The sequence below is a fragment of the Nonomuraea sp. LPB2021202275-12-8 genome, from assembly GCF_037044575.1.
GTDB lineage: Bacteria > Actinomycetota > Actinomycetes > Streptosporangiales > Streptosporangiaceae > Nonomuraea.
Genome location: NZ_JBAHWD010000002.1, coordinates 337,043 through 392,540, shown reverse-complemented (window position 1 = coordinate 392,540; position 55,498 = coordinate 337,043). Strand labels below are relative to the sequence as shown.

General features: G+C 70.2%; 55 protein-coding genes and 1 pseudogene (2 of these 56 cut by a window edge). 34 read left to right on the top strand and 22 right to left on the bottom strand.

Annotated features, from left to right (window positions below; translation table 11 throughout):
• The 6 genes in view from V5E28_RS05640 to V5E28_RS05615 are tightly spaced (each overlapping or abutting the next) and all read left to right on the top strand, a layout consistent with a single transcriptional unit that may run on beyond the window.
• A protein-coding gene (locus V5E28_RS05640) for a Na+/H+ antiporter subunit A (RefSeq protein ID WP_336205289.1) crosses the window boundary here: on the top strand, positions 1-2,198 show its 3' portion. The gene continues 655 nt to the left of window position 1, outside the view; only the last 2,198 of its 2,853 coding nucleotides appear in the window; the start codon falls outside the window, past its left edge; its stop codon occupies positions 2,196-2,198.
• On the top strand, positions 2,195-2,812 hold the full coding sequence (locus V5E28_RS05635) for a Na(+)/H(+) antiporter subunit C (RefSeq protein WP_336205288.1): 618 nt from the start codon (positions 2,195-2,197) through the stop codon (positions 2,810-2,812). Before V5E28_RS05640 ends, V5E28_RS05635 begins: the two co-directional genes overlap by 4 nt.
• Positions 2,812-4,362 carry a Na+/H+ antiporter subunit D gene (locus tag V5E28_RS05630; protein WP_336205287.1) on the top strand — a complete coding sequence of 517 codons (1,551 nt, stop codon included), beginning with the start codon at positions 2,812-2,814 and terminating at the stop codon, positions 4,360-4,362. The genes V5E28_RS05635 and V5E28_RS05630 overlap by 1 nt, the downstream gene beginning before the upstream one ends.
• Positions 4,359-4,904 carry a Na+/H+ antiporter subunit E gene (locus V5E28_RS05625; protein WP_336205286.1) on the top strand — a complete coding sequence of 182 codons (546 nt, stop codon included), beginning with the start codon at positions 4,359-4,361 and terminating at the stop codon, positions 4,902-4,904. The genes V5E28_RS05630 and V5E28_RS05625 overlap by 4 nt, the downstream gene beginning before the upstream one ends.
• Positions 4,901-5,161: a monovalent cation/H+ antiporter complex subunit F gene (locus V5E28_RS05620; protein ID WP_336205285.1), complete on the top strand. Its 261-nt coding sequence runs from the start codon at positions 4,901-4,903 to the stop codon at positions 5,159-5,161. The genes V5E28_RS05625 and V5E28_RS05620 overlap by 4 nt, the downstream gene beginning before the upstream one ends.
• Positions 5,158-5,463: a cation:proton antiporter gene (locus V5E28_RS05615; RefSeq protein ID WP_336205284.1), complete on the top strand. Its 306-nt coding sequence runs from the start codon at positions 5,158-5,160 to the stop codon at positions 5,461-5,463. Before V5E28_RS05620 ends, V5E28_RS05615 begins: the two co-directional genes overlap by 4 nt.
• A 9-nt stretch (positions 5,464-5,472) precedes the next feature.
• On the opposite strand, the gene V5E28_RS05610 is transcribed toward V5E28_RS05615, so the two are convergent.
• The gene (locus V5E28_RS05610) at positions 5,473-6,039 is read right to left on the bottom strand and encodes a DUF6328 family protein (RefSeq protein WP_336205283.1); all 567 of its coding nucleotides are present in this window, start codon (positions 6,037-6,039) and stop codon (positions 5,473-5,475) included.
• An 87-nt stretch (positions 6,040-6,126) separates the two neighbouring features.
• On the opposite strand from V5E28_RS05610, the gene V5E28_RS05605 reads away from it, so the two are divergent.
• Positions 6,127-6,600 (top strand): TspO/MBR family protein, encoded by a 474-nt coding sequence (locus tag V5E28_RS05605; RefSeq protein ID WP_336205282.1) that lies wholly within the window; start codon positions 6,127-6,129, stop codon positions 6,598-6,600.
• Here the strand turns inward: V5E28_RS05605 and V5E28_RS05600 are convergent.
• The gene (locus V5E28_RS05600; RefSeq protein WP_336205281.1) at positions 6,597-7,376 is read right to left on the bottom strand and encodes an alpha/beta fold hydrolase; all 780 of its coding nucleotides are present in this window, start codon (positions 7,374-7,376) and stop codon (positions 6,597-6,599) included. The two genes, V5E28_RS05605 and V5E28_RS05600, sit on opposite strands and share 4 nt — an antisense overlap.
• 125 nt (positions 7,377-7,501) lie before the next feature.
• On the opposite strand from V5E28_RS05600, the gene V5E28_RS05595 reads away from it, so the two are divergent.
• Positions 7,502-8,635 (top strand): acetate/propionate family kinase, encoded by a 1,134-nt coding sequence (locus V5E28_RS05595; protein ID WP_336205280.1) that lies wholly within the window; start codon positions 7,502-7,504, stop codon positions 8,633-8,635.
• On the opposite strand, the gene V5E28_RS05590 is transcribed toward V5E28_RS05595, so the two are convergent.
• Together V5E28_RS05590 and V5E28_RS05585 are read right to left on the bottom strand one after the other, a co-directional pair.
• Positions 8,632-9,741 carry a glycoside hydrolase family 53 protein gene (locus V5E28_RS05590; protein WP_336205279.1) on the bottom strand — a complete coding sequence of 370 codons (1,110 nt, stop codon included), beginning with the start codon at positions 9,739-9,741 and terminating at the stop codon, positions 8,632-8,634. The two genes, V5E28_RS05595 and V5E28_RS05590, sit on opposite strands and share 4 nt — an antisense overlap.
• Positions 9,738-11,744, bottom strand: a complete 2,007-nt coding sequence (locus tag V5E28_RS05585; RefSeq protein ID WP_336205278.1) for a beta-galactosidase — start codon at positions 11,742-11,744, stop codon at positions 9,738-9,740. Before V5E28_RS05585 ends, V5E28_RS05590 begins: the two co-directional genes overlap by 4 nt.
• Positions 11,745-11,919: 175 nt before the next feature.
• Here V5E28_RS05585 and V5E28_RS05580 point away from each other — a divergent pair, with 175 nt between their 5' ends.
• Genes V5E28_RS05580 through V5E28_RS05565 form a run of 4 tightly spaced genes read left to right on the top strand, consistent with a single transcriptional unit; the run spans position 11,920 to position 16,002 of the window.
• Entirely contained in the window at positions 11,920-13,242 is a 1,323-nt protein-coding gene (locus V5E28_RS05580; protein WP_336205277.1) for an ABC transporter substrate-binding protein, read from the top strand.
• A gap of 41 nt (positions 13,243-13,283) precedes the next feature.
• Positions 13,284-14,147 carry a carbohydrate ABC transporter permease gene (locus V5E28_RS05575; protein WP_336205276.1) on the top strand — a complete coding sequence of 288 codons (864 nt, stop codon included), beginning with the start codon at positions 13,284-13,286 and terminating at the stop codon, positions 14,145-14,147.
• Positions 14,147-15,010 carry a carbohydrate ABC transporter permease gene (locus V5E28_RS05570; RefSeq protein ID WP_336205275.1) on the top strand — a complete coding sequence of 288 codons (864 nt, stop codon included), beginning with the start codon at positions 14,147-14,149 and terminating at the stop codon, positions 15,008-15,010. The genes V5E28_RS05575 and V5E28_RS05570 overlap by 1 nt, the downstream gene beginning before the upstream one ends.
• Positions 15,007-16,002: a LacI family DNA-binding transcriptional regulator gene (locus V5E28_RS05565; RefSeq protein WP_336205274.1), complete on the top strand. Its 996-nt coding sequence runs from the start codon at positions 15,007-15,009 to the stop codon at positions 16,000-16,002. The genes V5E28_RS05570 and V5E28_RS05565 overlap by 4 nt, the downstream gene beginning before the upstream one ends.
• Positions 16,003-16,063: 61 nt before the next feature.
• Here the strand turns inward: V5E28_RS05565 and V5E28_RS05560 are convergent, their stop codons facing one another.
• On the bottom strand, positions 16,064-16,510 hold the full coding sequence (locus V5E28_RS05560; protein ID WP_336205273.1) for a VOC family protein: 447 nt from the start codon (positions 16,508-16,510) through the stop codon (positions 16,064-16,066).
• A 21-nt stretch (positions 16,511-16,531) separates the two neighbouring features.
• On the opposite strand from V5E28_RS05560, the gene V5E28_RS05555 reads away from it, so the two are divergent.
• A complete protein-coding gene (locus tag V5E28_RS05555) occupies positions 16,532-16,831 on the top strand; it encodes a hypothetical protein (RefSeq protein WP_336205272.1) in 300 nt (99 codons plus the stop codon).
• 50 nt (positions 16,832-16,881) lie between these two features.
• Here the strand turns inward: V5E28_RS05555 and V5E28_RS05550 are convergent, their stop codons facing one another.
• Both V5E28_RS05550 and V5E28_RS05545 read right to left on the bottom strand, forming a co-directional pair.
• The gene (locus V5E28_RS05550) at positions 16,882-17,505 is read right to left on the bottom strand and encodes a hypothetical protein (RefSeq protein ID WP_336205271.1); all 624 of its coding nucleotides are present in this window, start codon (positions 17,503-17,505) and stop codon (positions 16,882-16,884) included.
• 151 nt (positions 17,506-17,656) lie between these two features.
• A complete protein-coding gene (locus V5E28_RS05545) occupies positions 17,657-18,487 on the bottom strand; it encodes an alpha/beta fold hydrolase (RefSeq protein ID WP_336205270.1) in 831 nt (276 codons plus the stop codon).
• A gap of 80 nt (positions 18,488-18,567) precedes the next feature.
• On the opposite strand from V5E28_RS05545, the gene V5E28_RS05540 reads away from it, so the two are divergent.
• Positions 18,568-19,215 (top strand): TetR/AcrR family transcriptional regulator C-terminal domain-containing protein, encoded by a 648-nt coding sequence (locus V5E28_RS05540; RefSeq protein ID WP_336205269.1) that lies wholly within the window; start codon positions 18,568-18,570, stop codon positions 19,213-19,215.
• A 102-nt stretch (positions 19,216-19,317) separates the two neighbouring features.
• Here the strand turns inward: V5E28_RS05540 and V5E28_RS05535 are convergent, their stop codons facing one another.
• Positions 19,318-21,876, bottom strand: a complete 2,559-nt coding sequence (locus tag V5E28_RS05535; protein ID WP_336205268.1) for a DUF7825 domain-containing protein — start codon at positions 21,874-21,876, stop codon at positions 19,318-19,320.
• 92 nt (positions 21,877-21,968) lie between these two features.
• Between V5E28_RS05535 and V5E28_RS05530 the strand changes: the two genes are divergently transcribed.
• On the top strand, positions 21,969-22,946 hold the full coding sequence (locus V5E28_RS05530; RefSeq protein ID WP_336205267.1) for an aldo/keto reductase: 978 nt from the start codon (positions 21,969-21,971) through the stop codon (positions 22,944-22,946).
• A 158-nt stretch (positions 22,947-23,104) separates the two neighbouring features.
• A complete protein-coding gene (locus V5E28_RS05525) occupies positions 23,105-23,746 on the top strand; it encodes a restriction endonuclease (RefSeq protein ID WP_336205266.1) in 642 nt (213 codons plus the stop codon).
• 351 nt (positions 23,747-24,097) lie between these two features.
• Here V5E28_RS05525 and V5E28_RS05520 read toward each other — a convergent pair whose 3' ends face one another.
• A complete protein-coding gene (locus V5E28_RS05520) occupies positions 24,098-25,342 on the bottom strand; it encodes an ROK family transcriptional regulator (protein ID WP_336205265.1) in 1,245 nt (414 codons plus the stop codon).
• A 133-nt stretch (positions 25,343-25,475) separates the two neighbouring features.
• On the opposite strand from V5E28_RS05520, the gene V5E28_RS05515 reads away from it, so the two are divergent.
• Entirely contained in the window at positions 25,476-26,219 is a 744-nt protein-coding gene (locus V5E28_RS05515) for an SDR family NAD(P)-dependent oxidoreductase (protein WP_336205264.1), read from the top strand.
• Positions 26,220-26,490: 271 nt separating this feature from the next.
• Positions 26,491-27,906 (top strand): hypothetical protein, encoded by a 1,416-nt coding sequence (locus V5E28_RS05510; protein WP_336205263.1) that lies wholly within the window; start codon positions 26,491-26,493, stop codon positions 27,904-27,906.
• A 114-nt stretch (positions 27,907-28,020) separates the two neighbouring features.
• Here the strand turns inward: V5E28_RS05510 and V5E28_RS05505 are convergent, their stop codons facing one another.
• The 3 genes from V5E28_RS05505 to V5E28_RS05495 form a co-directional block, all read right to left on the bottom strand.
• Positions 28,021-28,575 (bottom strand): dihydrofolate reductase family protein, encoded by a 555-nt coding sequence (locus tag V5E28_RS05505; RefSeq protein ID WP_336205262.1) that lies wholly within the window; start codon positions 28,573-28,575, stop codon positions 28,021-28,023.
• Positions 28,576-28,692: 117 nt separating this feature from the next.
• Positions 28,693-30,039 carry a 6-phospho-beta-glucosidase gene (locus tag V5E28_RS05500; protein WP_336205261.1) on the bottom strand — a complete coding sequence of 449 codons (1,347 nt, stop codon included), beginning with the start codon at positions 30,037-30,039 and terminating at the stop codon, positions 28,693-28,695.
• 10 nt (positions 30,040-30,049) lie between these two features.
• Complete coding sequence (locus tag V5E28_RS05495; RefSeq protein WP_336205260.1) at positions 30,050-30,802, bottom strand: DeoR/GlpR family DNA-binding transcription regulator; 753 nt, start codon at positions 30,800-30,802, stop codon at positions 30,050-30,052.
• Between the two features lie 132 nt (positions 30,803-30,934).
• On the opposite strand from V5E28_RS05495, the gene V5E28_RS05490 reads away from it, so the two are divergent.
• Genes V5E28_RS05490 through V5E28_RS05470 form a run of 5 tightly spaced genes read left to right on the top strand, consistent with a single transcriptional unit; the run spans position 30,935 to position 37,872 of the window.
• Positions 30,935-32,134 carry a PfkB family carbohydrate kinase gene (locus V5E28_RS05490; protein ID WP_336205259.1) on the top strand — a complete coding sequence of 400 codons (1,200 nt, stop codon included), beginning with the start codon at positions 30,935-30,937 and terminating at the stop codon, positions 32,132-32,134.
• 7 nt (positions 32,135-32,141) lie between these two features.
• Positions 32,142-33,500, top strand: a complete 1,359-nt coding sequence (locus V5E28_RS05485; protein WP_336205258.1) for an extracellular solute-binding protein — start codon at positions 32,142-32,144, stop codon at positions 33,498-33,500.
• Positions 33,497-34,381, top strand: a complete 885-nt coding sequence (locus V5E28_RS05480; protein WP_336205256.1) for a carbohydrate ABC transporter permease — start codon at positions 33,497-33,499, stop codon at positions 34,379-34,381. Before V5E28_RS05485 ends, V5E28_RS05480 begins: the two co-directional genes overlap by 4 nt.
• Positions 34,378-35,178, top strand: coding sequence for a carbohydrate ABC transporter permease (locus V5E28_RS05475; RefSeq protein ID WP_336205255.1), 801 nt, complete (start codon positions 34,378-34,380; stop codon positions 35,176-35,178). Before V5E28_RS05480 ends, V5E28_RS05475 begins: the two co-directional genes overlap by 4 nt.
• A gap of 15 nt (positions 35,179-35,193) precedes the next feature.
• Positions 35,194-37,872 carry a sugar-binding protein gene (locus V5E28_RS05470; protein WP_336205254.1) on the top strand — a complete coding sequence of 893 codons (2,679 nt, stop codon included), beginning with the start codon at positions 35,194-35,196 and terminating at the stop codon, positions 37,870-37,872.
• A 125-nt stretch (positions 37,873-37,997) separates the two neighbouring features.
• On the opposite strand, the gene V5E28_RS05465 is transcribed toward V5E28_RS05470, so the two are convergent.
• The gene (locus tag V5E28_RS05465) at positions 37,998-38,969 is read right to left on the bottom strand and encodes an arabinan endo-1,5-alpha-L-arabinosidase (RefSeq protein ID WP_336205253.1); all 972 of its coding nucleotides are present in this window, start codon (positions 38,967-38,969) and stop codon (positions 37,998-38,000) included.
• A 401-nt stretch (positions 38,970-39,370) separates the two neighbouring features.
• Positions 39,371-40,264, bottom strand: a complete 894-nt coding sequence (locus V5E28_RS05460) for a helix-turn-helix transcriptional regulator (protein WP_336205252.1) — start codon at positions 40,262-40,264, stop codon at positions 39,371-39,373.
• A 91-nt stretch (positions 40,265-40,355) separates the two neighbouring features.
• On the opposite strand from V5E28_RS05460, the gene V5E28_RS05455 reads away from it, so the two are divergent.
• The 3 genes from V5E28_RS05455 to V5E28_RS05445 are packed head-to-tail and all read left to right on the top strand — an operon-like array spanning position 40,356 to position 43,289.
• A complete protein-coding gene (locus V5E28_RS05455; RefSeq protein WP_336205251.1) occupies positions 40,356-41,090 on the top strand; it encodes an SDR family oxidoreductase in 735 nt (244 codons plus the stop codon).
• Between the two features lie 31 nt (positions 41,091-41,121).
• Positions 41,122-42,522, top strand: coding sequence for an MFS transporter (locus tag V5E28_RS05450; RefSeq protein ID WP_336205250.1), 1,401 nt, complete (start codon positions 41,122-41,124; stop codon positions 42,520-42,522).
• Between the two features lie 23 nt (positions 42,523-42,545).
• Positions 42,546-43,289 (top strand): alpha/beta hydrolase, encoded by a 744-nt coding sequence (locus tag V5E28_RS05445; RefSeq protein WP_336205249.1) that lies wholly within the window; start codon positions 42,546-42,548, stop codon positions 43,287-43,289.
• Between the two features lie 335 nt (positions 43,290-43,624).
• Here V5E28_RS05445 and V5E28_RS05440 read toward each other — a convergent pair whose 3' ends face one another.
• From V5E28_RS05440 to V5E28_RS05430, 3 genes are all read right to left on the bottom strand, one after another.
• The gene (locus tag V5E28_RS05440; protein WP_336205248.1) at positions 43,625-44,593 is read right to left on the bottom strand and encodes an NAD-dependent epimerase/dehydratase family protein; all 969 of its coding nucleotides are present in this window, start codon (positions 44,591-44,593) and stop codon (positions 43,625-43,627) included.
• Between the two features lie 90 nt (positions 44,594-44,683).
• On the bottom strand, positions 44,684-45,097 hold the full coding sequence (locus V5E28_RS05435; RefSeq protein ID WP_336205247.1) for a helix-turn-helix domain-containing protein: 414 nt from the start codon (positions 45,095-45,097) through the stop codon (positions 44,684-44,686).
• Positions 45,098-45,220: 123 nt separating this feature from the next.
• The gene (locus V5E28_RS05430; RefSeq protein ID WP_336205246.1) at positions 45,221-45,913 is read right to left on the bottom strand and encodes a winged helix-turn-helix transcriptional regulator; all 693 of its coding nucleotides are present in this window, start codon (positions 45,911-45,913) and stop codon (positions 45,221-45,223) included.
• A 94-nt stretch (positions 45,914-46,007) separates the two neighbouring features.
• Between V5E28_RS05430 and V5E28_RS05425 the strand changes: the two genes are divergently transcribed.
• Positions 46,008-46,403, top strand: coding sequence for a RidA family protein (locus V5E28_RS05425; RefSeq protein WP_336205245.1), 396 nt, complete (start codon positions 46,008-46,010; stop codon positions 46,401-46,403).
• 30 nt (positions 46,404-46,433) lie between these two features.
• Complete coding sequence (locus tag V5E28_RS05420; RefSeq protein WP_336205244.1) at positions 46,434-46,892, top strand: hypothetical protein; 459 nt, start codon at positions 46,434-46,436, stop codon at positions 46,890-46,892.
• On the opposite strand, the gene V5E28_RS05415 is transcribed toward V5E28_RS05420, so the two are convergent.
• Complete coding sequence (locus V5E28_RS05415) at positions 46,816-47,250, bottom strand: hypothetical protein (RefSeq protein ID WP_336205243.1); 435 nt, start codon at positions 47,248-47,250, stop codon at positions 46,816-46,818. The genes V5E28_RS05420 and V5E28_RS05415 overlap by 77 nt on opposite strands.
• Positions 47,251-47,345: 95 nt before the next feature.
• Positions 47,346-48,365 (bottom strand): serine hydrolase domain-containing protein, encoded by a 1,020-nt coding sequence (locus tag V5E28_RS05410; protein ID WP_336205242.1) that lies wholly within the window; start codon positions 48,363-48,365, stop codon positions 47,346-47,348.
• 206 nt (positions 48,366-48,571) lie between these two features.
• On the opposite strand from V5E28_RS05410, the gene V5E28_RS05405 reads away from it, so the two are divergent.
• The 4 genes and pseudogenes from V5E28_RS05405 (at position 48,572) to V5E28_RS05390 (ending at position 51,228) form a co-directional block, all read left to right on the top strand.
• Positions 48,572-48,805: a hypothetical protein gene (locus V5E28_RS05405; protein ID WP_336205241.1), complete on the top strand. Its 234-nt coding sequence runs from the start codon at positions 48,572-48,574 to the stop codon at positions 48,803-48,805.
• Between the two features lie 440 nt (positions 48,806-49,245).
• Positions 49,246-49,533: pseudogene (locus V5E28_RS05400) on the top strand (selenium-binding protein SBP56-related protein); the annotation flags it as partial.
• Positions 49,534-49,606: 73 nt separating this feature from the next.
• A complete protein-coding gene (locus V5E28_RS05395) occupies positions 49,607-50,635 on the top strand; it encodes a selenium-binding protein SBP56-related protein (protein WP_336205240.1) in 1,029 nt (342 codons plus the stop codon).
• Positions 50,632-51,228 carry a hypothetical protein gene (locus tag V5E28_RS05390; RefSeq protein ID WP_442945775.1) on the top strand — a complete coding sequence of 199 codons (597 nt, stop codon included), beginning with the start codon at positions 50,632-50,634 and terminating at the stop codon, positions 51,226-51,228. Before V5E28_RS05395 ends, V5E28_RS05390 begins: the two co-directional genes overlap by 4 nt.
• A 40-nt stretch (positions 51,229-51,268) precedes the next feature.
• Here V5E28_RS05390 and V5E28_RS05385 read toward each other — a convergent pair whose 3' ends face one another.
• The 3 genes from V5E28_RS05385 to V5E28_RS05375 all read right to left on the bottom strand — a co-directional run bounded on the left by V5E28_RS05385 (position 51,269) and on the right by V5E28_RS05375 (position 53,140).
• Positions 51,269-52,162 (bottom strand): bile acid:sodium symporter family protein, encoded by an 894-nt coding sequence (locus V5E28_RS05385; RefSeq protein ID WP_336205239.1) that lies wholly within the window; start codon positions 52,160-52,162, stop codon positions 51,269-51,271.
• 124 nt (positions 52,163-52,286) lie between these two features.
• On the bottom strand, positions 52,287-52,751 hold the full coding sequence (locus V5E28_RS05380; protein ID WP_336205238.1) for a hypothetical protein: 465 nt from the start codon (positions 52,749-52,751) through the stop codon (positions 52,287-52,289).
• 152 nt (positions 52,752-52,903) lie between these two features.
• The gene (locus V5E28_RS05375) at positions 52,904-53,140 is read right to left on the bottom strand and encodes a hypothetical protein (protein WP_336205237.1); all 237 of its coding nucleotides are present in this window, start codon (positions 53,138-53,140) and stop codon (positions 52,904-52,906) included.
• Between the two features lie 411 nt (positions 53,141-53,551).
• Here V5E28_RS05375 and V5E28_RS05370 point away from each other — a divergent pair, with 411 nt between their 5' ends.
• Complete coding sequence (locus V5E28_RS05370; RefSeq protein WP_336205236.1) at positions 53,552-54,241, top strand: hypothetical protein; 690 nt, start codon at positions 53,552-53,554, stop codon at positions 54,239-54,241.
• 360 nt (positions 54,242-54,601) lie between these two features.
• A protein-coding gene (locus V5E28_RS49435; RefSeq protein WP_442945773.1) for a hypothetical protein crosses the window boundary here: on the top strand, positions 54,602-55,498 show its 5' portion. It continues 270 nt past the right edge of the window; 897 of the gene's 1,167 nt are visible here — the first part of the coding sequence; the start codon lies at positions 54,602-54,604; its stop codon lies off the right edge, out of view.

Genomic DNA, 55,498 nt, shown 5'->3' with positions numbered 1-55,498 from the left:
TCGTCGCCGACCCGCCCGCGATCGGGGCCTTCGCGCTGGCGCTCGTGCTGGCGGGGGCGCTGGCGAAGTCGGCGATCTTCCCGTTCAGCTCCTGGCTGCCGGCCGCGATGGCCGCACCGACCCCCGTCTCGGCCTACCTGCACGCGGCGGCGATGGTGAAGGCGGGCGTCTACCTGCTGGCCCGGCTCGGGCCCGCGTTCGGCGACCTGGCGGCCTGGCGGGCGCCGGCCGTGGCGCTCGGCGCGGTCACGATGGCGCTGGGCGGCTGGCGGGCGCTGCGTGAGACGGACCTCAAGCGGCTGCTGGCCTACGGCACGGTCAGCCAGCTCGGCTTCCTCACCATCCTGTTCGGGGCGGGCACCGAGGCGACCGCCCTGGCCGGGGTGGCGATGCTGCTGGCGCACGCGTTGTTCAAGGCGGCGCTGTTCCTGGTGGTCGGCGTCGTGGACCACGCGGCGGGCAGCCGTGATCTGCGCGCGCTCAGCGGTCTGGGCCGGTCGATGCCGTGGGTGTGCGCGGTGGCGGTGCTGGCCGGGGCGTCGATGGCCGGGGTACCTCCGCTGGTGGGGTTCGTCGCCAAGGAGGCCGCCCTGGAGTCCCTGCTCACCGGGGATCCGGCCGGCATCCTGGCGCTGACCGCGGTGGTGGCGGGATCCGCGCTGACCGTCGCCTACACGCTGCGCTTCCTGTGGGGCGCGTTCGCCGCCAAGCCCGGCCTGGCTCCGACCCGGGCGCACCGCGTGGAGGCGGCCCTGTTCGCTCCCCCGGCCCTGCTGTCGGCGCTCGGGCTGGTGCTGGCGCCGGCGGCGGGGGTGTTCGAGGCCGCCATGTCGGGCTACACGGGCGCCTTCCGCGACCCGGGGCACGGCACCCACCTGGCGCTGTGGAGCGGCGCGACCGTTCCACTCCTGCTCTCCCTGCTGATCTTCGTGGCGGGCGGGCTGCTGTTCCTGGCGAGGGAGCCGGTGTCCAGGCTCGGCACGGCACTGTACGTGACCGACTCCGGGGTGGTCTTCTGGAACGGCCTGCGACGGCTCGACCTGCTGTCGATCCAGATCACCGGCATCACCCAGCGGGGCTCGGTGCCGGACTACCTGCTGCTCACGCTCTCCTCCATGGCCGCCGTCGGCGCCTTCTCCCTCCTGTACGACCCGACGTTCGAGCTCGTGGTGCCCGTCGTCGCCTGGGAGCGGCCGGAGCAGCCGATCCTCGTCGTGCTGATCGCGGCCGGGGCCGTGCTGGCCGTGCTGGCCCGCTCGTACATCGTGCTCGCCCTTTTCTGCGGTCTGACCGGGTACGGCACCGCGCTGCTGTTCCTCGCGCACGGCTCCCCCGATCTGGCGCTGACCCAGTTCCTCGCCGAGACGCTGAGCCTGGTGGTGTTCGTGCTGGTGCTGCGCCGGCTGGCGATCCGGCCGGTGACCGGAAGGCTGCCGTTCGGGTTCCGGCTCGTGCTCGGGCTCGTCGTGGGGCTGGTCGCGGTGGGTGCGGGCGCGCTGGCGATCAACGCGCGGGACGCCGCGCCCGTCGGCGCCCTCATGGCCGGCGCGGCCGAGCAGGCGGGCGCGGGGAACATCGTCAGCGCGCTGCTGCTGGACATCCGGGCCTGGGACACCCTGGGCGAGAGCACGGTGATCGTCGTGCTCACCCTGGGCGTCACCAGCCTGGTCTTCCTGCGCCGCAGGTCGTACGCGATCGAGCGGGACGACGAGGAGGCGCCCCCGCGCACGCCGTGGCTGGCCTCCACGCTGCCCGAGGGACAGCGCGCGCTGGCGTTCGAGGTCGCCGCCAGGCTCACCTTCCACACGGTGCTGGTGCTGTCGGTGTTCCTGCTGTTCGTCGGGCACAGCGGGGTGGGCGGCGGATTCGCCGGCGGCATCGTGGCGGGCCTGGCCATCACCGTCCGCTACCTGGCGGGCGGCCGCTACGAGCTGGCCAGGGCGCTGCCGGTGCACGCGGGCGTGCTGCTCGGGGTCGGGCTGACGCTGACCACCTGCACGGCCCTGGCCGGGCTGCTGTTCGGCGGGGCGGCGCTGCGGATGCTGACCGCGGACGTGACGGTCCCGCTGGTCGGGACCCTGCACCTGTCCACGAGCCTGGTGTTCGACCTCGGGGTGTACGTGTCGGTGGTGGGGATGGTGCAGGACGTGCTGCGCGCGCTTGGCGCGGAGCTGGACCGTCAGATGGAGACGCGGTGAGCATCGCGCTGCTGCCGCTGGCCGCCTCGGGGACGCTGATCGCCACGGGGGTGACGCTGCTGCTGGAGCGGAGTCTGGTCCGTGTCCTGGCGGGCGTCATCGTGCTGGGCAACGGGATCAATCTGCTGATCGTCACCGCGGGCGGCGACGCCGGCAGCCCGCCGCTGCTCGGCCGGTTCGAGCCGGAGCGGATGGCCGATCCGCTGCCGCAGGCCATGGTGCTCACCGCGATCGTCATCACGCTGGGTGTCTCGGCGTTCCTGCTGGCCATGGTGCACCGCTCCTGGCAGCTCACCGGCAGCGACGAGGTACAGGACGACACCGAGGACCGCCGGGTGCGGCTGCGGGCCCGGCGCGGCGAGCTGGTCGACGCGGTGCGGGCCAGGAGGGAGGCCTACCGGCGGCTCGTCGCCGAGCAGCGCGCGGAGCTGGCCGGTCTGGGAACCGAGCACGCCCGGCATGCTCAGGGCGCCCAGGACGCCCAGGAGCGGGCGCAGCGCAAGAGGCTGCGGGCCCGCCAGCGGGAGTCGCGCCGGGAGATGCGCCAGGCCATCCGGGCCGAGCGCGAGCGTCAGGCGCTCGCCATCGACCCCGAGCTGGAGGGCGACGACTAGTGGAGAGCGTGATCTCCGTGCCGGTGCTGCTGCCGCTGCTCGCGGCGGGGGTGAAGCTGGCGATCGGCGGCCGTCTACGCCGCCTGCAGTCGCTCATCAGCGTGGTGACGCTGGCGGTCACCGTCGTGGTGTCGATGCTGCTGCTCGTCGAGGTCGACGCGCACGGCCCGATGGTCACCTCGCTCGGCGGCTGGCCGGCTCCGCTGGGCATCTGCCTGGTCGCCGACCGGCTGTCCACGCTGATGCTCGTCGTGTCCTCGTCCGTGACGCTCTGCGTGATGGCCTACTCGGTGGTCAACGCCTACGCCGACCAGGAGCACGACGCGCCGATGGCGATCTTCCATCCGGCGTTCCTGGTGATGATCGCCGGGGTGGCGGACGCCTTCCTGTCGGGTGACCTGTTCAACCTGTTCGTGGCGTTCGAGATGCTGCTGAGCGGCTCGTACGTGCTGCTCACGTTCGGCGGCACCCTGTCCAGGATCCGCGCGGGGGCCACCTACACGGTCATGGGGCTGGCCTCCTCGATGCTGTTCCTCTTCGCGCTGGCCATCGTCTACGCGGCCACCGGCACGCTGTCGATCGCGCAGCTCGCCGTCCGGTTCGCCACGCTGGACGTGCACGTCAAGCTGCTGGTCGAGCTGACCCTGCTGCTGACCTTCGCGATCAAGGCGGCGATCTTCCCCATGTCGGCGTGGCTGCCGGACTCCTACCCGACGGCGCCCGCCCCGGCCACCGCGGTCTTCGCCGGGCTGCTCACCAAGGTCGGCGTCTACTCCATCATCCGGCTGGAGGCGCTACTGTTCCCCGGCGGGCCGGTGGCGACGCTGCTCATGTACGTGGCCCTGGCCACGATGCTGGTGGGGGTGCTCGGCGCCGTCGCGCAGACCGACATCAAGCGCATGCTGTCCTTCACGCTGGTCAGCCACATCGGTTACATGGTGTTCGGGGTCGCGCTGTCCACCGTGCAGGGCCTGGCCGGGGCCGTCTTCTACGTGGTCCACCACATCACCGTGCAGACAAGCCTGTTCCTGGTGACCGGGCTGATCGAGCGGCGCACCGGCAGCACGTCGGTGAACCGGCTGGGCGGGCTGATGCGGGCGACGCCGCTGATCGCCGTGCTGTTCTTCGTCCCGGCCATGAACCTGTCCGGCATCCCGCCCATGTCCGGCTTCCTGGGCAAGCTGGCGCTGGTCCAGGCGGGGCTCTCCGAGGGTGGCCCGCTCCCGCTCACGCTGGTCGCGGCCGGCCTGGTCACGAGCCTGCTCACCCTGTACGCCGTCGCGAAGGTCTGGGGCAAGGCCTTCTGGCGGGCGCCGCAGGGCGGCCCGGCCGGCGCCGTGGTGGAGAGCGACGAGTCGACCGGGGCGGACGCGATCGTCACCACGACGGCGATGCCCGCCCCCCTGCTCGGCGCCACGGCGGCGCTGGTGGCGCTCGGCCTGTCGTTCACGGTGCTGGCCGGGCCGCTGTCGTCGCTGGCGGAGCGGACGGCCGGGGAGCTCATGGCCCGTGATCCGTACATCTCCGCCGTCCTGGGGAGGGGCATGTGAAGGGGCCCGCCAAGGGGTTCGTGCCGAGGGTTTTCGGCAGGCCGGTGCCGCCGGCGCTGGTGGCCTGGCTGGCGCTCATCTGGGTCATGCTGTGGGGCGAGGTGTCGGCCGGGACCGTGCTGGGCGGGCTGGTGACCGGGGCGATCACCACGTGGCTGCTGCCGCTGCCGGTGCTCGATCCCGGCATCAGGATCCGCCCGCTCAGGGCCGTGTCGTTCCTGCTGTGGTTCGCCGCGGACCTGGTGAGCTCCACCGCGCGGGTGGTGTTCTGGGTGCTGCGGTCCGGCTCGCCTCCGGCGGGGATCGTCCGGGTGCGGCTGCGAACCTCGTCCGAGTCCATGATCATGATGATCATGGTGGCGGTCTCCACCGTGCCGGGCAGCCTGGTGCTGGAGGTGGACGAGGGCAGCCGGGAGCTGGTGCTGCACGTCCTCGGCCGGACCGGGGACCTGCCCGCGCTCGCCCAGCAGGACGTGACCAGGCTGGAGTCGCGCATCGTGTCGGCCTTCGGCACCCGCGCCGACCTGGAGGAGCTGCGATGACGGTGGTCTACCTGGTGACGCTCGGGCTGCTCGCCTGCGGCGCTGCCGCCACGCTGTACCGGGTGGGACGGGGCCCGTCCATGCTGGATCGGGCGGTCTCGCTGGACGTGCTGACGTCCCTGTCCATGTGCGCGGTGGGCGCGTTCGCGGCCGTCTCCGGCGACTACTCGGACCTGCCGATCCTGCTGGTGCTGTCGCTGCTGGGGTTCGTCGGCTCGGTGTCGGTCGCCCGCTACTTCTCGGGCGGCGACCGGTGAGCGCGCTGGATGTCGCCGCCGCCGTCTGCCTGCTCGCCGGCGCCGGGCTGGCCCTGTCCGCCGGGGCGGGGCTGTTGCGCTTCCGCAACACGCTGGACCGCATGCACGCGGCGACCAAGCCGCAGGTGCTCAGTGTGCTGCTGATCCTGCTGGCGATGTGGCTGCGGCGTCCCACCTGGGCCACCGCCGGGCCGCTGCTCATCGCCGGCGTGGCCCAGGTGATCACCGTCTCGGTGGCCTGCTACGTGGTGGCCCGCGCCGCCTACCAGCAGGAGGCGGGACCGGACGACGAGGAGGGGTGAGACACCGGTTCAGGCGTCCACGCCGGAGCCGCCGCCTCTCCGACCGGCCTCGTCCTCCTCCGTGGGCGCGTCGTCGGGACGGCCGGAACGGTCGATCGCCGGCTGGCCGAACCAGGACCACACCGCCAGCGCCGCGATCACCCCGGCCGTCACCAGCGCCAGGGTGGAATGGAACAGGTAGTCGACCACCAGCATGGTCGCGGCGGTCATCGAGACGGCCAGCGCCAGCGCTCCGGCGATGCCGTAGAAGTTGGACCGGCGGACCAGCTTCTCCTTCAGCCCCTGCCTGAAGAGCACGCGGTGCTGGTTGGCCGGGGCGATGTAGCAGATGGACGCGATCGCGGCGCTCACCAGCGCCACGTAGAACAGCCACCGGTCGAACTCGCTCAGCCGGAAGAAGCCCTGGGAGAAGGGCACGGTCAGCAGGAAGGCGAACAGCACCTGCACCCCGGTCACCGCCACCCTGGCGCCCTGCAGCAGCTCCACGAAGTTACGGTCGGCGCGTTCCTTGTCCGTTTCCCTGTCCGACTCCGGCACCTGCTCCACGCGCAACGCCTCCCAGCATCGTCCCGACATTTCACTTAGGGACTGCTACTTCCATCGCAAAGTAGATCAAAACCTCCAAACGGTGAACCCTGCCTGCGTAAGGGCAGGGGGAGGCGCATGGTGACCACAGCAACCAGGAACCGCTGGCCGGTCCTCGCCCTCTTCGTCGCCGCCGTGGCGGCCGTGGCGGTGGTGGGATCGCTGGCCGCGACGGACTCGGGGGCCGAGTATCTGGCGCTGGAGCGGCCGGCGTGGGCGCCGCCGCGGTGGCTGTTCGGCCCGGCCTGGACGGTGCTGTACCTGCTGATCGCGCTGTCCGGCTGGCTCGTCTGGCTGGCGCGCGGCTGGTCCCCGGCCTTCACCGTGTACGCCGTCCAGCTCGCGCTGAACGCGGTGTGGACGCCCCTGTTCTTCGCCGCCGGGCAGTACGGCCTTGCCTTCGCCGAGATCGTGATCCTCTGGGCGGCGATCGTGGCCAACATCGTGGTCTTCTGGCGGGTCAGGCGCGCCGCCGCGCTGCTCTTGGTGCCGTACCTGCTCTGGGTGACCTACGCCGCGGCGCTGAACTACGCCATCTGGCAGCTCAACTAGCCCAGGAAGTCCTCCACCACCCCGGCGAACTCGGCGGCCCGGAACTCCAGAGGGACCATGCCGTCGCCGATGACGGCGGTGGTCGCGCCGGGCAGCCGCGCGGCCAGTCGGTCCAGCTCGGGAAAGCCGAACGGATCGGCCGAGGCGCCGACGCACAGGACCGGGCAGCAGATCAGGCCGAGCCGCTCCTCCATCCGGTAGGCGGCGACCGCCTGGTGCCCGAGCCCGACGCCCGGCCAGACGGCCAGCGCGTCGCGCACGTAGCGGGCCAGCAGGTCGGGACGGTCCGGCGGGTAGAAGGCGGCCCGGCCCGCCCAAAGCTCGGTCAGATGCGAGCCGTCCTGCCGCTCGGTGGCGTTGTCGACCGGCCGCCTGCCGCGCCGCCGCCGCTCCCTGGCCTCGGCGTCGACCAGCGGCGTGGACGACAGCACCAGCCGGGCGACCCGCTCGGGGGCGCGGGCCGCCGTCTCGATCGCGATCACGCCGCCCGTGTGGTGGCCGGCGACCGCGGCGGACTCCAGTCCGAGCGCGTCCATGAGAGCCAGCACGCCCAGGGCGTAGGCCTCGACGGTGTGCGTGGCGGGCTGGGCCGAGGCGCCGAAACCGAGCGTGTCCATCGCGACCGCCCGGTGGGAGCGGCCCAGCAGCGGCAGCACCTCGCGGTACTCGTCCCACGACCGCGGTGTCTGGTGCAGCAGCAGGATGGGATCCCCCTGCCCGCACTCGGCGTAGTGGATCTGCCCGTAGGGGGTCCTGGCATAGCCGAACTCGATCATCGCGCCCCTTCCGGCACCGTCCGCGTCCCCATCATGGCGCGCGGCCCTCCGCCGGTGTAAAGACCACGTGTCGCGACATCCGTGACGGGTATCGCGGATGAGGGAGAAACGACACGAGGTGCGACATGAACGGGCAAGGCGAGTCGACGGCAGTGCTCACGGTGAACGCCGGGTCGTCCAGCCTCCGCCTCGACCTGGTGGACGGCGGCTGCGTCGTGGACAGCGCGCACGCCGAGCGCGCGGTCGACCCGGCCGCGGCCCGCGACGAGGTGTCGGAGTTCCTCGGCCGCCACCTGGACCGTGACGTGGCGGCCGTCGCGCACCGGCTGGTGCACGGCGGCGACCTCGTCCACGCTCCCACGGTCGCCGACGACGAGATCGTCCGGGCGCTGCGCGGCATCACCGACCTCGCGCCGCTGCACCTGCCGCCGGCGCTGGCGCTGCTGGAGGCCGCCCGCGAGCTGCTGCCCGCCGTTCCGCACGTGCTCTGCCCCGACACCGCCTTCCACGCCGGCCTGCCGGACGCCGCCGCCGTCTACGCGCTGCCCGGCCAGTGGCGCGAGCGGTGGGGGCTGCGCCGCTACGGCTTCCACGGCCTTTCCTACGCCTGGGCGCTGGACCGGGCCGCGGAGCTGCTCGGGCGCCCGGCCGCCGAGCTGGACCTGGTGCTCGCGCATCTGGGAGGCGGCTCGTCGGTGTGCGCGGTGTCGGGCGGGCGCAGCCTGGACACCTCGATGGGCTTCACCCCGCTGGACGGCGTGCCGATGAGCAAGCGGTCGGGCGGCGTGGACCCCGGCATGCTGCTGTGGCTGCTGGAGGAGGGCCGGTTGACGCCGGACGAGCTGCGCGAGGGGCTGGAACGGCGCTCGGGCCTGCTCGGCCTGTCCGGAGGACGCTCCGGCGACACCCGCGACCTCGTCGCCGCCGAGCGCGACGGCGACGAGCAGGCGGCGCTCGCGCTGGCCGTGTTCTGCCACCGGGTGAGCCGGGAGATCGCCGCCGCCGCGACCTCGCTCGGCCGGCTCGACGCGCTGGTGTTCACCGGCGAGATCGGCTGGGACCAGCCCGAGGTGCGCGAGGCGATCTGCCGACGGCTGCGGCTCCTCGGCGTCGAGCCGCCCGCCCGCGGCAACCGCGACGACGACGGCCCGGTCAGCGGGACCGGTGCCGCCGTCCCTGTGCTGGTCGTCGAGGTGCACGAGGAGCTCCAGCTCGCCCGCGAGTGCCTGGGCGAGCTGTACGGCCCGAAAGATCCTTAGGAGGCGTGGCCGAGCGCGCGCATGGCGGGCAGCGCGCGGTCGTCGAAGTCGAACAGCGCCTGGTTCTCCCACGCGTTGCCCGTCGACGGGTCGGCGGGGTCCCAGCCGTTGCCCGGCACGCCGGTCCAGGTGGCTTCCCAGGTGAACAGGCCCAGGCCGAGGTCGTCCGGCACGGCGCTGACGATCTCGGCCACCTTGCGCAGCAGCTCCGCCTGGCCCTGCGGGGTGGCCTGGTAGCCGGGGTAGGGCTCCGGCGCCAGGATCAGGTTCTCCCAGCCGTCGTCGTCGGCCGTGGTGAACGGGTAGCCGGTCTCCACCACGGCGACGGGCTTGCCGTAGCGGGTGGCGACGTCGTTGATGTTGGCCTGGAACGCCTCCAGGGTGCCGTGCCAGTAGGGGTAGTACGACAGCCCGATCACGTCGTGGCGGATGCCGTGCGCGGCGGCGTTGTCGAACCACCACCTGTACAGGCCGTTGTCGCCGCCGTTGGCCAGGTGCAGGACGACCTTGGTGCGGCTCGACACCCGCTTGACCGCGTCGTACCCGGCGTTCAGCAGCAGGGCGGTGTTCGACCAGTTCTGGTTGCTCCCGTCGGGCCAGAGCAGGCCGCCGTTGATCTCGTTGCCCACCTGGACCATGTCGGCCGTGGTTCCCTGGCGGCGCAGCGCGTCCAGCACGTCGAAGGTGTGGTCGTGCACGGCCCGGGCGAGCTGGTCCAGCGGGAGGGCGGCCCAGGCGGCGGGCTTGAACTGCTTGCCTGGGTCTGCCCAGGTGTCGGAGTAGTGGAAGTCGACGAGCAGCCGCAGCCCGGCCGCCTTGGCCCGCCTGGCGACCGCCAGCACCTGCGTCTTGGTGTTGTAGCCGTCGGCCGGGCGCACCCAGACCTTGAGCCGGATGTAGTTGAGCCCGGCCTGGGACAGGATGCGCAGGGCGTCACCGCGCCGGCCGTCGGCGTGACGGTAGACGCCGCCGAGCGCCTCGGACTTGGCCAGGCTGGAGACGTCGGCGCCGCGGACCGGTAACAGGCGCGGCCTGGCCTGGGCCTGCGCGGGGACGGCGGTGGCGAGGGTGATGAGGCAGAGCAGCGCGATCAGGGCGCGTTTCACGGATGGCCTCCGGAGGGTTGGGGGGTGTTCTCCTCGACGACCGAGACACCGCCGGCCGCGACGGTGACCGATCCGTCGTGGCGGGCTCCGTCGAGCACCCCGGTGCCGGTCACCCCCTCGACCGTCACCGGCTCGTCGCCGTGGTTGATCAGGAACAGGTGGCGGCCGCGCCGTACCAGCTCCAGAGTGTCGGGCAGGCCGCGCGGGCGGGACACGCCCGCGCGGTCGAGCACGTCGGCGAGCAGCTCGCGCAGGCCGGTGACGGGGGCGGTGGCGAGGTACCAGGCCGCGCCGGCGCCCAGGTCGTGGCGGGTGACCGCGGGGTGCCCGGCGTCGGGGCCCGCTCCGAAGTCCCAGACGGCCGAGGCTCCCGACAGGTGGATCCGCTCCGACCAGATCCGGCCCGCGTGCCCGGTCCCGGCCAGAGGCACCGTCTCGTGCTCGCGCAGCGGGTGGAACTCCTCGATGGACAGGCCCAGCACCTCGCGCAGCGCTCCCGGGTAGGAGCCGGGGTGGATGCCGTCGTGCTCGTCCACGATGCCGGAGAAGTACGACACCAGAAGGTTGCCGCCGGCTTCCACGTACCTGTGCAGGTTCTTGGCGGACGCCTCGGCCAGCAGGTACGCGCTCGGCGCGACAACCACCTTGTATCCCGAAATATCGGCGGAAGGGTGTACGAAGTCCACGGTGACGTGCTCGCGCCACAGCGCCTCGTAGAAGGCGTCCACCCGCTCCCTGAACGTCAGGTCGACCGACGGACGCCAGTCCAGCTCCAGCGCCCAGTAGGACTCCCAGTCCCAGACGACCGCCACGTCCGCCGTCACCCTGCTGCCCCTGACGCCGGCCAGCCTGCGCAGGTCGGCGCCGAGCTCCACCACGTCGCGCCACTGCCGCGAGCCGGTGCCCGCGTGCGGCACCATCCCCGAGTGGAACTTCTCCGCGCCGTACCGCGAGGCTCTGAACTGGAAGAACAGCACGCTGTCGGAGCCGCGGGCGACGTGCGCGAGGCTGTTGCGGCGCATCTCGCCGGGCCGCTTGGCGATGTTGCGCGGCTGCCAGTTGACCGCGCCCGCCGAGTGCTCCATGAGCATCCACGGCTCCCCGCCCGCCACCGACCTCGCCAGGTCGGCGGACATGGCCAGGTCGATGTGGTTGTCCGGCTGCTCGGCCCTGAGGTAGTGGTCGTTGGCGACGACGTCGAGCTCGCGGGCCCACTGCCACAGGTCCGCGGACTTGCAGTTGACCGTCCCGGCGAAGTTGGTCGTCACGGGCAGGCCCGGGGTGATCTCCCGGAGGATGTCGCGCTGCAGGACATAGTGCTCGCGGTGCTGGCCGTCGCTGAAGCGGGCGTAGTCGAGCCGCTGGGCCGGGTTGACCGCGGTGTGGTTGAACCGGGGGGCGTCGATCTGGGACCAGTCGGTGTAGCGCTGACCCCAGAACGCGGTGCCCCAGGCGTCGTTGAGCGCGGCCAGGTCCAGGTAGGTGTGGCGCAGCCAGTCGCGCCAGGCCCGGACGCTGTGCTCGCAGTAGCACTCGCCGAGCGGCGCCCCGTACTCGTTGTGCACGTGCCACATGACGACGGCGGGATGGTCGCGGTAGTGGCCGGCGAGCGCGCGCACCAGGCGGGCGGTGGCGTCGCGGAAGGCGGGCGAGCTGGAGCAGGCGCTCTGCCTGCCGCCGAAGCCGATGCGGGTGCCGTCCCTGGTCACCGGCAGCGCGTCCGGGTGCTCGGCGACGAACCAGGCGGGCGGTGCGGCGGTCGGCGTCGCCAGGTTCGCCGAGACGCCAGCGGCGTGCAGCCGGTCGAGGATCTCGTCCAGCCAGCCGAAGTCGTAGCGGCCCCGCTCGGGCTCCATCAGCGCCCACGAGAACATGCCGAGGCTGACGAGGTTGACCCCGGCCTCGCGCATCAGGGCCGCGTCCTCCTCCTGGACCTCGCGCGGCCACTGCTCGGGGCTGTAATCCCCGCCGTAGGCGATACCGGCCGGACGCTCCGGGTACATCCATCCCCCTTGTGAAAACTCTGTGAACGTGCACAGTAGCGTTTTCCGCCAATGTTGAAAACAGCCGTGGTGATTGTGGCGTAATGCCCGGAGATTAACGAGAACGTAACAACCTCTTGACGGGCGTGCACCGCTGTTCCAGTCTGTGCACGTTCACAGTCTTCTGGAGGTATGCATGCGTGCCAAACGCCTCGGAGCCGTCCTGGCCGCCGCGCTCACGGCCACCTTGACGATCGCCGGGTGCGGGTCGAGCGAACCCGCCGGCGGCCCCGAGACGGCGGCGCCAGAGAGCCCTGCCGCCCAGGGCCCTGTCAAGCTCACGTACTGGACCTGGGCCCCGAACATGGACAAGATCGTCGCGGTGTGGAACAAGGACCACCCCGACATCCAGATCACCGTCAGCAAGCAGGCGGGCGGCGACGACGCCGCGGCCAAGTTCCTCACTGCGGCCAAGGCCGGCAACCCGCCCGACCTGGTCCAGGCCGAATACCAGCACCTGCCGTCGTTCATCGCCGCCGACGCGGTCGCCGACCTCAAGGCCGAGACCGCGGCGATCAAGGGCGAGTTCGGCGAGGGCGTCTGGGGTTTGGTCACGCTCGGCACCGACGCCGTCTACGCGATCCCGCAGGACAGCGGCCCGATGATGCTCTTCTACCGCCAGGACCTGTTCGACAAGTACGGCATCGAGGTGCCGAAGACCTGGCAGGAGTACGGCGAGGCCGCCAGGACCGTGCGGAAGAAGGACCCCAAGGTCCACCTCGGCACGTTCTCCAGCAAGGACCCCGGCGCCTTCACCGGGCTGGCCCAGCAGGCCGGCGCGCAGTGGTGGTCGATCAGCGGCGAGTCCTGGAAGGTGAACGTCGCCGACGAGCCCACCAGGAAGGTCGCCGACTTCTGGGGCGGCCTGGTCAAGGAGGGCGCCATCGACGACATGCCGTACTTCACCCCCGAGTGGAACAAGGCGCTCAACGACGGCAAGCTGCTGACCTGGCCGTCCGCGGTGTGGGCGCCGGGCGTGCTGTCGAGCAACGCGCCCAAGGCCAAGGGCAAGTGGGCCGTCGCCCCGCTCCCCCAGTGGAACGCCGGCGAGAGCTTCAGCGGATTCTGGGGCGGCTCCTCGGTGGCCGTCGCCACCAAGTCGCCGCACAAGGCCGCCGCCGCCCAGTTCGCCACCTGGCTCAACACCGACCCGAAGGCGCTCGACCTGCTGGTGAAGGAGGCCGCCATCTACCCGGCGGCCGCCAAGGCGCAGTCGGCGCTCGGCCAGGCGCCTGACTACTTCACCAACCAGCCCGACTTCTGGCAGCAGGCCGCCACCGTGTCGGCGGGGGCGCGCGGGTTCACCTTCGGCCCGAACGTCAGCGTCACCTACAACGCCTTCAAGGACGGCTTCGACAAGGCGCTGCAGAACGGGTCGCCGTTCACCGACGCCATCCAGGCCATGCAGGACGCCACCGTCGCCGACATGCGCAAGTCCGGGTTCCAGCTCGCGTCATGACGTCCATCACGAAGAGGCGGCGGCCACAGAGCCGCCCCTCTGTGGCTCCGTACCTGATCCTCACACCCGCCATCGTGCTGTTCGTGCTGTTCCTCGCGCTGCCGATCGGCTACACGGCCTACCTGGCCATGCGGCGCACCCGGGTGTCGGGGCTCGGCCTCGGCAAGGGGGCCCGCCGCGAGGTGTTCGTCGGCTTCGACAACTTCGCCGCCGCCCTGTCCGACGGCGAGCTGTGGGCCGGCTGGCTGCGCGTGATCGGGTACGGCGCGCTGGTGCTCGTCGTGATGCTCGGCCTCGCCCTGCTGTTCGCGCTGCTGCTGGACTCGGCCCGGGTGCGGCTGGCGAGGTTCAGCCGGATCGCCATCTTCCTGCCGTACGCGGTGCCGGGCGTGGCCGCGTCACTGCTCTGGGGGTTCCTCTACCTGCCCTCGCTCAGCCCGATCCGGGCGATCCTGGACGTGGACCTGCTCAGCGCGACCACGGTCACCTACTCGATGGCGAACGTGGCGGTCTGGGGCGGCGTGGGCTTCAACATGCTGGTGCTCTACACGACGCTGCGGGCGATCCCGCGTGACTACTACGAGGCCGCCCGGCTCGACGGGGCCTCCGAGCTGCAGATCGCGCTGCGCATCAAGATCCCGATCCTGCTCCCGGCGATCATCCTGACCACCGTCTTCTCGATCATCGCGACGATCCAGGTCTTCACCGAGCCCACCACGCTGCGGCCGCTCACCAACACGATCAGCTCCACGTGGAGCCCGCTGATGAAGGTCTACCGCGACGCCTTCGTCACCGGCGACCTGTATTCGGCCGCCGCGACCTCGATCGTCATCGCGGCGATCTCGCTCGTCCTTTCGTTCGGATTCCTGCGCGTGGTACGCGATCGCGCCTTCGGGGAGGGCTGATGGCAGCCACAGCACATCGCCGGGGCACCGGACCGCGCCGGACGTCGGGTATCGCGCCCACCGCGTTGCTGCTGCTCGGGGCCGTCTACTGCCTGTTCCCGGTGAGCTGGGTGCTGATCGCCTCGACCAAGTCGCCGGCGGAGCTGTTCACCACCTCCACGCTGTCGTTCGGCACCGGCTTCCTCGACAACGTGACGGAGCTGTTCGCCTACCGCGACGGGGTCTTCTGGCTCTGGCTGGCGAACACGCTGATCTACGCGGGCGGCGGCGCGCTGCTGTCCACCGCCGTCTCGGCCGTGTCCGGGTACGCGCTGGCCAAGTTCCGCTTCCCCGGCCGTACGCTGATCTTCAACCTGCTCATCGGCGGCATCCTGGTGCCCGCCGTGGTGCTGGCGATCCCGCAGTATCTGCTGTTCGCCAAGATCGGTCTGGCCGACACCTACTGGGCGGTCCTGCTGCCGCAGATCCTGCACCCTTACAGCATCTATCTGGCCCGCATCTACGCCACGGCCGCCATCCCCGACTCGCTGCTGGAGGCGGGGCGGATCGACGGGGCGAGCGAGTGGCGGCTGATGTCCAGGGTGGCGATCCCGCTGATGGTGCCGGGCATGGTGACGATCTTCCTGTTCCAGTTCGTGGCGATCTGGAACAACTTCCTCCTGCCGTTCATCATGCTGGGCGACGACGGCAAGTTCCCGCTCACGGTCGGGCTGTTCACGCTGCTCGCGGCCGGGGCCAACCAGCCGTCGCTGTACAACCTGATCCTCACCGGAGCACTGCTGTCGATCATCCCGCTGATCGCGCTCTTCCTCACGATGCAGCGATACTGGAAGACCGACCTGTCCTCCGGAGCCGTGAAATGAAGCGCCCAACGATCCACGACGTCGCCGCCGCCGCGGGAGTCTCCCGCGGCACGGTGTCCAGGCTGCTCAACGGCGAGCGCTACGTCAGTCCCGCGGCCCGCGTCGCCATCGAGCGGGCCATCTCCGAGACGGGATACGTCGTCAACCGCGCCGCCCGCAGCCTGGTCACGCAGCGGACCGGCTCGATCGTCATGGTGCTGTCGGAGCCGCACGAGAAGCTCTTCGAGGACCCCAACTACAGCACCCTGATCCGGGTGGCCATCCGGCGGCTCGCCGAGCGCGACATCTCCCTGGTGATGATGCTGGCGGGCGACGAGGGCGACCGCGAGCGCGTGGTGCGCTACGTGCGCGGCGGCTACGCCGACGGGGTCATGCTCGTCTCCACCCATGCGGGCGACCCGCTGGTCAACGCGCTCGGCTCCACCACTCCCGCGGTCTCCTGCGGCGCCGTCATCGGCCGCGAGACCGCCATCCCGTACGCCGCCACGGACGAGCGGCTCGGAGCCAGGCAGATGGCCGAATACCTGGTGGGCCAGGGCCGCAAGCGCATCGGCATGATCACCGGTCCGATGGACACGCCGGGCGGCATCCAGCGTCTCGAGGGCTTCGCCGACGTCCTGGGCCGCAAGGCGTCCACCAAGCTCATCGCGCACGGCGACTGGACCCAGGCCAGCGGCGAGCGTGCCATGGCGGCGCTGCTGGAGCGCGCCCCCGACCTCGACGCCGTCTTCGTCGCCTCCGACCTGATGGCGGCGGGCGCGCTGGCGGCGCTGCGCGCCGCGGGCCGCACGGTGCCGGGCGACGTGGCGGTGGGCGGCTTCGACGACTCCTCCGTCGCCACCTCCACCCACCCGCCGCTCACCACGATCCGCCAGCCGCTGGCCGAGGTCGCCAACGAGACGGTCAACCTCCTGCTGGCGCTCCTCGACGGCGCCAAGCAGGTGGAGCCGGTGATACTCCCCACCGAGCTGGTGATCCGCGAGTCCGCGTAGCTCTCCGCGTCACACCGAGTCCCGGCTGCCGTCGATCCAGGTGTCGGTTCCTTTGCGCGTGTCAGCCGCGCTCGGAGACGAAAACGCAGAACGGATGGCCTGCCACGTCCGCATACACGCGAAGCGGCTCCTCGGGGTCGTCGATGCCGTCGTACAGCAGTCGGCCGCCCAGCCGCAGGACGCGTTCGTGCTGGACCTGGAGCTCGTCAACCGATGCCACGCTCAGGTCCAGGTGCATCTGTTGTGGCACCCGGCCCTTCGGCCATGTCACCTCCGGCAGTCGGTCCACTTGCTGGAAGGCCATCTGGGGAGCGCCGTCCGGAGTTCGCAGCACCAGCCAGTCGCGGCCGCGCTCGTCCACGCGCCCCGCTTCCGGCGGCTCATCACCGGGCCGGTAGACCAGGCCCAGCAGAGATCGATAGAACTCTGCCAGGGCCCTGGCGTCAGTGCAGTCGAGCACCACTTGACACAGCCTGGGCACGCTTTCCTGGATAGCCATCTTGGTCATTTCAGGATCCGCGATGTCACGGTGGCGGCGCCCGCTGCCGGGTACGGTCGCGTCTCCGTTCTCGGCCCCGAGCCGCCCGCCGAGACGCGGGACCAGCTCATCCCGTTCGCCCAGGCAACGGCCTCCGGCTCCTTCTATGCCCTCTGGAAGCGTGACGGCGGCACGGACCTCGCCAGGTTGCCGGTGATCTTCTGCGGGGACGAGGGGGAGCTGTACATGGCTGCACGCGATCTGCTTGAGCTGTTCCGCCTGCGTGCGGCCGAGGACGAGGATTCGATCATCGCTGATCTTCTGGACGAACTAGAGGAGTTCAGCCTCTGAACTTTCCGTGCCCGGCCGCTCTCCCCATCATCCGGCCTGCTCGGTGACCTTCACTGGGCGTTCCGCAGCTTCGACACCGCCACCTTCGCGGCCCGCTTGCTCAGACCGGCATCGAACGTCGCGAAGAACCCGTCGCTCACCAACAGCGTGACGGTGTTCTTGACCCTGGTGAGTACGACATCCGCCGCGTGGATCGGACTCAGGTGCGCCTCGGGGGTCGTCTGCTTGTACCTGATCCCGTACGCCCAGTCCCCGAGCTTGCCGATGGAGAGCTTGGTGATGGAGAGCTTGGTGATGGAGAGCTTGGTGATGGAGAGCTTGGTGATGCTCGCCTTGGAGCCGTTGGCGCCCGCCCTGCCCCCGTTGCAGTCACGAACGATGACCTTGCCCACCGTCTGCCAGGAGGCCATCTTGGCCGGGGTGCCACTGATGGAGAACTGCTTGACGCCTGACGGCTTGCCCTCCTTGTCGATGAAGACCGCCGCCTTGCTCGCGAGCAGGGGCTTGAGCGCCTTGACGGCGTTCACGCACTTCTTGGTACGGGCGGACTCGGCGTCCAGCGCCTCGCGGTTGCGCTTCGGGTTGGGTTCGTAACTGTCGCCCACGCTTTCGGGGGTGATGAGGGCGGCGCGTAGCTGGGCCGAAGTCAGGGGCTTGGCTGGCGCGGCGGCCACGGCGGGAGCGGCGGAGGCCAGCAGGAGGGCGGCGGCGAGGCCGCCTGAGATCGCGGAGGGCTCACCCAGAAGGTCAGTTCATCCCCGCTGTCATCGGATCGAAGCTGCACGACATCTCCCGGCTTCCGCCGCCGATGCTCATAGCCGCACCTCAGCGAGGGGGGCGCAGCACCTTGTCTGCGAGCGTCTCGATGACGCCGGCGACCTGTCCGGGGTGTTTCAGGTCGGCGCCGTGGTCGCGCCCGCGCATCACCACCCGCTCGGTGCGTGGCATCACGCGCTCGATGGCGTCGAGCCGCTCGGAGAGGTGCGCGGGGCTGCGGTCGCCGCCGAGCAGAACGGTCGGAACCTCGATCGTGGCACAGGTGTCGAGGCGCGTGCCGAGCCGGTCCAGTGCGTCGAGGGAGTCGAGCTGTCCGGGGACGAGCCGGCGATACTTCGGCACGATCGCGACCGTCGCGCCCGCGAGCACGGCCTGCCAGTGCGGCAGCCCGACGGTCTCGGCCATGAAGACGGCCATCGCCTTGCCGGGCTTGCCCGCCGCGAGCGCCGCCCGGGCCCGTCTGAGGACCTGTCCGTCCTCGCCGCCCAGCGGTGCCCCGATGACGGCGGGGGGCTCGAAGATCACCGCACCGGCGAACGAGGACGGCGCCGCCGCCAGGGCCTCGAGCGCGACGACGCCGCCGTCGGAGTGGCCGTAGACGACGACCTGCTCGCCAATGGCCCGCACGACGGCCAGGACGTCCTCGACCTCCTGGGCGATGGTGCACGGTGCGCCGCCGAGCCTCGGGTCGGCCTTGAGGTCCAGCCGGTACGGGCGGCGGTGCAGGCGCACGACGCGGAAACGCCTGGCGAGGATCGTGGCCATCCTCCCGCACCGGGTGCCGTCGTCGAGCCCCGGCCCGAGCATCACGATGGCCGGGCCCCGGCCTTGGTCGTAGCCGCGGACGTCGGTGCCGTCCGCTGAAATCGTGGTGATCACGGCAATCTCCCAGCCGCCAGGGACGGCGCATCCGCCCTTAGCGATGCTAAGTTACGCTTAGCACTGCTAAGGTGTCAACGATGAACAAGCGACCTGGTCTGAGCCGGCAGCTGCTGATCGACACCGCGCTGCGGCTGCTCGACGAGGTGGGGCTGGAAGGGCTGACGGTTCGCCGGCTCGCCGCCGAGCTGGGCGTGCAGTCCCCCGCCCTCTACTGGCACATCCGGACGAAACAGGAACTCATCGACGGAATGGCCGACGCGATCTGCCGGACCCCGGGAATGGGTCCGCCCCGCGACGAGGAGTCCTGGCAGGACTGGCTCACCCGCCGTGCCCGGGCCTACCGCACATCACTTCTGGCCCACCGTGACGGCGCCCACGTGATCGCCCGCGCCCGGTCGCTGAGCCCGGAAACCGTCCGGCTGTTCGACCAGGAGCTGTCCGCGATGGTCGAGCGGGGGTTCACCCCGGCGCTGGCGCTGCACACGATTGCATCCCTGACCTCCTACATGAACGGATTCGTCCTGCAGGAGCAGACCGCGCGTCAGGAGGCCTCGCTGCCGGGAGATCAGCCCGGCGGCGCGCTGCACGGCGGCACACCGGCCACGCTCATGGCGGCCATCCGCGAAGGCGGCAGTCCGGTCGGCGAGCAGGCCTTCGAACACGGCCTGCGCGTCCTCATCGACGGCACCTCCGCGGCCTTGGACCGGCGATCCCGGCCTGCATGAGGCGGCGGTAGCCGTGTCCGGCCGTGCCATGCCCGGCCGAGGCACGGCCGTAGCCGTGTCCGGCAGTGCCGTGCCCGGCCGAGGCACCCTCCGGGGCCGCGCTCACTGCGTGAGCAGGTGGTGCAACCGCCTCGCCTCCTGCACGAGCCTGCTCGACCCCTTGCGGGCCGCGACCGCCGCCAGCTCGGGGATGTCGCCGCGCGCGCCGGCGGTCCTGGCCGCCCTCGCGCCTGCCGCCAGCAGGTCGGCCAGGCCGCTGCGGGGCCGTTCGCCCTGGGCGGGCAGCAGGCGGGGCAGGAGGTCCGCGATCACCGCCCACACCGCCGCGTGCGCGCCCGCCTGGGTCGCCTCGTCGAGCGCGGAGATCACCCGGTTGAGCTTGACGATCTCCTCTGCTGTCAGCTCCGCCACCGCCTCGCCCAGCGCCGCGGCCGGCACCTCGCCGCGCGCCGCCAGCGTCAGCAGGGCGTCGGTGGCTGCCGCGCGGTCGGCGGCGTTGCGGTGTCCCATGCCGCAGGCGAGCGCCCATCCCATGGCCGTCCCGACGGGCCCGTCCCCGTGCGCGAGTGAGGCCAGCACGACGACCTGGCGGTCATTGCTCTCCAACGAGGCCGGCAGGTAGGGGGCCAGGTGCGCCGCCACGACCTCGCGGTGCGACGGCATGGCCGACGGCCACCACTCCAGGGTGTACGTGTGCCCGGTGCCGGGGGCGAACAGCTCGTGGAACGGGGCCAGCGGATCCGGCAGGGACAGGCTCAACTCGGCGTGGACATCCTTGTAGTCACCTCCGTGGTAGGCGCGCCGGCTGCTCACCCAGCAGGTCACCTGAGGGTCGGCCGGCCCGCCGCTCGCCAGCCAAGCGGCGCAGGCGCGGCCCGCGTCCGAGGTCAGCTTGCCGGCCCGCTCGACGATCGCCTGGTCGATCCCGCGAGGCAGCCGCAGCAGGGCCTGCGCGAGGTCGGCGGGCAGCGCCTCCACCCCGGCGGCCTCCAGCCTCTCCAGCCGGTCGAGCAAGGTCTCGGGATCGACGTGCCCGGTGCCCGAGGTCGGAGCGGCCAGCAGGACTGGATAGCCGGCACCCGACTCGAAGGGCGCGATGAGCTCGCGCGCCCGCTGCTGGAACAGCCCGTCGAGCGGGCCCCCGGCGTCCTGCCGCCTGCGGGTCTGGGCGATCGCCTGCGACAGCTTCGCGCTGTCCTCCGGCGCGGCGAACGCGTGAACGACCCGGCGCAGCAGCTCGTAGCCCCCCTCAATGACGTCGTGACCGTAGAAACCGAACTGCGCCCTGTCGAGCTGTCCCCACGGCCGCAGCGCCTCGCGGAGCGCCTGCGGCTCGCGATCCGCCCACTCGACGAGCCCGGCCAGGATGCGTTCGAACGCGTGGACCCCGAGGGGCCAGCCCATGGCGACGATCTCCTGCGCGAGCTCCTCGGGCGAGGCGATCGGCGGCAGCGGCCGCGGCCCCGGGCCTGCCACCAGGGATGCGGCGACGGCGACCTCCTCGGCGATGGTCTCGCCGTACGCCATGGAGATCTGCTCGCGTAAGCCGTCGGGCAGCCCGCCCGCCGCCTCGATGACCGCCGCCCGTCCCTGCTCCCCCGCCTGCCCGGCGAGCCGCACGGCCAGCCGCACCGCACGCTCCTGCAGATCCAGCACGTCCTGCCGGAAGATGGTGGCCAGGACCGACAGCGCGGCGTCGGTGCGGCCGGGAACCCGTGTCACGGCCTCGCCCGCCCATGAGACGGCAGCGCGCAGCAGCTTCTTCTCCGGCCGGAACGCCAGCCCCTCCACCGCCTCGGCGAACAGCTCCTCTTCCAGCCGCCCGGCTCCGTCAAGCCGCTTGAGCTGCGCGAGGGCCATGTCGGCCACCGGGACGGGTGCGGCGGGCAGCAGCCGGACATAGTCCCTGGCCCGCCCGGCGGCCTCGACCAGGTCGAGCTGGAGCCGCTCGTGCAGGTCCGCGAGCGCGACCGGTCCGGACGGCCCGTCGCGCAGGAGCCGCCCCACCAGACCGTCGATGACGTCCGCCCGCTCCAGCAGCCCGTCGGCGACCAGCTGGCCGACCGCCCAGATCTGGCGCGCGGAGAACGCCTCCGCCAGGCCGGCGGGCTCGAAGATCCGCGGAGCGAGGTGGGCGAACAGCGGGTCCGCGCCGGCACTGCGCGGGTCGAGGGTGAGCAGCCAGCCGATCACGAACGCGTCGCCGGCGGGCGGCTCGATCGCGGTCTCCCGCACGAGGGCGGCGACGATCTCCCACTCGGCGGTGTCAAGCGGGCGCAGCCGGCCCACCATCCGCCGCGCCACGTCGGCCCGCCACGCCTCGGGACGGTCGCGCACCAGCTCGAGGATCCAGCCGGGGTCACGGGCGTCCTCCTTCCGCCACCGGAACTCCCGCCTGAACACCCACGCGGCCACGGCCGCCGCCCCGCCCAGGCAGGCGACCCCCGCCATGATCAGGGGCGAGAACTGCTCGTGCCAGTCCCACCAGCCGTTCCTCTCACGGCTCTGCGCGGTGACGTATCGGGGCAGCTCGGCGGCGATCGCCTTACGGCCCGCCGCGTCGAGGCGGGCCAGCAGGTGGACGGTCCGTGCCGTGTCACCGGCCCGGACGAGCTTGAGCAGCTCGATCCACGGGGCGGGGAGGTCGTGGGAGTCAGCCATGCCGGGGACACTATCCACGGCGCCCGACATTCCGCGATCACTCGACCCTTCTCTCAAGGCCCGGGGGCGGGCGTGTGAAAGAGTTGTTCCTTATGGAACACCGCATCTTGGGACGCACCGGACGCCAGGTCAGCGTGGTCGGGCTGGGCGCCTGGCAGCTCGGCGCCGACTGGGGCCAGGTGAGCGAGGACGACGCGCTCGCCACGCTCTCGGCCGCGGCCGACGAAGGGGTGACGTTCATCGACACCGCCGACGTCTACGGCGACGGCCGCAGCGAGCAGATCGTCGGCCGCTTCGCCAAAGGCCGGCCGGAGCTCACGGTCGCCACCAAGATGGGCCGCCGGATGGACCAGGTGCCCGAGAACTACGTGATGGACAACTTCCGCGCCTGGAACGAGCGGTCCCGCCAGAACCTCGGCGTCGACACCGTCGACCTGGTGCAGCTGCACTGCCCGCCGACCCCGGTCTACTCGTCCGACGCCGTGTTCGACGCGCTCGACACGCTGGTCGACGAGCAGAAGATCGCCGCCTACGGGGTGAGCGTGGAGACGTGCGAGGAGGCGCTGACCGCCATCGCCCGGCCGGGCGTCGCGAGCGTGCAGATCATCCTCAACGCGTTCCGGCTCAAGCCGCTGGAGCGGGTGCTGCCCGCCGCCCGCGAGGCGGGCGTCGGCATCATCGCGCGCGTCCCGCTGGCCAGCGGCCTGCTGTCGGGCCGGTACGACGAGCGGACGACGTTCGCGCCCGACGACCACCGCACCTACAACCGGCACGGCGAGGCGTTCGACGTCGGCGAGACGTTCTCAGGGGTGGACTTCGAGACCGGTCTGGAGGCGGTCCGCCGCCTGACCCCGCTGGTCCCCGAGGGGGCGACGATGGCGCAGTTCGCGCTGCGCTGGATCCTCGACCAGCCGGGCGTCTCCGTCGTCATCCCGGGTGCCCGCAACCCCGCCCAGGCCGCCGCCAACGCCGAGGCCGCCGCGCTCGCGCCCCTCCCCGAGGCCACGCTGCGGGCCGTTCAGGGCGTCTATGACGAGCTGATCCGCCCGCAGGTCCACCAGCGCTGGTAGTCAGCGGACGCCCCCAGCTGCCGCGTGATCGCGGCGGTGGATTCTGTCGGACCGGTCGTTCACACTCGCCAGTGTCCCCTCTCTTCCTGGAGGTCGCGATGGCGAGGCGCCGGACACCGGCCCGCAGGCGTCCCACCCGTAGAAGACGCCGCCAGCAGGTGAACCTCCTGTGGCCGGCCCTCCTGATCGCGGCCGTCTTCGCCCTGCCCTGGGTGCTCGACTTCGTCAGATCATCGTGGCTGCCCCTGGCCGCCTCCGCGGTCGTGCTCACCGTCTCGCTGGTCGTGGCCGCCGTCGTGGTACGCCGACTCGGGGCGGGCTACCGGCGGGAGGCGTTGCAGCGGGCCGGACTGGACCGCCTCGACCCGAAACGCTTCGAGGAGCTGACGGCGGAGTTGCTGAGGCGCGACGGGTTCCGCAACGTCCGCGTCGTCGGCGGGAGCGGGGATCGTGGCGTCGACGTCCTGGGCACCGCGCCGGACGGCGGGCCGTACGCGGTGCAGTGCAAGTACTACACCCGGCCCCTCGGACCCGGCGGCGTGCGCGACTTCGTCGGAGCCCTGCGCGCCCCGGCGTACCGGGATCACCAAGGGGTGCTGGTGACCTCGCACCGTCTCAGCGCGCAGGCGGCAGAGACGGCCCGCGAGCAGAACCTGATCGTCATCGACCGCGACAGGCTGGCCGACTGGCTGCTGGAGGTGTACCGGCTCGGGCCGGGCAGGTCGTCGCTGCCCTGGCTCGCCCGCCTGCAGCGAGGCCGGATGCCGCGGGAGCCACTGCCCGCCGAGGAGGCCTTCTGATCGCCGCGGCATCCCGGCAGGATTCCGAGCCCTTCCTCTGGCTCGCCGCCAAGCAGGTCATCCCTTGGCGGCCAGGTTGAGCGTGTCCTTGACGATCCGGCCGTCCTGGCGCCGTCGCCGAAGCCGGCGATCCGTTCACCGTCGAGACGCAGCGCCGACCCCGTCACCGGGTCCGCGCCCGTGCCGTCGATGATCGAGCCCCCATGCAGAACCAGCATCGGTCGGTCCTTCCGTTTCCACTGCCGTGATGTCGGGCTCGGGATCGCTCACCGAAGGGTGCTGCGGCGATGGGCTGCCGGTCAATGTGTGCGGCGTTCTTCGTGACCCCGCACAACCGCCGCCCGCTCCCGATCATGTCCTGTAGATGACATCGGGCGCCGTGCGGGCGAGCACGCCCAGCGGGTCGGCCAGCAGCTCGGAGAAGCCGAGTTCGGCGGCGCCGACCAGGGTGGCATCGTCTCCCAGCGCCGAGGTGCGCAGCCGTATCCGCTCCCGGGCGACAGGCAGCACATTGGCAGCCATGCGGGCGCGCACCTGGGCCGCCGTGCCCGGGTACATCTCGCGCAGCATGCCACCGAAGATCACCATGCCGGGGTTGAAGAGGTTGCAGAGGTTCGCCACGCCGATGCCGAGCCAGTCGCCGATCCGCCGCAGCGCGTCCTGGGCCGCCGGATCGCCGCGGTCGGCGTCGTCCACCACGGCCCTCACGGCGTCGCGGCCGAACAACTCGGCGGGCCGGCCGGCGGCGTCGAGCAGAGCCCGCTCGCCGACCTCCGCCTCCAGGCAGCCATGCGAGCCGCACCCGCAGGGACGTCCGTCATACGGGTTCACCACCATGTGCCCCAGCTCGCAACCGTATCCGCTGTCGCCGTCCAGCAGGTTGCCGCCGACGATGATGCCGCCGCCGACGCCGACGTCCCCGTGCAGGTAGACGAGGTTCTGGAGGCCGACGCCGGCTCCGCGCTGCTGCTCGGCCAGCGCGCCGAGATGCGCCTCGTTGCCCACCGACACCGGCAGTCCGAGCCCCAGCCGGCGGCCCAGCTCGGCGCCGAAGGCCTGGTCCACCCAGCCCATGTCGGGTCCGAAGCGCACCATGCCGTCGCCGGGCCGGATCATTCCGCAGTACGACGCGCCGACGCCGACGCACATCGAAGCCGGGGGCGCCGCCCGGTGCAGCTGGCCGCCGAAGCGGGCGAGCACCTCGACCACCCGGTCGAGGTCGGCCCCCGCGCGCGGGCGGACCGCTTCCCTGCGGTCCAGTACGACTCCGCCCAGCGTGACCCGGGCGGCGACCAGCCGGTCCACGGCGACGTCGAAGGCCAGCACGTACACGCGGCCGGTGTCGGGCCGGACCACCAGCGACGGCCGTCCCGCCCGGCTGGTGTCCGCGGGAAGCTCCTCGCGGACCAGGCCCGCCGCGGTGAGCTCCGCTGTCAGGGCCATGATGGTGCTGCGGTTCAGCCTCATCCGCTCGGCCAGCGCCGTACGGGAGAGCGAACCGTCCAGGTGCACATGCCGGAGCAGGGTGCCGACGTTGTGCCGGCGGATCTCCTCCTGGGCCAACCCGACCTCCGGCATCGTCTGGTTTCTCGGCATCGCGGAGACCTCATGTATGGAGTGCGTCTCAACCGGACGATACTCCGGCAGGCGACCGGCCTGCCGGCAGATGATCACAGAGTGAGACGGCCCCCTGGTGGGCACGCTTTCCGCGGCTGCTAAGGTGCGGCGGGTGAGCGGACGTGGAGTGCTTGTCACCGGGGCGTCGCGAGGCATCGGCCGGGCGGTGGCGACGGCGTTCGCAGCCCAGGGCGATCGGGTCGCGATCCATCACCGAGCCTCGCCGGAGGCGGCCCGGAGCGTGCTCGACGAGCTACCGGGCAAGGGCCACACGGTGGTCCGGGCGGACCTGGCGGATCCGGACGAGGTGCGTCGCATGGTCGACGCGGCGGCCGAGGCACTGGCCGGGATCGACGTGCTGGTGAACAATGCCGGGGTCTTCCTGCGCCACCCGATCACCGAGCTCTCCTACGAGGACTGGCAGGCGGCCTGGCGGCAGACGCTCGACGTCAACCTGGTCGGCGCGGCCAACGTCACCTGGTGCGCGGTCCAGCACATGCCGGCCGGTGGCCGCGTCGTCAACGTCTCCTCACGTGGCGCCTTCCGCGGCGAGCCCGACAGCCCGGCCTACGGAGCGAGCAAGGCGGGCCTGAACGCTTTCGCGCAGTCGCTCGCCATCGCCCTCGCGCCGCGTGGCATCGCGGTGGCGACGGTGGCGCCGGGGTTCGTGGAGACGGACATGACCAACGAGCACCTCAAGGCGCCCCGCGGCGACGAGATCCGGAGTCAGAGCCCGTTCGGGCGGGTCGCGCGACCGGAGGAGATCGCGGCGGCGGTGCTCTATCTGGCTTCGCCACCGGCCGAGTGGGCGAGCGGCACCATCGTCGACCTGAACGGCGCGTCCTACCTCCGTTAGGGGACCCGGCCCGCGGGCGAGCCGGCTCACGCGGCGCGGCCCGCCACGGTCGCGACCGCTATTGACCGCGTGCGGAGTAAAGCGGGCAGAACAGTCACCGCAGAGCGTCCACATCGGGCCAGAAGTTTGTGCGCCATGGCCCGCCGTTGCCGCCGGAGATATCATGGGCTGTTTTGCGAAATGCGCGCCGGCATCCTGAAAGGCCATACGCTTCGGGACTCACGCCGCATTCGTTCTGCCCGGACCGAAACTGCACGGAAGGGTGAGGATTTTGAGCGTCTACGGCGGGCTCGAATACACCGAGGACTCCATTATCACCACGCTGTTGTCCTACCCCGGAAATGTTAATCCGGGCGTCGCGGTCCCGCCGGCGGTCACCTTGACCGTCGGCGGCGCGCAGATCGGCGTCTACAACATCGCCCCGGCGAACGTCGCCTGGCTGGGCGCCCAGCGCAACAACGACTTCCAGGTCCTCCAGGCCGACCGCGTCCGGCTCACCAACGACACCATCACAGCGGAATGGATCATCGAGGGGCACCGGATCCAGGGCCTCGGGGTCGACGCGATGATGCAGAACATGAAACAGGACGTGGCCTCGCTCATCGCCCTGCGTCAGCAACTGAAGCACGCCATCGACCAGGTGCAGGCCCAGCACATGGGCGACCATATAATCCTCGCTCCCGGAGCTCCCGCGGACATATTCCCACCCGGCCCGCAGGGCCTTTTCTGGTATTCTCCGGGCGCTCAGGTCAAAGGCGCGGCACAAATCACCGTCCAGTACGAGAACCTCGAAACCATCACCCGCATCTGCCAGCTGAACGCGTCCAAATTCCTGCCTGGAAAGAAGGTCGAGGCAGGCGACGACGCGGATATGGTCGCCGGGACGCTGGGGCCGCTACAACTGGCGCGATACAACAACATCGTGGGGACGTCCAGCTTCGCCGGCGCGCAGAACCTTCTGCAGGAGCTCACGAAGCTCGCCACCCCCGTGGTCGGCACCGGCGGCGTCGTCCTGTCCAAGGCCCAGGTCGGCCTCATCATGCTGATGGTGCTCAACGACGCGATGGCATCCACCATGAGGCGCCACGCGTCCCCCATCGGCCAGAGCGCCGACAAGAACATCCAGCGCTTCTTTCCCAAGTCCCGGCGCCGCGACTACGTCTGGGCCGTTGCCCAGCACAATGTCGCGGACATGTACCTCGGGACCCTGCGCGCGAACATCACCAACGCCGCGGCGGCGATGGCCCAGCTGGCGTGGAACAGCTGCGATCCCTTCGCCCTCGACATCGGTCCGACCCAGACCGAGCTGTCCGCGATATCAGGGCCGTTGGGCCCGGCGCAGGCCATCGCCCAGACCCAGCAACGAGGCCGCCAGGGCAATCAGGTCCTGCCCATGGAGATCATCGGACTCAAGGACGCCGTCCTGGGAGCCAACGGCGCCACCCTCGCCGCGTGGATCGCGCGCGCCGCCCTGGCCTACACCGACACCAACGCCGCGCCCGCGCCCGCCACCGACCATTACAACGGCCTGGGCCATGGCAATGTGATCATTTCTCTGAACTTCTCGCCGGTGACGCCCCACGTCTACGGTGCCGTCTACGAATTCCGCGACCACGAGGTTCCCATGACCATGGAGCACAGGGACGAGGTCCTGTCCGTGATGCGGAAGCTGTTCACCGCCGCCTGAGCGTGGTGCGACACCCGCACCCGCCGTGGCCGGCGGCCGTGCCCCAGCGTCAGCTGGGCCGGCCACCGGCTCCGTCGGGTTCCCGGAGCACCACCCTCGCCTGCTGACCGGTCGTCACTCGGCGGCCTTCGGCTTGTACGAGGCGATGATCATGCCGCTCTTCATGATCTGGGTGCCGACCAGCTCGAACGACGCCTTGAAGTCCTTGAGCGGCGTCGTCAGGCTGTCGCCGCCCTCCAGGACCGGGTGGATCCAGAACCGGACCTCGTCCAGCAGGCCGGCCCTGATGAGCTGGGCGGTGACCGAGCCGTAGCCGTACTGCAGGATGTCCTTGCCGTCCTGGGCCTTGAGCTTGGCGACCTCCTCGACCAGGTCGCCCTGCAGCACCTCGGTGTTGTTCCAGGTGGGGTTGGTCAGGGTGGTCGAGGCGACGTACTTCTTGACGTTGTTGAAGTAGGCCGCGCCGGTGCTCGGGTCGTTCTCGTCCTGGGCCGGCCAGGCGACGGACATGCCGTCGTACGTGGCGCGCCCCATCAGCAGCGCGTCGGCGGCGTCCGTCTGCGTGCCGGCGAAGGCGGCGGCCTCTTCGTCGAAGTACGGCGTCGTCCACATCGGGTTCTCGATGACGCCGTCGAGGGTGATGTAGGTCGAGTTGATGAGCTTGCGCATCGGGATCTCCTGGACGTCGGTGGTGTTTCCTGGTGACACCCAGAACACTGCCAGGTGCCGCTTACGGTTTTCTTCAGGTGCCCTTTCCCGTGCGGGGCGGGGGGCGGCGATGCGCGCCTACGCGGAGCCCGGCAGGATCGCGGCCAGCTCCGGGATGCGGGCCCTGTAGCCGTCCAGCAGCCCGCGAGCCGTCGTCACCGAGTCGACCAGCGGGTGCAGCGCGAACGCCTCCAGGGCCAGCTCGGACGAGCCCGTCAGGGCGGCTTCGATGGCCGTCTGCTCCACCGCCTTCACCTGCTGCACCAGGCCCAGGAACCGGCCGGGCAGCGGGCGGGTGGCCAGCGGCCGGACTCCCGCGCCGTCCACCGCGCAGGGGATCTCCACGACCGCCTCCGCCGGCAGCCCGGCCACCGCGTCGCCGTTGCGCACGTTGAGGATCATCGTGGTGGGCTCCCCGCGGGCGATGGCGGCCATGAGGGCCAGCGCGATCCCCTCGTATCCGCCCGCCTCCAGGTCGGCGGCGTCCCGCTCGCCGGCGTCGGTGACGTCGCGGGCCTCTGCCATGTACGACGCGTCACGCTCCCTGCGTGCCCGCTCCCACTCGGCGAGGGCCTCACCGGGCCGGGACCGTACGGCCGCGTAGAACCGCTCCTGCTGTCCGAGCAGGGACTCCCCGCGGGTCCTCCCGGAGATCGCGGCGACCGACTCCCGGGTGAAGTAGTAGTAATACAGGTACTCGTTGGGGATCGCGCCCAGGGTGCGCAGCCAGTCGGCGCCGAAGACTCGGGCCTCCTCGACCTGGCGCAGCGCCGCGTCGTCGGCGAGCAGGCCGGGCAGCACGTCGCGGCCCTGGTGGGTGAGGCCGCGCAGCCAGCCGAGGTGGTTGAGGCCCACGTAGTCGGGTGACACGCGCGCCGGGTCGAGCCCGAGTGCGGTGGCGGCCCGCCGGATCAGCCCGATGGGCGAGTCGCAGATGCCGATCACGCGGTCGCCGAGCACGCGGCGCATCGCTTCGGTGATCATGCCGGCGGGGTTGGTGAAGTTGATCACCCAGGCCTGGGGCGCGACGGCGGCCACCCGCTCGGCCACGCGCGTCGCGACCGGCACGGTGCGCAGGCCGTAGGAGATGCCGCCGGGGCCGGTCGTCTCCTGGCCGAGCAGGCCGAGCTCCAGCGCGACCCGTTCGTCGGCGGTGCGGCCCGCCAGGCCGCCGACGCGGATGGCGGAGAAGACGAAGGTGGCGTCGCGCAGCGCGCTGTCCAGGTCGGTGGTGATCCGGACCCGGGGCGGGTCGTCGTGCCCGGCGGCGAGCCCGCGCAGCACGTGCCGGATGGCTTCGAGCCGGTCCGCGGACACGTCGTACAGCACCACCTCCTCCACGCGCGGCTTGGCGGTGTCGCGCAGGAGCGCGCCGTAGACGAGCGGGACCCGGAAGCCCCCGCCGCCGAGGACGGCCAGTCTCATCCGAACCCCTTCACGAAACGAGCACCTCGACTCCCGCCGCCGCGCAGGCGCGCAGCGTCGTCTCGTCGGCGCCCTCGTTGGTGACGATCACGTCGATGTCCTCGGGCCCGCACACGCGCAGGGCGCCGGTGCCGGGGAACTTGTGCCGGTCGACGAGCAGCACCACCTGCTCTGCCGCCGTGATCATGGCGCGTTTCAGCGGCACCTCGGCGAGCGTGGTGTCGACGAGCTGCCCGTCCGGGCGGACGCCGCTCGCGCCGAGGAACACGCGGTCGGCGACCACCTGGCTCAGCGCGGCCTCGGTCAGCACCCCGACCAGCGAGTGGTAGGGCCTGCGCAGCATGCCGCCCAGCAGCAGCAGCTCGACCTCGGGGTCGGCGCGGAGCGCGTCGAGGACGGCGAGGCTGGAGGTGACGACCGTGACGCGCCTCCCGCGGAGCCTGCGGGCCAGGCGCATCGTCGTCGTCCCGATGTCGAGCAGGATCACGTCGCCGTCCTGGACGAGCTGCGCGGCGCGGACGGCCACCGCCTCCTTGTCCTGCTCGTCGACCACCGCCACCTCGGCGAAGGGGCGGTCGGCGTCGGCGTCGACCAGGGCGCCGCCGTGGACGCGGCGCAGGGTGCCGTCGCGGTCGAGCACCTCGAGGTCCCTGCGGATGGTCGACGGGCTCACGCCGAGCTGGCTGGCGAGGTCGCGAACGCTGGTGGCGCCTGAGAGGCGGACCCGCCGCATGATCTCGGCATGCCTGATGCGCTGAAGCACGGCGCGAGTGTATCAGTCATATTCGCGCAGAAGTGAGCATCTTGCTCCATGAACTCTCACGGAAGACTTGAAGTGTGCGAGTAAACATGCAAGATTGCGCACAACTCGGTGTGTCGAGGAGGACTCAATCCCGTGGCTGTCCAGGCGTACGACCCTCTCGCCGGTGAGCGGACCCCGGAGGGGCCGCAGTTCGACGTGTTCTTGGCGGGGACCGTCTTCCTCGACATCGTCTTCACCGGCCTGCCCGCGATGCCCGTAGCGGGTACCGAGATCTGGGCCGACGGCATGGGCTCGTGCCCCGGCGGCATCGCCAACCTCGCCATCGCGACCAGCCGGCTGGGCCTGCGCACCTCACTGGCCGCCGCGTTCGGCGACGACGACTACGGCGACTTCTGCTGGCGCACGCTGGAAGAGCAGGAAGCGGTCGATCTGTCCAGGTCGCGACGGTTCGAGCACTGGCATTCCCCGGTGACGGTCTCCATGGCGGTCGACCGCGACCGCAGCATGGTGACGCACGGTCATCCCGCTCCCCTGCCGGCGGCCGAGATGATCGGCGTCCCGCCCCGGTCCCGGGCGGTGATCGTGACGCTCTCCCCCGAGGAGCCGCTCGGCGCGCCCGGCGCCGCGTGCAACTGGGCCGAGCTGGCGCATCGCGAGGGCGCGCTGATCTTCGCGGACGTGGGCTGGGATCCGTCGGGCTCCTGGCCGCGCTCCCTGCTGGACCAGCTCTCGGTCTGCCACGCGTTCATGCCGAACGCGATCGAGGCGATGGCCTACACCCGTGCCGACAACCCGCGCGACGCGCTGTACTCACTCGCCGACAAGGTACCCCTGGCCGTGGTGACGGACGGGGCGAACGGCGCCATGGCCATCGACTCCACGACGGGTGAGGAGGCGTTCGTCCCGGCTCCGCGGGTGACGGCGCTCGACCCGACCGGCGCCGGCGACGTCTTCGGCGCGGGCATCGTGCTCGGCACCCTGTGCCGGTGGCCGCTGGCCGACCGGCTGGCGTTCGCCGGACTCTGCGCGGCGCTGGCGGTGCAGCAGTTCGGTGGCTCGCTGGCCGCGCCCGGCTGGGGGGACATCGCCGACTGGTGGCACGAGACCCGCAGGACGGCAGGCCACAGCGGCGCCTACGGCAGCTCGCTGGCCCGCCGCTACGCCTTCCTCGACCGGCTGGTGCCCACCGTCCCGGTGGGCGCCGTGCGCCGCGCGGTCGCCACCATCGCCCGGTACGCCGACGTCGGGGTGGCACCACAGGAGCTCACGACACCCGACGAGCCCGAGGACGGTGGCCCGAACACGCCTCGGGTGCCCGCGCAGAAGGAGTAACCCCACCATGAATTCCCGGACCCTCGCCGTGCTCGCCGCCGCGGCCGTGACTCTCTGCGGGGCCGGGTGCGCGCCCGGCTCCTCCGCCCCTCCCGCGGCCTCCCCCGCGCAGCCGAGTGCCGTGCGCACCGACGCCGCGGCCCTGGGCGAGGTGACCCTCACGGTCTGGGACCAGGAGGTACGCGGCGGGCAGGCGGCCCAGATGAAGCAGCTCAATGCCGCGTTCCAGGCGAAGTACCCCAACATCAAGCTCAACCGGGTGTCGCGCTCCTTCGACGACCTCAACACCACCCTCCGCCTGGCGCTCAGCGGCAACGAGCCGCCTGACGTGGTGGAGGCCAACAACGGCCGCTCCGCGATGGGCGCCTTCGTCAAGGCCGGCCAGCTCCGCCCGCTGGACGCCTACGCGCAGGCGTACGGCTGGAAGGACCGCTACCCGGAGTCGGTGCTGCGCTACTCGCGATACAGCGCCGACGGCAAGCTCTTCGGCGAGGGCAACCTGTACGGCCTGCCGCAGGTCGGCGAGGTCGTCGGCATCTTCTACAACGCCGCCAAGCTGACCGAGCTCGGTCTGCAGCCGCCGAAGACCTGGGAGGAGTTCCAGGCCGGGCTGGCCAAGGCCAAGGCGGCCGGCGAGGTGCCGATGCAGCTGGGCAACCTGGACAAGTGGCCGGCCGTGCACGTCTTCGGCACCGTGCAGAGCCGCGACGTGCCCGCCGACCAGATCCGCACGCTGGCCTTCGGCCGCAAGGGCGCGTCCTGGAACACGCCCGAGAACACCAAGGCCGCCCAGCAGCTCGTCGACTGGGCCGACAAGGGCTACTTCAACAAGGGCTTCAACGGCCAGGGCTACGACCCGGCCTGGCAGGCGTTCCGCGACGGCGAGGGCGTCTACCTGATCGCCGGCACCTGGCTGCTCGCCGACCTGCAGAAGACGCTGGGCAAGGACCTGGGCTTCATCCTGCCGCCCGGCGCCACCCCCGATGCCGCGCCGCTGGCGACCGGCGGCACCGGCCTGCCGTTCGCCATCACCGCCAAGAGTCCCAACCCGGACGCGGCGGCGGCGTACATCGACTTCGTCACCAGCGCGGACGCGATGAAGGTGCTCACCGACACCGGCAACCTGCCGGTCGCCGAAACGGCGGAGCAGAGCGTGACGGAAGGACCGCAGCAGGACGTCTTCACCGCGTTCGGCACGGTGACCGCGAAGAACGGCCTGGTGCCGTACCTCGACTACGCCACCCCGACATTCGCCGACACGCTGGGCGCGGCGCTGCAGGACCTGCTGGCCAAGAAGGCGACCCCGCAGGAGTTCCTGGCGACGCTGGAGAAGGACTACAAGACCTTCGCCGAGAGCAACGAATGACGGCCGCGAGGCCTCCTGGTGAGCCGCGCCGCGTCGCCTACCTCTACCTGCTGCCGGCGTTCGCCGTGTACGCGGCGTTCCTGCTCTACCCGATCGGGCGCGCGGTGCAGCTGTCGCTCTACGACTGGGACGGGCTGTCGCTCGGCCGGTGGGTGGGGCTGGACAACTACCTGGCGATCGTCTCCGATGAGGGGCTGCGGGCCGCCTTCGGCCACGCCTTGGTCCTCATCGTCTTCTTCGCGGTGGGGCCGCTGGTCATCGGGCTGGCGCTGGCGGCGATACTCAACCACGCCAAGGTGCGCGGGCTCGGGTTCTTCCGGACCGTGGTGTTCCTGCCGCAGGTGATCGCCATGGTCGTGGTGGCCGTCGCGTGGCGGCGCGTGTACGCGCCCGACGGCACGCTCAACACACTGCTCGGCGCGCTCGGCCTCGACTCGCTGACGAGGGGCTGGCTGGGCGACTACACGTTCGCGCTGCCGGCGGTCGGCGTGGTCGGCACCTGGTTCGAGACCGGCCTGGTGGCCGTGCTGCTGCTGGCCGGGATGAGCCGCATCCCGGTGGAGCTGTACGAGGCGGCGCGGCTCGACGGGGCCGGGGCCGTCAGGGAGTTCTTCGCGGTCACGCTGCCGTCGGTGCGCGGCGAGATCGCGGTCGCGCTGACGCTGACGGTGATCGCCGCGCTGCGCACGTTCGACCTGGTGTACGTCACCACGCGGGGCGGGCCGGGCGACTCGACGTCGGTGCCGTCGTACGAGGTCTACCACCGGGCCTTCGGGCTCAGCCAGATCGGCTCCGCCGCCGCCGTCGGCGTCACGCTCACCGTCGTCATCTTCGCCATCTCGTTCGGCATCAACCGGTTCGCGGACAGGGGGGTCACGTGATCTCCCGTGGGGAGCGGCTGGGCAACTACGTCATCCTGTCGGTGTTCGCCGCGTTCGCGCTCTTCCCCATCGTGACCATCCTGGCCGCGGCGCTCGGCCCCTCCGACAGCGGGACGACGGCCGGGCTGGGCAACTTCGCGGCCGCATGGGAGATCGGGCGGTTCGGCACCTACCTGCGCAGCAGCCTGATGGTGTCGGCGTTCGTCGTGGTCGTCAGCGTCGTCCTGTCGATCATGAGCGGGTACGCGTTCGGCACCATGCGCTTTCGCGGGCAGGCGGTGCTGTTCTACCTGTTCATGCTCGGGATCATGATGCCGAGTGAGGCCATCGCGGTCCCGCTCTACTTCGACCTGCGCTCGCTCGGGCTGATCGACACGTTCTGGGCGGTCGCGCTGCCGCAGGTGGCGCTGTCGGTGGCGTTCGGCACCTTCTGGATGCGGGCCTACTTCCGCGCGTCCAACCGGGCGATCGTCGAGGCGGCCCGCATCGACGGCGCCTCGACCTGGCGCGTCCTGTGGCAGGTGCTGCTGCCTCCGGCCCGGCCCGCCGTCGTCACCCTGACGCTCCTGGTCTTCATGTGGACGTGGAACGAGTTCCTCATCCCGCTGATCATGGTGACCAGCGAGTCGCTGCGGACCGCGCCGCTGGGGCTGGCCTTCTTCCAGGGCCAGCACACCTCCGGCTTCACCCTGCTCGCGGCCGGCTCCGTCATCGTCGCCACCCCTGTGGTGATCTTCTACCTGTTCCTCCAGCGCCATTTCGTCCGCGGGCTGCTCCAAGGGGCCGTCCGCGAATAACCCCCCGGAGGTCCCATGCGTACCAGCCTGACGGTGATGGCCGCCGTCGTGCTCGCCGTCCTACCCGCAGCCCCCGCCCAGGCCGGTGGGCACGTCACCGCCGCCGTGGATCTCGACGCGCTGTTCGTCGGCGCCCACCCCGACGACGAGGCGTTCACCCTCTCGACGCTCGGCCAGTGGAACGAGGACCACGACGTCCGCACCGGGGTCGTCACCGTGACCAGGGGCGAGGGCGGCGGCAACGCCGTCGGCCCCGAGGAGGGCCCGGCGCTGGGGCTGCTGCGCGAGGCCGAGGAGCGGGCGGCGGTCGCCAAGGCCGGCGTCCGGGAGGTGTTCAACCTCGACGACGTGGACTTCTACTACACGGTGAGCGCCCCGCTGACCGACCAGGTCTGGGGCGGCGACACGCTGGAGAAGGTCGTCCGGGTCGTCCGCCAGACCAGGCCGGAGGTGCTGCTGACCATGGGCCCGGCCCCCACGCCCGGCAACCACGGCAACCACCAGCAGGCCGCCCGGCTGGCCGTCGAGGCGTTCTACGCGGCGGCCGACCCCCGGAGGTTCCCCGAGCAGATCACCCGCGAGGGGCTGCGCCCGTTCGCTCCCGCCCGCCTGCTCACCGGCGGCGCGCGCGGCACCTCCCGGACCGGTCAGGACTGCGCGTCGACGTTCCGCCCGGTGAACCCGGCGGAGAACGTCTACGGCGTGTGGAGCGGGCGCGCCTCCGCCGTCCAGGGCAGGACGTGGGCCGCCATCGAGCGCGACGCCCAGCGCACCTACGCCTCCCAGGGCTGGGCCGTCTTCCCCGACGTGCCGTCCGACCCCGCCCAGCTCGGCTGTGACTTCTTCACGCAGGTGGACTCGCGGGTGCCCTTCCCCGAGCCGGGCACCGCGGCGGCGGCCGCCCCCACGGCGATCCTCGACGGCGCGCTGACCCGGGCGAGCGGCACGGTCCCGCTCGGCACCCTGTTCGGCCTGCGTCCGAGCACGTTCGACGTCCGTCCGGGGACCGGGTTCGCCGTCAAGGTCACCGCCACCGCGCCGCCGCGCGAGCCTCTGGGCCGCTCGTCCGCGGCACTGCGGGTGCCGGAGGGCTGGCAGGTCAGCGGATCGGGCGACCTGGGCAGGATCGCCCCGGGACGCACCGGCTCCGCGACGTTCACGGTGACGCCGCCGCAAGGCTCCGCGGACCGGGCTCGCATCGCCGCCACGCTGACCACCGAGCGCGGACGCGGCTACACCGACAGGCAGGTCGAGCTCAGCCCTGCCGTGCGGGGAGCGCAGCAACCACTCCCCCAGGTCGCCCAGTACGAGCAGTGGACCGCCGGCCTCGGCGTGCCGCAGCTGCGCGGCCTGGTCACGCCCGTCCTCACCCTGCCGTCCGGCGGCTCCAGGCAGGTCGGCGTCGTGGTCACCAACGTGAGCGACGCCACCCGGTCCGGCACCGTACGCCTGGACCTGCCCGCCGGCTTCACCGCCGACCGCACCGAGGCCCCCTACAGCGGCCTGGCGGCGGGAGACTCGACGACGGTGCCGTTCACCGTCACCAACACCGACACCTCGCTGAAGACCTCGAACGAGGGCGGCGACTACGCCTACAGCATCACCACCACCAGCGCGGACGGCTCCAGCGTGAGCAGGCCCGCGCTGGAGCTGGTCCCGGCTACCGCCGTCCCGCAGGCCGCCTCCGCGCCCGCCGTCGACGGGACCGAGGGCACCGGCGAGTACTCCGGCCCCGCACTCGACGTCTCCCGCCTGTGGGAGGGCACCGCGTGCTCCTCGGCGGCCGACTGCTCGGGCACCGCCAAGCTCACCTGGCGCGACGACACGCTGTTCCTGCTGGTCAAGGTGAAGGATGACGTGCTCGGCACCCGCCTGCCCGCCGCCGACTGCAAGCGGCACTGGCGCACCGACTCGGTGGAGGTCACCTTCGACCCGCGCGGCACGTCCGAGAACACCTCCACCACGTTCAAGGCCGCGGTGCTGCCGGTGACGGCCGAGGGACCGCCGTGCTTCGAGCGCGACGCCGACAACCGCCAGGGGCCGGGCGAGCAGACCGCGCCCGGCATGCGGGTGGCCTCGACGGTCTCGGCCGGGGAGTACGCCGTGGAGATGTCCATCCCGATGGAGCTCCTGCCCTCCGCCGTCGATCCCGGCCACCTGGGGCTCAACATCCTGGTGTACGACTCCGACACCCAGGACAGGACCGGCCAGACCCGGATCGGCTGGTCGACGTGGGGCGGCGTGCAGGGCGACCCGTACCGGTGGGGCGTCGCGACGCTGCCCGGCTACCAGCCGCCCGCAGACCGGCCGACCACCCCCTCGGACCCGGTGATCCCCGACACGGCCCTGTCCAGCCTGGACTCGCCGCAGTCGCTCGAGCAGGCGGTCCGCGTTCACCTGCCGCCGGCCGGCGGGCCGGCGGCGAAGGCGTCGCAGAGCGGCCGGGCGATCTCCGCCACGCGCGGTCAGGACGCGGTCAAGGTGACCCTGCGAGCGGGGGCCGCGGGCAGGGCGCACCTGTTCGTCCGCGACGACCGGGGCACGGCGGGCAGCCGCGTCGTCACGGTGTCCCGCGCGGGCACCACGACCGTGACCGTGGCGCTCACCCGGGCGCTGGGCGCCGGCGCCAGAGTGGTCGCCGGATGGGAGGCGTCCGGCGGCGGGACGGCGGCCTCCCAGGTGACGGTGCGCTGAGCGGCGCGGGGGCGCGGCACCCCTCGCCGCGCCCCCGTCCGGCGCGCTGCGTCCAGCCCGAGAAGGTACGCCGACGAGGGCATCCATGAACCGGCTCCTGACGCCACCCCGCGACGACCTGCCGATCAGCGCACGTACGGCCAGCCCTCGGAGTCCCAGCCGAGCACGTTGAGCCCGAGCTTCGGCGTGCCGTTGTCCGTCCCGTCGTAGTAGTGGTACACGAGCACGTCCTCGCCCGCGTCCCGCGTGACGCTCTGCCCGCCGGGCCCGACGACGCGGCCGTGCGTCTCCAGCAGGAGCGTGCCGCCGCCGGTCAGCATCGGCTGCCCGGCCCGGTCCACGTACGGGCCGGCGGGGTCGGACGAGCGGCCGACCTTGATCTTGTACGTGCTGTCCAGGCCGGCACAGCACCTGTCGTAGGAGGCGAACAGGTAGTAGTGGCGGCCGTGCCTGACGATGTCCGGCGCTTCGACGGCGTACGGCTCGTCGGGGCGGGTGGCCAGGTGGTACAGGGTCCGGTCCGAAGGGTGCCGCTTGCCGGTGGCGGGGTCCAGGCGGATCATGCGGATGCCGGTCCAGTAGGAGCCGAAGCTGAGCCACCAGCGGCCCCTGTGGTCGACCAGGAGGTTGGGGTCGATGGCGTTGTGGTCGAAGCCGATGGCGCTGGCGTAGACGATGCCCCGGTCGGTCCAGCTGTGGGGTCTGCCGGTGCGGCTGGTGGCGAGGCCGATCGCCGAGTTGTTGCTGCCAAAGCTGGATACGGCGTAATACATCAGGTATTGACCGCGCTCGCGGGAGATGTCCGGCGCCCACGGGTCGTTCTCCGGGGAGTAGCCGCTCCACCAGGCCGGCGGCGTGCGGAAGGCGGAGCCGGCACGGGTGAAGGTGGTCCGGTCGGTGGAGGTGCGGGCCTCCAGCAGGCCGTGGGTGGAGTAGAGGACGTAGCCGGCGGGGGTGCGGATCATCGTCGGGTCGTGCACGACGGTGTCGCCCGAGACCTGATCGGGCGGCGGGTAGGCGAGCGCGGGGCCGCTGACGAGCAGCACCGAGAGCGCGGAGACCAGGACCGTGAGGGTGGAGCGGATGGAATGGCGCACCGAGGATCCTCCCGTGGCGTGATGCCGGGATGTCCACGCTCATCGACATTTTCGGACCGTGCGCCTGCGGTCGTTGGGAACGATAGGCGCGACGGATCCGGCGGTCAACAGCCTCTTGACCACCCCAGTCAGCGGACGTACCTTGAGCTCACTCTTCACGACTTCTGGAGTCGCCAGGCTTGTTAACGCTCACATGATGCCGGAACCGTGCGCCAGCGGAACCGTCCACGCCTCATTCGGCTGGCCGAATGAGGCCCTGGTGAAGGAAGCGGAACAGCTGCGCCGGTTCGGTCTGCCGCTGGAGGACGACGACGTCCGAGATCCAGCCCCTGTGCTCGCAGGCATCACATCATCGCTGCCACCGGCGGACATCATCGACCTGGACGCGACGGAGCAGGCGCCTACTGGAGGGTGCGTGGGTGGATGCTCTCCCGCTGCACCCGGGCTGATGAGGAGACCATGTCCGCGAGCAGATTTATCGCGGCGGCTGAGGATGAGTCCGGCCTGGCGTTGATCACGATGAGGCGCTGTCCGGCGTCGCCCGGCAGCTGCATGACCTCCTCGTCGAGGGTCATCGGGCCCACGAGCGGGTGCTGGTAGCGCTCCGTGGTGGACGCGCATTCCTGGATGGGATGCGCCGCCCACAGGGAGGCGAACTCGAGGCTGTTCACGGTGAGCTCGCCGATCAAAGTCATCAGCGCGGTGTCACCAGGAAAGCAGCCGGCTGTCAGGCGCAAGCACGCCACCGAGTCTCTGGCTCTACGCTTCCAGTCGGTGAACAGCTCGCAGGTGTGCGGGTCGAGGAAGAGCATGCGTGCCATGTTCGGCCGATCGGCGGGACGCTGCGGGGCGTCGAAGTCGAGATGCCCGGCGAGCAGGGCGTGTGCCATCCGGTTCCATGCGAGCACGTCCGTGCGCCGTCCCACGATGTAGGCGGGGACGTTCTCGAACGAATTGATCATGGTCGCGAGGCTGGGGCGCAGCCGCTCCGGACGGATCTTCTTACGAGCGGCTCGGGTCGGCCTGGCCAGACTGTGCAGGTGAGCCGTTTCCGTCTCATTGAGCTTCAGGGCACGAGCCAGCGCATCGAGCACTCCGTCAGATGCGTTCTTGCTCTGTCCCTGCTCCAGGCGGACGTAGTACGCGACGCTCACCCCCGCGAGCTGCGCGAGCTCCTCGCGGCGAAGGCCGGGAACCTGACGGCGCAGCCCGCCAGAGGTCAGTCCGACCTCCTCCGGCCGCAGGCGGTTCCTGCGCGAGCGAAGGAATTCCCCCAGCTCAGATGCACGATCCATGCAGCCTACTATGCCCGCGTCGGGATGCCGACGGGTAACCCTGCGAGGGGTACGTGTGGAGGGCGTATGCCCGGCAGAGGACTGGGCACACGTGGGGATCCGGGTCAGTCTGCTCAGCGTGACATCTACGCATTCATCCGTTGGCGGCGCGGTTCTGGCGAACGCACGGGTTCTGGTGGTGGGCACCGGGAAAATGGGCATCGCGACGGCTGGGAACGCGATCGCTGCTGGTGCCGAAGTGTTCCTGTCGGGGCGGTCGAGCGGCCGCCTCCTCGAGGCCGCGACTCCGCTCAACGGGGTCAAGACGCTGGTAGCCGACCCGGAGGATCCGCAGCAGGCGGCCCAGTTGCTCGAACAGGCCGGGCCGTTGGATCACCTCGCCGTCCTCGCGGGCGGAGCGACGCCGAGCCAGGCATACGGCATAGCGAATACGGCCGCATCCGCTGCCAAGGACGCGTTCGCGCGGTTCTGGTTGAGCTACAACCTCCTTCATGCCGCTGTGGGCCGAATTCGTGACGGTGGCTCGGTCACCTTGCTCTCGGGCTCCAGCAGCCGTCGGCCGTCGGACGGCAGAGGCTTCTGGGGCACGTTGCATGGCGCAATCGAGGCGCTGGCCCGCAACGCAGCCTTCGAGCTCGGTCCGCTGAGGGTCAACGCGGTCAGCCCCGGCGGGATCGGTGTCGTTCCCATGAATCGCCAGCTGATCGATCACTCCGGACGGGCAGATGACATCGCTTCGATGGTGATCGCCCTCATGGCCAATCCCGCGATCACCGCGACCGTGGTGGACGTCGATGGCGGCGAGTTCCTTGGCAGGTTCGGGTGATGAGCTCGCTTCTCCCGAGGGGAGTGGACCGTTGACCGCCATCACCGACCACGGCCGCCTGGCCGCGCGCCGACGTGGGCTCGCCTTGGCCGTTCTGGCAGGGGCGCTGGCATTGGACCTGAGTGGTCTTGGCGTGCTGAACGCGGCGCTGCCCGTCATCGAGGATCAATTCGGGCTGGACAGCGCGACCTTGCAGTGGGCGATGACCGCATACGCGGTCACTTTCGCAGGCTTTCTGCTCTTCGGGGGAAGAGTGGCGGACGTATATGGCCGCCGTCTGGTATTCGCCGTGGGCGTCGTGTTGTTCAGTGCCGCCGCGCTGGCCGGTGCTCTGGCCCCGGATTTCTCGGTGCTGATCGTCGCGCGGGCCGCCCAAGGCGTCGGCGCGGCACTGTCCGGCCCGGCCGCACTGGCCCTGTTGATGGAGTGCTTTCCAGAAGGGCCCGTGAGGAACCGCGCGCTGGGCATTTACGCGGCCGTCGGCGCCGCAAGTTTCAGCGGCGGCATGCTCCTGGGCGGGATGTTGACGCAGAACTTCGGCTGGCGATCGGTCCTGGTCTTCTCCGCTGTGTTCGGAGTGGTGGTCCTGGGGGCCACCCGGGCCGGGCTGCCCGGTGGAAAAGGGCATCGAGGATCGCTCGACCTGCCCGGCGTCGTGTCGGTCACTGCCGGCCTCGTGCTGATGGTCTTCGCGGCGAGCCGCGGCGGGGAGACCGGCTGGAGCGAAACCGGCACGCTTGGGGCCCTGGCGGCCGCCGTGATCTCCCTGGTGATGTTCGCCCTTTGGGAGCGGCGTGCCCGCGAGCCTCTGCTGCCACCGGTCATCTTCCGGGTCGCATCGGTACGGGCCGCCGCGCTGACCGCGTTCTTGCAGTACGCGAGCTCGGTCGGTTTGTTGTTCTTCGCGCCGCTGTATCTCCAGGGCATGCTGGGCTATTCACCTCTGCTATCAGGGCTCTCCGTGATTCCGATGTCCCTGACCGTGTTCCTGACCGCCAACTTCTGCACAGGGCGGCTGCTGGGCAAATTCGGGACCCGACCACTCATGATTTCCGGCCTGGTGCTGATGGGCGTGGGACCGCTGTTGTGGATGTGGACACCCCTCGATGGCACGTACTGGCTGCACGCGCTGCCCGGCTTCGTCCTCAGCGGTATCGGGCAGGGGCTGGCCTTCCCGGCGATGACCTCGGCCGCCTTGACAGGCGTGGATCAGCGGCAGCACGGAGTCGCCGGCGCGCTGAATACCATCGCGCAGCAGATCGGCGCGAGCGTCGGCGTCGCGGCACTTGTCATGATCGCGACAGCGGCGGCCGGGGAAGGGCAGGCCGGTCTGCTGTCCGGTTACCACATGGCCTACCTCACCGCTGCCGCCGCCTGCCTGCTCGGTGTTCTGATAATCGCCATCACCCGACCGTGGAACGGTGAAAAATGACAACGCCGTTGGAATTGACCTCGATGGACGGCCTGCCCCTGGAGGCCGCCATTCACCCCAGCGCGACGCAGAGCGACCAGGGGACGGTGGTGTACGCCCATGGGATCACCGCCGATCTGACCGAGTTCGGCCCCGCCGTACGGCTCGCCGACCGCCTCGCGGATGCCGGCTTCACGGTGGTCCGATTCTCCTTCCGCGGTCATGGCCGTAGCGGCGGCACACAGCGCGGCATGACAGTCGCCGGCGAGATGCTCGATCTGCGGGCCGTCGTCGAATACGCGCAGATCGAGCTGCCGGCGCCGCTGACCATCGCGGCGTCGAGTTTCGGCGCCGTCTCGACCTTGCTGTCCCTGCCCTGGCTGGGCGATCGCCTCCACCGGCTCGTGCTCTGGCGTCCGGTCCTCGACCTGCATCGGACTTTCATCGAGCCGGAAACCCCCTGGGGCAAGGAGAATTTCTCCGACGAGCAGGTAGAGCGCCTGTCGACGGACGGCTTTTTCGTGCTCAACGGGACGTTCGAGGTCGGGAGCGTGCTGTTCGAGGAGCTACGGCACTACGACCCCAGGAGCCAGTTCCTCAAGAGCTCCGTCCCGGCACTCGTTGTGCACGGCGATCAAGACTCCCTCATCTCGTACGAGATCGCGCGTGAAACCGCCGAGTCGAGAGAGTCCTGTACCTTCCACACCGTGAAGGGCGCCGACCACGGGTTCGACTCGGCAGAGCACGAGGAAGACGCAATCGCGGCCACCGTCGCATGGCTCACATGAGCCCCGTTCTCCGCAGGTGGAGGTGTTTGAAGACCGTCGAGCATCGGCGTTGATCTCGGCTGGTCAAAACGGTACGACGGCCAACCGGCCGACCTTGGCCGCGGTTTTGGTGCACATGCGGGCCTGGGCTCAGGCTTGGGCGGTGGGCGAGGCGATCATCGCTGTCCTGCAGAACCACCGCGTCGCCCAAGCCGCCCGAGGATGAAAAGGGGTCACTGTCAATCACCATTATATTCGCCGCAGGAGCGACTTACGAGATGAGCCTCTAAGAATTCCGACGTCTGCCAGTCCAAGAAAACAGTGGACGGATATGACGCCTCACGTTCACTGGGCAGCTATGACGACAAGCCGAGGGCGCGATCGTCCTCGGTGAAGTCGGTTCGACTGTCCGCTGGAGGATGTTGAAGATGCCAGCGTACGGAGTGAATGATGGCAGTGGCCGGATCTTCCGGCTGGAAATCGAGCAATGCTCTCGCTTTTTGGCTGCTCACCAGCAAGTGTTGCGCAGTGGTCCGAGTGACAAGAAGGTCCTCGGGCAGCTTGTCGTCGGGAACGCGAACCAGTTCCGCAGTATGGCCGGCGGCGGTCATGATCAAGTGCATCCAGCTTTGGATGCTGTAAGTGCTCGTCTCGCCGATATTGAACACCTCGCCGGCGGCGACACTTGGCCGATCCAGCGATGCGAGAACACTCGCGGCCGCATCATCGACGTACAGTCGCGGTAGCAAGGTAGCACCAGGGCCCACCGGGATCTTTTCTCGTCGGCCGCGTACGCGCCGTAGCACGAATTCCTCTCGCCGTTGCGGGTCACGAGGCCCATAGATCATCGCCAGGCGAAGCGCGGTACCGCCACGTTCCAAGAAGGCGGGCTCGACATCAAGCTTCTCGTAGTCATAGTCGTCCGCCTCCCTATCTGTGCCCCGATAGAGATAGCGACTCTGACGAAGCGGGCTCTCTTCGGTGAGCGGCACAGACATCGGTGTTTTGTCATCTGCCAGATACAGCTCGTATGCATGGTAAACATCCATGCTGGAGAGCATGACGAGATGAACGTCAGGCAGATGAGGGAGTACCGTCTCTACGCCGGCACGGGTGAGTGCGATTGTATCGACCACTGCATCAGGCCTGAACGCCTTCACTTGCTTTGCTACGGTGGAAAACTCACGACGGTCTACATGTAGATGTACGCATTGCGGGAGGTCGTCCGGCTCGGTTCGTCCACGATGGATGATCATGACTTCATCGCCTCGACTGATCAGGATCTCAACCAGGCGACGGCCGATAAATTCCGTACCGCCAATCACTATAATTCGCATCTGCCCAGATGAACATGCGGATGCGCGGGCGGCAAGGCGACTTCGCTATGAGCTAAGTACACGCCTGCGATGATCTCATTAGTTCATGAGTTCATGGACTATGGGGAGACTGGCGCTGATGCAGGCGAGATGCGGGTCGGTGAAGAATGACCGCACCCGCGCGGGCAGCTTCTGTAACCGTCGCAGCGCGCCCAGGCCCAGGGCTTTGAGTTCCTCGACACCGCGAGCAGAAGCGCGGGCGATCCGGTCGTGCTTGACGTTCCTCCACACCCAAAGGTGTGCTGCTTCCGCTCGGCCACCGCGGCCGGGTCCTGCTGGTAGGCCCGATACAACGGCCGCATGCGGCGACATGCCCAGCTTGGCCAGAACCCGGCCGACGCTCAGCAGCGACAGTTTCACCTTGAACTCGCGCCGGATCAGCTCGCCGACCCTGGCCCGCGTCCACAACGCGAACCCGAATCCCAACTGACGCGGAGCATTGACCGCGCTCAACGCACACAGCCGCACCAGCTACGCGTCATCCAGGCTGGCCGCCGGCCCGCGAGTCTTCTTCGTGCACACCCCTTCCAGGCCCAGCGCCCGGTAGTCCTGCAAACACCGAAGAAAGCCGCAAACCTATGAACGGATCAGATCAATGGACAGATCCTCTGTTGGTGCGCTGCTCTCAAGTGTCGCGTCGAAGAGGCGCCGGCCGGCCTGGTCGTCTCCAGAGATGGTGATCCGCCCGTCCTTGATGGCCGTGGTGAGCGCCTGATCCACGCCGAGGATGCCGGCCAGGGTGTCGGGGTCGGTCTCGATGATCGTATCGGGCCTGTCGTGCGGCTCCCCGCGGCCCATCTGGACAAGCCGACCGTCGGCGACGCGGGTGGTGAATCGGTGGCGGCCCAGGCGCATTTCGTAGGTGGCGGTCCATGGTCGTTCTGGCTGCGGGCCGAAAAGGCTGCGCAGTCTGATCATGGCCGAGTCCGCACTTACCGGGCCTGTGGACGGCTCCGGCGCCTCGGCTCCCCACTGTCCCAGCGCGACAACGATGGCCCCCAGGCGGGCACCCCACTCGGTCAGCTCGTAGACCTGCGAGCTGGCCGGCGGAGGCAAAGTGCGGCGCCGCACGACGCCGGCGCTCTCGTGCTCCCGCAGTCGCTGAGCCAGGATCTTGGAGCCCGCGCCCGGCAGCCCTTCCTGCAGGTCGGTGAACCGTTTCGGGCCAAGGAGGAGTTCGCGGACGATCAGTAGGGCCCACCGCTCGCCCACGTGGTCGAGCGCGGTCGCGATCGCGCACCCGTCCGGGTATCGACGGTTCGTCGTCATGGTGTCCATCCTACACAGGCGACTTACCCTTGACAGCGCCGAAGAATAGAAATAGAAAGTAGCTACTTCCCATTAGAAAGTAGCCAACGGTCGCATGAGACGAACACCCGTAAACCCCTCGTCGTGGTCGGTAAAGCTCGGCTTCGATCAAGCACAGCTCGTCGAGGGTCACCGCCGAGAGCTCATCTGCAGCGCCCAGGACGCCGTTGACGCCAACGGCGAGGCGCAACATCCGGGCGACATGGCCGGCCAGCTCGGACTCGCGCTCGACAACCTCGAAGAGATCCTCGTCGGCGCCGACATGACACTGGCCAACGTGGTCCGGCTCAACTTCTACACCACCGATGTCGACACCCTGCTCCAGCAGTTCTCCCTTGTGAACAAGCGCTTCGAGAGCACCGGCCAGCGCTTCGCCACCACCGTGCTGGGCGTCGCCCGACTCGCAGGACCGGACCTCCTCGTCGCGATCGAGGCGACCGCAGTGGATTGAGCCAGGCCGCCGGCGCAGGCATCGGCCCTGGTGGCCGGCACGGACCGCAACACCCATACATCGCAGAAGGAGAAGCACATGCCTGTCGGATATCTCGACGTGCCCACCGGCGTTGATCTCAGTAAGAAGCGAGAGCTGGTGAAAGCGATGTACGAAGCCCTCTCCGAGGCCTACCCTTTCCCTGACGACCACCGGATCTTCCTGCGCGAGTGGCCGGTCGACAGCGTGAGCCAAAACGGCCTCCTCGGGTCGGAACCGGCCAGGCCCGTGTTCATGGTGCACGTCCCTCAGGACGGCAATGCCGATGCCAGACGCACGATGGTGAAGAAGATGAACGCGGCGGTCGCCACCGCCTACCCGCTTCCGGACATCGCCATTTTCATCGCCGAGCATCCGCTCGAACTGGTGGCGATCAATGGAGGGCTGCTCGCGGACGATCAGCAGCGGGTCGAAGACCAGGCAGAGGCCTACTCCCATATTCGACAGTGATGGCCGGCGCACCCGGCGACGGGTGCGCCGCGTTCGATCCCGCGCCGGAGACCTCCGCCACCACCAGGAACAGCAGGGTCGTGGCGAGGTCCTCGATCCACACCTCGACACCGGCGCCGAGGTGACCGGCGCTGACCGCCCTGGCGACGTCGCGGCGCAGCCCGAAGACCTGGTCGGCGGTGCCGAAGTTGCGGAACACCGGCGCCGCCGTCGTCACGGACCGCACGCCGAGCCCCGCGTCCGCGCACAGCAGCGCGAGGCCGCGGCCCACGGTCGCGTTGCGGATCATCTCTGTGACGATGAACCGGGTCAGCCCCCTGCCCAGGTCCGGCGTACGTACGCGGGCTTCGGCTGGCATGACCGGGTCCCGGTCGACCCCGATGACCACGCCGCCCGGCCCGGGTCGCCCGCGTTCGCGCAGCCCGTGGGGCGACCGCCCTCGCAGGTCACGAGTCAGGAGGCCGCCGGGCAGAAGGCTGTTTCGAAGAGGTCGGTGAAGGTCCGCAGGAAGTCGTTCCAGTCGCCGTTCAGGTTGCTCACCAGGACGCGGGAGCCCTCGCGGTCGCCCATCGCGTACGACATCGAGCCCTGGATGTAGCCGCCGCCGCCCCAGAGCGTGACCCCGCACGAGAGCTTCTGGGAGTAGACGCCGAGGCCGTATCCGGTGTTCGGGACCCAGTCCGCCCCCTCCGTCGGGACGGTGGTGAACATCTCCTTCTGCTGGGCGGGCGGGAGAAGGCGTCCGTCCAGCAGGGCGCGCAGGAACCGGTGCAGGTCCGAGGTCGTCGAGACCATGCCGCCCGCGGCCCCGGCCCAGGCGACGTCGATCTCGGTGACGTCGTGGATGTCCGCGTCCTGGCCGGTCTGGTCAGACGTGGAGTAGTGGCGGGCGTGGGGGGCGCGGATCGTCTTCTCGGTGGTCGGAAGGTACGTTCCCGTCAGGCTCAGCGGGCGGGCGATGCGGCGCTCGATCTCATCCGCGAGCGACGTGCCCGTCGCATGCTCGACGATCATTCCTGCGAGGCTGTAGTTGACCTTGGAGTAGATGAAGCGCCTGCCGGGCTCTTCGGGGGGCGGGACCGGCTGGCCGAGGACGGCGTCGGGGAGGCCGCTGGTGTGGTTGAGCAGCCGCCTGATGGTGATCTTGGTGCCGTCCGCGCCGAGGTGCTCCTCCACCACACCGGGCAGCCACTCGGCCACGGTGCCGTCCAGGGTCAGCTTGCCTTCGGCCGCCAGTTGCAGGACCACCGTGCCGGTGAACGCCTTGGTGAAGCTGCCGATGCGGAAGTGCTCACCCGGCCCGCGTTGGCGACCGGTCGCCGTGTCGGCCACCCCCGCCGTGCCGAACCACGGTGTCGCGTGACCGTCGACGAGCTCGGCGACGACGCCGGGCCCTCCGCCGTCGGCCACGGCCCGGTCGAGCGCGCGCTGGATCCTGCCGAGCAGGACCGGACGGGTGCTGAACACGGACATCGTGCCTCCTGGGGCATGAGGGGTGGGCGCAGGGGCGAACACGTAAGCAACGATAGTTGACTAATCTGGAGATAGTCAACATGAGTTGCTTAGGTGGCCTCCATGCCCCCGACGCCACCCGCACGCGCCCGTCCCGAACAGCACGGCCATCACCCGTTACGCCGCAGGCATTGTCACGAGGGGCGGGGCATCCATACTGTTGCGACATGAAATTCGAGGTGCTGGAGACCCTTCCGCCGCAAGGGCGTGATTGGTACACCGATCCGGCCGGTGTGGGCGCAAGAGGCGGCTGCAGCCAGCATGGCATCTCCTGCCCTGAATCGATCTACGCCAGCGTGATCCTCCGGGACGGGGGCAGCGACGACGTTCGCTGGGCCGTGTGCCGGCGCGGCCTGATCGCACTCAAGGGAGATGATCTCATCCCTGGCGCGGCCACCTAGAGACCCACGAGGCGCCGGGCGACGGCGAGCTCGAAGCCCTCAGGCCCGGGAGATCTTCGAAGAGGCAGACAGCGCCGGGCCCTCGACCAGTACGCGTCCGGCCGGGCCGGCGGGCGTGCCGTCGTCGCGGACGCCCGCGAGCGATCCGGCGCGTCCATCGAGGCGGGCCTGCGGTTCTACGACACCGCGGACCTTCTCACGCCGAGCCGTTCCGGGACCGCCACGCCGATCGGGCCGATGGCCGCCCTCCCAGATGCGCCGGCCGGCCGCGGACGCGCGACCCGGCCGGCCGGGGCACCGGTCGGAGAGGACGGCTCGGATCCGCCCCAGGAACACACTCCGAACGTACGGCTCCGCGACCGTAAAGTCAATATTCCCTACAGGCATTACATAGATTAGCTACCTATTGACCGCGTAGGTAATAGCGGGATCATCGGAGGATGAGCCTCTGGACACCGGACCCCACCTTCTACCCGTCGCCGAGGGACGCCGCCGCCGCGCCGGCCGAGACACTGGCCTACGTCGCCGCCTTCGACCGCCGGTCGGCGAAACCGGACGCGATAGCCGTGCTCGACACCGACCCCTCCTCGCCCGGCTACGGCGGTGTGGCCGGCTGGACCGACCTGCCCCACACCGGCGACGAGCTCCACCACTTCGGCTGGAACGCCTGCAGCAGCGCCCTGTGCCCGTACGCCCCGCATCCCCACGTCGAGCGCCGCTACCTCGTCGTTCCCGGCCTGCGCTCGTCGCGGATCTACATCCTGGACACCAAGGACCGGACCAGTCCCCGAGATCGTCAAGGTGATCGAACCAGAGGAACTGGCCGGCAGAGCCGGATACTCCCGTCCGCACACCGTGCACTGCGGCCCCGAAGGGCTCTACGTCTCCGCGCTCGGCGGAGCCGGGGGCAGCGACGGGCCCGGCGGCATCGCGATCCTCGACCACCGGTCGTTCGAGGTGCTCGGCCGGTGGGAGGTGGACCGGGGCCCGCAGTATCTCGCCTACGACTTCTGGTGGCACATCAACCACGACGTGCTGGTCAGCTCGGAGTGGGGAACCCCGTCGATGGTCGAGGACGGCGTCGTGGGCGAGCTGCTGCTCGGCCGCAAGTACGGGCACAGGCTCCACTTCTGGGACCTGCGCAGGCGCCGCCACCTCCAGGAGGTCGACCTCGGCGACCAGTACCAGATGCCGCTGGAACTACGCCCCGCGCACGACCCCACCAGGACGTACGGCTTCGTCGGCGTCGTCACCAGCGTCGAGGACCTGTCGGCCTCGGTGTGGACGTGGTTCCGCGAGAACGGCCGCTGGCAGGTGCGCAAGGTGATCGACATCCCCGCCGAGCCGGCCTCGGAGAAGGACCTGCCCGACGTGCTCAAGCCGTTCGGCGCGGTGCCGCCGCTGGTCACCGACATCGACCTGTCGGTGGACGACCAGCGGCTCTACGTCTCCTGCTGGGGGACGGGCGAGATCAAGCAGTACGACGTCAGCGACCCGTTCAAACCGGTCGAACTCGCCTCCTTGCAGATCGGCGGGATCGTCCGGACGAAGTCCCACCCGGCCGCCGACGGCCCGCTGCGAGGCGGCCCGCAGATGGTCGAGGTGAGCAGGGACGGCCGGCGCGTCTACGTGACCAACTCCCTCTACAGCTCGTGGGACGACCAGTTCTACCCCGAGGGCGTCGGCGCCTGGCTCGCGAAGATCGACACCGACTCCTTCAGCTTCGACGAGCGCTTCTTCCCGCACGGCGACGACTTCAGGGGCCTGCGCCCGCACCAGGTCAGGCTCCAGGGCGGCGACGCCTCCTCCGACTCCTACTGCTACCCGTGACGATCGCCGCGGCGCTCCTGCTCGGCGCCTTCCATGGGCTGAACCCGGCCATGGGCTGGCTCTTCGCGGTCGCCCGCGGCCTGCAGGAGGGCAGCCGGGCCACCTTGCTGCGCTCGCTGCCGGCGATCGCGGCCGGGCACCTGGCCTCGGTGGCGCTGGTCGCACTCGTGGCCGCCGCCACCGGTTCCTTGACGACGGGTTCTGTGCTGTCGATCGGCGGGGGCGCGCTGCTGGTCGGGTTCGGCCTGTGGCGGCTGCTGTCGGACCGGCACTTCCGCTGGGTCGGCATGCGGCTGTCGCTGACGCAGCTGGCCGCCTGGTCGTTCCTGATGTCCTCGGCGCACGGCGCGGGGCTGATGCTGATCCCGGTGTTCGCCGGCCTGCACAGCGGGCATGCCGGGCACGCGCTCTCCGGAGGACTGGAGGTCGCGGCGCTGCACACGCTCGCCATGTTCACGGTCGCGGGCGCGATCGCGGTGTTCGTCTACGAGGTGGCCGGGGTGACGGTGCTGCGCCGCGCCTGGTTCAACGTCGACCGGATGTGGGCGGCCGCCCTCGTCGGAGCCGGCGTCCTCACGCTGGTGAACGCCTGAGCGCCCTGCCCGCACCGCCGCGAACCACTGGTCTCGGCGGTCAGGCGCCTGCCGTCTGCCGCTCGTCGGGCTCGGCCACGCGGCGCCGGACGAGATAGCCGAAGACCAGCGTCGTGCCGAACATGAGCACGCCGTAGACGGCCGGGGGCACGGCCATCGTGGAGTTGGCGAGCAGCGAGGGGCTGAGCGCGATGGTGATGGCCAGCGTGCTGTTGTGGATGCCGATCTCCATCCCGGACGCGATCGCCTGCCTCCGCTCCACGTTGAACAGGCGGGGCAGCCAGTAGCCGATGGCAAGGCTGATCGCGCTGAACAGCACCGCGACCAGCCCGACGGAGGCGATGTAGCCGCCCAGCCGCTCCCGCTCCTGAACGATCGCCCCGATGATGACCGCGGCCAGCACGATGGCCGACAGGATCCGGACCGGCTTGTCCATCCGATCCGCGAAACTCGCGCTGAGACGCCGTACGAGCATGCCGATCACGACCGGCACCAGCACGATGGCGAAGACCTGCACCACCTTGTCGGCCTGCAGCCCGATGTCCGGCCCGGCTCCCACGAAGTGGTCCAGCGACAGGTTGACCACGATGGGCAGCGTGAACGCGGCCAGCACCGAGTTCACGGCCGTGAGGCTGACGTTCAGCGCCACGTCGCCGCCGAACAGGTGGCTGTAGAGGTTGGCGGTCGTCCCGCCCGGCGAGGCCGCGAGCAGCATCATGCCCGCGGCGAGCAGCGGCTCCAGGCCGAACAGCACGACGAGCCCGAAGCAGACGGCGGGCAGCACGAGCACCTGCGCGACCAGCGCGATGAGCACCGCCTTGGGCCGGGTCGCGATCCGGGCGAAGTCCTGCGGCGCGAGGGACAGCCCCAGTCCGAACATGATCAGCGCGAGCGCGGCGGGAAGCATGACTGTGGTGAGAACGGACTGCTGCAAGGGGACCACCGTTCCTCAAAGGTGAGCAACTGTCTAACAGCCCGATCCGTCACCGATCAAGACATCAGCCCGATTCGTTACGGGTGCCCAGCCGCGGCCGAACGGTCGCCCTGTGGTGGACGGCTCACGCCGTGACCCGCCTGGTCGCCCGGGCGTACGACCAGATCGTCGCCACCAGCAGTCCGATCACGACGAGCCCGAGCACGCCGTGGTGCGGGCCCCAGCCCACCCCGAGGCCGACGAACCCGTCCACGACCATGATCGTCGCACCGGCGCCGACGGCGACGAGCGCGACGGTCAGGCCGATCAGCATCGGCACGCGCGGCACCCGGCGTCCCGCCTTGGTCACCGTCAACATGACGAGCACCGCGCCCAGCAGGCCCGTCGCGACGGCCGACCACTGCGCCGTGGTCACGCCCATCACTTCGCGGGCATAGCGCTCGTACTCCTCCGCCGGCACCACCGGGCCCCCCGGGAACCCCAGCCTGCCCTGCGCGGCGAAGACGGCCTTCCCGGCGGCGTACCCGAGGAACAACCCCGCCATCACATACGCCGGCCAGCGCACCTGGCGAGAAGTCTCAACGATCATGCCCTGCTCCTTGCGTCCATCCCGCGGCCACGGACTCATGCCACGAAGAACCGGACCCCAGGATGCGCGAGCGGCGTTCCGCCCGGCCTCCCCCACATGGGGGAACACCCTCCCCTCAGGGAGGGGCACGGATCCCGTGCTCAACGAACGGGTCACGTGACCTCGAACGATGCGCCGAGTGCGCGGGCCAGCCACTCCGCCGCGCTCCCTTGCACCTGCGGATACTCGGTGCGGAACTCAGCCCAGTCGATCATCTCCAGCGAGCGGACCGCCGTCGTGCCGCGCCGTCCACCTGCGAGGACCAGCCCCTCGATCGGGTCGGCGATCGACTCGTCGAGCACGTCCTCATGCTCGCTGAACTGCCGAAACCATCCGCTGTTGCCCGTCATGCGAACGTCGTTCCATTCGACAGACACCACATTCGACCCAATATCCGCCAACCAGATACCGTCGAAAGACAGCCCTGAACAGGGATTCGCATGGCCACTCAGGGCGCGATCTGAGAAACGGACATTTTTCGCTAACGGGCAGGCCTGTCACCGCGCGCCGACGAGCAACCGCTGAACTCGCTGGTTCCCTTGAAAGGGGTACAGGTCTCGGCCTGCCCGAACACAAGCTCCCCCTGGGAATTCTGCAGATCGAGGAGCCGAGGGCGTGGACCTCGACGAGCGCCGGCGAGGTTGGCGTGTCGGTGATGTAAGGCCTCACCACCCTGCACCGTTTACATGAGATCTTCACTGATCAGCTGTCGGACGACTAAGCTCCAGGTCGTACGGACAGCGTCTCTTCAGGAGAGTTGCATGCCCACGCTGCCCACCCGGCTCATCATCGCGTTAACGGCTGTCTCCGTCACGTCCTTTACGTTCAGTCTTTATCTGGAGATATTCCATCTGAATCTTCTCCAGGAACACCCCGTGATGGTGAACCTACTATCGGGCATCGTCGGATTTTCTACCGCGACAGTCGTCATCGGCGTCGGCTTCAACCGGTACACGAAGAAACATGCGACAGACCAGGTATTGGCCTGCCACAGCGACCTCCAAGCCGTGGCGACCGAAATGCTGCAGGCCGCTCCCAAGGAGTTCTGGAAGAAGCTTCCCCAGGCTCTGGCCGGTCGGCTCATGGATGCATGGTGGGGCCATAGGCACGCACGCCCGAGCGATCCCAAGGAGAAGAATCCCCGGCTCTGGCTGCGTCAGCGACTGGACAAACAAATGTCGGTCCTGGACAAACGTGAGGATTCCGAAAGCCTGGAGATGGCCCCGCGGGTGATCCAACTATGTGGAGACCTGGAGCGCCTGTCGGGAGCCGACAGAGATGTCATGGTGATCAGGGCTCGCGAAAAGGCGCGACAGCACTTCTTTGATGTGAAATGGTACCGTCCGTTCACTCCTGAAGACAAGCTACTGGACGTGGCGGAATACTACGCGCGGGTATGCACCCACCCTTCTGTTGCGACCGTCGTGGGGAATACTCGTTCACATAAGTAAGAAGTGGCGTATCCTGCGCTGTCTTGCCCTCAGGCAGCCCGGCAAGGACGGTAAGCGCCGCACGCAGCCCGCTACGCCACCACCCGGCGCGAAGGAACACCAGCTCCGCGACTGCTACGCCAGCATCACTCTCGCTGGTGGCGTCTCCATCAGAGCTCGCCGAGTACCTCGGCCACACTGAGGTGATCTCAGGGAAATAGATCGGACGATGCGGGATATCCGGGGCGCCGGTGATGGCGTTTCGGGCCTTTCGGGAGAAGTCGTCGAAGGCCGGAGACAGGCGTGGAGCCTCCGGTAGATGAGTTCTCACCACAAGAAAGCACAACCGCCGAAAGGCTCCACGTGATTGCTCATCGTGCCATGCTCGACGTCTCCCGCACGCTGGTTCACCACGTTGCCCGGTCACTGCGGGACGAACGACGACGGGTGGGCACACCCAAGGGCAGTCGCGCGCTGACCCCGTTCTGGCAGGTGGTGTTGATCCTTCGGTGGTTCCGGGGCGAGCACGACATTCCCAAACTCGGCCGCGATCACCGCCTCTCCCGTGCCACGGCCTACCGCTACGTCGCCGAGGGCATCGATGTCCTCGTAGCTCAAGCCCCTAATCTGCACGATGCGCTGAACCGCGCCCAGGCTGACGGGCTGGCCTACGTGATCCTCGACGGCACCCTGATCGGCATCGACCGGTGTGCCGAGCAGATCATTAGCGTCAAGGGCGACCCCATCGACGCCTGGTACGCCGGCAAGATCATGCCCGTCCCGACCGAATCCCCAACCAGCGCTAGGCGACGACGGCAGGCGCGGCCTTCCGCCTTCGACACCCTGCAGGGCGCCTTCGACCTTCTCGTCACCGGACCGCAGCCGCTCGCGCTAGCCGGCGTATCCCTCGTTGAGCTGAAGCGCAGGTTGCTGCACCCCGACACCACCCGCGCCTTCCGCGACGACGTCTGGCGCCAGCTCGTGCTGCAAGCTCGCACAGGCGAGGCGAGGCGAGGCGAGGCGAAGTGGATCGTGGGCGTTGCCGGAGTCGCGTTGCCCGGGCTCCGCCGTACAGCAGGCCGTATCACCTGGGGATTTCGCGGCGACACCGCCGATCTCGATGCCGAGGTCCTCACCGGATTCCTCAACGCGCTCACCACGATCGACCTGGACCGGCCCGGCATCGCGACAAGACTGCGATGGGCAGCCCACCGGGCAGGAGAACGCGCCCGCCAGGCCACCGAAGGCGCCACCCCCTGCCCACAGACTCTGATCGAC

What these genes read in the sequence shown, in the direction of transcription:
- V5E28_RS05620 (WP_336205285.1), top strand. Translation starts at nt 4,901, where the DNA reads ATGACGGTGGTCTACCTGGTGACGCTCGGGCTGCTCGCCTGCGGCGCT.
- V5E28_RS05610 (WP_336205283.1), bottom strand. Translation starts at nt 6,039, where the DNA reads ATGTCGGGACGATGCTGGGAGGCGTTGCGCGTGGAGCAGGTGCCGGAG.
- V5E28_RS05605 (WP_336205282.1), top strand. Translation starts at nt 6,127, where the DNA reads ATGGTGACCACAGCAACCAGGAACCGCTGGCCGGTCCTCGCCCTCTTC.
- V5E28_RS05600 (WP_336205281.1), bottom strand. Translation starts at nt 7,376, where the DNA reads ATGATCGAGTTCGGCTATGCCAGGACCCCCTACGGGCAGATCCACTAC.
- V5E28_RS05595 (WP_336205280.1), top strand. Translation starts at nt 7,502, where the DNA reads ATGAACGGGCAAGGCGAGTCGACGGCAGTGCTCACGGTGAACGCCGGG.
- V5E28_RS05585 (WP_336205278.1), bottom strand. Translation starts at nt 11,744, where the DNA reads ATGTACCCGGAGCGTCCGGCCGGTATCGCCTACGGCGGGGATTACAGC.
- V5E28_RS05580 (WP_336205277.1), top strand. Translation starts at nt 11,920, where the DNA reads ATGCGTGCCAAACGCCTCGGAGCCGTCCTGGCCGCCGCGCTCACGGCC.
- V5E28_RS05570 (WP_336205275.1), top strand. Translation starts at nt 14,147, where the DNA reads ATGGCAGCCACAGCACATCGCCGGGGCACCGGACCGCGCCGGACGTCG.
- V5E28_RS05565 (WP_336205274.1), top strand. Translation starts at nt 15,007, where the DNA reads ATGAAGCGCCCAACGATCCACGACGTCGCCGCCGCCGCGGGAGTCTCC.
- V5E28_RS05560 (WP_336205273.1), bottom strand. Translation starts at nt 16,510, where the DNA reads ATGACCAAGATGGCTATCCAGGAAAGCGTGCCCAGGCTGTGTCAAGTG.
- V5E28_RS05540 (WP_336205269.1), top strand. Translation starts at nt 18,568, where the DNA reads ATGAACAAGCGACCTGGTCTGAGCCGGCAGCTGCTGATCGACACCGCG.
- V5E28_RS05535 (WP_336205268.1), bottom strand. Translation starts at nt 21,876, where the DNA reads ATGGCTGACTCCCACGACCTCCCCGCCCCGTGGATCGAGCTGCTCAAG.
- V5E28_RS05530 (WP_336205267.1), top strand. Translation starts at nt 21,969, where the DNA reads ATGGAACACCGCATCTTGGGACGCACCGGACGCCAGGTCAGCGTGGTC.
- V5E28_RS05520 (WP_336205265.1), bottom strand. Translation starts at nt 25,342, where the DNA reads ATGCCGAGAAACCAGACGATGCCGGAGGTCGGGTTGGCCCAGGAGGAG.
- V5E28_RS05505 (WP_336205262.1), bottom strand. Translation starts at nt 28,575, where the DNA reads ATGCGCAAGCTCATCAACTCGACCTACATCACCCTCGACGGCGTCATC.
- V5E28_RS05500 (WP_336205261.1), bottom strand. Translation starts at nt 30,039, where the DNA reads ATGAGACTGGCCGTCCTCGGCGGCGGGGGCTTCCGGGTCCCGCTCGTC.
- V5E28_RS05485 (WP_336205258.1), top strand. Translation starts at nt 32,142, where the DNA reads ATGAATTCCCGGACCCTCGCCGTGCTCGCCGCCGCGGCCGTGACTCTC.
- V5E28_RS05480 (WP_336205256.1), top strand. Translation starts at nt 33,497, where the DNA reads ATGACGGCCGCGAGGCCTCCTGGTGAGCCGCGCCGCGTCGCCTACCTC.
- V5E28_RS05470 (WP_336205254.1), top strand. Translation starts at nt 35,194, where the DNA reads ATGCGTACCAGCCTGACGGTGATGGCCGCCGTCGTGCTCGCCGTCCTA.
- V5E28_RS05460 (WP_336205252.1), bottom strand. Translation starts at nt 40,264, where the DNA reads ATGGATCGTGCATCTGAGCTGGGGGAATTCCTTCGCTCGCGCAGGAAC.
- V5E28_RS05445 (WP_336205249.1), top strand. Translation starts at nt 42,546, where the DNA reads ATGGACGGCCTGCCCCTGGAGGCCGCCATTCACCCCAGCGCGACGCAG.
- V5E28_RS05430 (WP_336205246.1), bottom strand. Translation starts at nt 45,913, where the DNA reads ATGACGACGAACCGTCGATACCCGGACGGGTGCGCGATCGCGACCGCG.
- V5E28_RS05425 (WP_336205245.1), top strand. Translation starts at nt 46,008, where the DNA reads ATGAGACGAACACCCGTAAACCCCTCGTCGTGGTCGGTAAAGCTCGGC.
- V5E28_RS05415 (WP_336205243.1), bottom strand. Translation starts at nt 47,250, where the DNA reads ATGCCAGCCGAAGCCCGCGTACGTACGCCGGACCTGGGCAGGGGGCTG.
- V5E28_RS05410 (WP_336205242.1), bottom strand. Translation starts at nt 48,365, where the DNA reads ATGTCCGTGTTCAGCACCCGTCCGGTCCTGCTCGGCAGGATCCAGCGC.
- V5E28_RS05405 (WP_336205241.1), top strand. Translation starts at nt 48,572, where the DNA reads ATGAAATTCGAGGTGCTGGAGACCCTTCCGCCGCAAGGGCGTGATTGG.
- V5E28_RS05380 (WP_336205238.1), bottom strand. Translation starts at nt 52,751, where the DNA reads ATGATCGTTGAGACTTCTCGCCAGGTGCGCTGGCCGGCGTATGTGATG.
- V5E28_RS05375 (WP_336205237.1), bottom strand. Translation starts at nt 53,140, where the DNA reads ATGACGGGCAACAGCGGATGGTTTCGGCAGTTCAGCGAGCATGAGGAC.
- V5E28_RS05370 (WP_336205236.1), top strand. Translation starts at nt 53,552, where the DNA reads ATGCCCACGCTGCCCACCCGGCTCATCATCGCGTTAACGGCTGTCTCC.